At 64.9% G+C, this 56794-nt stretch carries 51 protein-coding genes and 6 pseudogenes (2 of these 57 cut by a window edge); 36 read left to right on the top strand and 21 right to left on the bottom strand.

What is annotated here, in order from left to right; genetic code table 11:
• From FCN77_RS12590 to benA, 6 genes are all read right to left on the bottom strand, one after another.
• Positions 1-1503, bottom strand: partial view of a LuxR family transcriptional regulator gene (locus tag FCN77_RS12590; RefSeq protein ID WP_137322532.1) — the 5' portion only. 1293 nt of this gene lie to the left of the window's left edge; 1503 of the gene's 2796 nt are visible here — the first part of the coding sequence; the start codon lies at positions 1501-1503; the stop codon falls past the left edge of the window.
• A gap of 18 nt (positions 1504-1521) precedes the next feature.
• Positions 1522-2928 (bottom strand): MFS transporter, encoded by a 1407-nt coding sequence (locus FCN77_RS12595; protein WP_137322533.1) that lies wholly within the window; start codon positions 2926-2928, stop codon positions 1522-1524.
• A gap of 86 nt (positions 2929-3014) precedes the next feature.
• Positions 3015-3863 carry a 1,6-dihydroxycyclohexa-2,4-diene-1-carboxylate dehydrogenase gene (locus FCN77_RS12600; RefSeq protein ID WP_137322534.1) on the bottom strand — a complete coding sequence of 283 codons (849 nt, stop codon included), beginning with the start codon at positions 3861-3863 and terminating at the stop codon, positions 3015-3017.
• Positions 3860-4912, bottom strand: coding sequence for a benzoate 1,2-dioxygenase electron transfer component BenC (gene benC, locus FCN77_RS12605; RefSeq protein ID WP_137322535.1), 1053 nt, complete (start codon positions 4910-4912; stop codon positions 3860-3862). The genes FCN77_RS12600 and benC overlap by 4 nt, the downstream gene beginning before the upstream one ends.
• Positions 4913-4940: 28 nt before the next feature.
• The gene (benB, locus tag FCN77_RS12610) at positions 4941-5492 is read right to left on the bottom strand and encodes a benzoate 1,2-dioxygenase small subunit (protein WP_137322536.1); all 552 of its coding nucleotides are present in this window, start codon (positions 5490-5492) and stop codon (positions 4941-4943) included.
• A gap of 27 nt (positions 5493-5519) precedes the next feature.
• Positions 5520-6887, bottom strand: a complete 1368-nt coding sequence (benA, locus tag FCN77_RS12615; RefSeq protein WP_137322537.1) for a benzoate 1,2-dioxygenase large subunit — start codon at positions 6885-6887, stop codon at positions 5520-5522.
• Between the two features lie 279 nt (positions 6888-7166).
• Here benA and FCN77_RS12620 point away from each other — a divergent pair, with 279 nt between their 5' ends.
• From FCN77_RS12620 to catC, 4 genes are all read left to right on the top strand, one after another.
• Positions 7167-8081: a LysR substrate-binding domain-containing protein gene (locus tag FCN77_RS12620; protein ID WP_137322538.1), complete on the top strand. Its 915-nt coding sequence runs from the start codon at positions 7167-7169 to the stop codon at positions 8079-8081.
• Positions 8078-9187: a mandelate racemase/muconate lactonizing enzyme family protein gene (locus FCN77_RS12625; RefSeq protein ID WP_137322539.1), complete on the top strand. Its 1110-nt coding sequence runs from the start codon at positions 8078-8080 to the stop codon at positions 9185-9187. The genes FCN77_RS12620 and FCN77_RS12625 overlap by 4 nt, the downstream gene beginning before the upstream one ends.
• A gap of 71 nt (positions 9188-9258) precedes the next feature.
• Complete coding sequence (gene catA / locus FCN77_RS12630) at positions 9259-10122, top strand: catechol 1,2-dioxygenase (protein ID WP_217496312.1); 864 nt, start codon at positions 9259-9261, stop codon at positions 10120-10122.
• Between the two features lie 41 nt (positions 10123-10163).
• A complete protein-coding gene (catC, locus tag FCN77_RS12635) occupies positions 10164-10463 on the top strand; it encodes a muconolactone Delta-isomerase (RefSeq protein ID WP_137322541.1) in 300 nt (99 codons plus the stop codon).
• 338 nt (positions 10464-10801) lie between these two features.
• Here the strand turns inward: catC and FCN77_RS12640 are convergent, their stop codons facing one another.
• Positions 10802-12286 carry an IS1182 family transposase gene (locus FCN77_RS12640; RefSeq protein ID WP_137322287.1) on the bottom strand — a complete coding sequence of 495 codons (1485 nt, stop codon included), beginning with the start codon at positions 12284-12286 and terminating at the stop codon, positions 10802-10804.
• Between the two features lie 352 nt (positions 12287-12638).
• On the opposite strand from FCN77_RS12640, the pseudogene FCN77_RS12645 reads away from it, so the two are divergent.
• Positions 12639-13156: pseudogene (locus tag FCN77_RS12645) on the top strand (flavin reductase family protein).
• 8 nt (positions 13157-13164) lie between these two features.
• Here the strand turns inward: FCN77_RS12645 and FCN77_RS12650 are convergent.
• From FCN77_RS12650 to FCN77_RS12660, 3 genes and pseudogenes are all read right to left on the bottom strand, one after another.
• The gene (locus FCN77_RS12650; RefSeq protein ID WP_137322542.1) at positions 13165-14085 is read right to left on the bottom strand and encodes an SDR family oxidoreductase; all 921 of its coding nucleotides are present in this window, start codon (positions 14083-14085) and stop codon (positions 13165-13167) included.
• A gap of 125 nt (positions 14086-14210) precedes the next feature.
• Entirely contained in the window at positions 14211-14912 is a 702-nt protein-coding gene (locus FCN77_RS12655; RefSeq protein ID WP_137322543.1) for an SCO1664 family protein, read from the bottom strand.
• A 9-nt stretch (positions 14913-14921) separates the two neighbouring features.
• A pseudogene (locus tag FCN77_RS12660) lies at positions 14922-15592 on the bottom strand (MSMEG_4193 family putative phosphomutase).
• An 87-nt stretch (positions 15593-15679) separates the two neighbouring features.
• Between FCN77_RS12660 and FCN77_RS12665 the strand changes: the two are divergent.
• From FCN77_RS12665 to FCN77_RS27700, 3 genes and pseudogenes are all read left to right on the top strand, one after another.
• Positions 15680-17068: a sigma 54-interacting transcriptional regulator gene (locus FCN77_RS12665; protein WP_137322544.1), complete on the top strand. Its 1389-nt coding sequence runs from the start codon at positions 15680-15682 to the stop codon at positions 17066-17068.
• Between the two features lie 13 nt (positions 17069-17081).
• Positions 17082-19088, top strand: a complete 2007-nt coding sequence (locus FCN77_RS12670) for a VWA domain-containing protein (RefSeq protein ID WP_137322545.1) — start codon at positions 17082-17084, stop codon at positions 19086-19088.
• Positions 19089-19356: 268 nt separating this feature from the next.
• A pseudogene (locus tag FCN77_RS27700) lies at positions 19357-19797 on the top strand (DUF4158 domain-containing protein); the annotation flags it as partial.
• Positions 19798-20391: 594 nt separating this feature from the next.
• On the opposite strand, the pseudogene FCN77_RS27705 reads toward FCN77_RS27700, so the two are convergent.
• Positions 20392-20538 (bottom strand): annotated as a pseudogene (locus FCN77_RS27705) (Tn3 family transposase); the annotation flags it as partial.
• A gap of 111 nt (positions 20539-20649) precedes the next feature.
• Here FCN77_RS27705 and FCN77_RS26345 point away from each other — a divergent pair.
• The 4 genes from FCN77_RS26345 to FCN77_RS27390 all read left to right on the top strand — a co-directional run bounded on the left by FCN77_RS26345 (position 20650) and on the right by FCN77_RS27390 (position 22763).
• The gene (locus tag FCN77_RS26345; protein ID WP_217496295.1) at positions 20650-21189 is read left to right on the top strand and encodes an MFS transporter; all 540 of its coding nucleotides are present in this window, start codon (positions 20650-20652) and stop codon (positions 21187-21189) included.
• A 35-nt stretch (positions 21190-21224) separates the two neighbouring features.
• Complete coding sequence (locus tag FCN77_RS26350) at positions 21225-22010, top strand: MFS transporter (RefSeq protein WP_217496296.1); 786 nt, start codon at positions 21225-21227, stop codon at positions 22008-22010.
• A gap of 10 nt (positions 22011-22020) precedes the next feature.
• Positions 22021-22527, top strand: coding sequence for a universal stress protein (locus tag FCN77_RS12695; RefSeq protein WP_217496297.1), 507 nt, complete (start codon positions 22021-22023; stop codon positions 22525-22527).
• A 110-nt stretch (positions 22528-22637) separates the two neighbouring features.
• The gene (locus FCN77_RS27390) at positions 22638-22763 is read left to right on the top strand and encodes a hypothetical protein (protein WP_302647479.1); all 126 of its coding nucleotides are present in this window, start codon (positions 22638-22640) and stop codon (positions 22761-22763) included.
• Positions 22764-23699: 936 nt separating this feature from the next.
• On the opposite strand, the gene FCN77_RS12705 is transcribed toward FCN77_RS27390, so the two are convergent.
• The 6 genes from FCN77_RS12705 to bioB are packed head-to-tail and all read right to left on the bottom strand — an operon-like array spanning position 23700 to position 29559.
• Positions 23700-25010: a cytochrome P450 gene (locus FCN77_RS12705; RefSeq protein WP_254678981.1), complete on the bottom strand. Its 1311-nt coding sequence runs from the start codon at positions 25008-25010 to the stop codon at positions 23700-23702.
• An 11-nt stretch (positions 25011-25021) separates the two neighbouring features.
• A complete protein-coding gene (gene bioD, locus FCN77_RS12710) occupies positions 25022-25699 on the bottom strand; it encodes a dethiobiotin synthase (RefSeq protein WP_137322547.1) in 678 nt (225 codons plus the stop codon).
• Positions 25696-26880: an 8-amino-7-oxononanoate synthase gene (locus FCN77_RS12715; protein ID WP_254678982.1), complete on the bottom strand. Its 1185-nt coding sequence runs from the start codon at positions 26878-26880 to the stop codon at positions 25696-25698. The genes bioD and FCN77_RS12715 overlap by 4 nt, the downstream gene beginning before the upstream one ends.
• Positions 26877-28238, bottom strand: coding sequence for an adenosylmethionine--8-amino-7-oxononanoate transaminase (locus tag FCN77_RS12720; RefSeq protein WP_137322548.1), 1362 nt, complete (start codon positions 28236-28238; stop codon positions 26877-26879). Before FCN77_RS12720 ends, FCN77_RS12715 begins: the two co-directional genes overlap by 4 nt.
• A complete protein-coding gene (locus FCN77_RS12725) occupies positions 28235-28480 on the bottom strand; it encodes a hypothetical protein (protein WP_137322549.1) in 246 nt (81 codons plus the stop codon). Before FCN77_RS12725 ends, FCN77_RS12720 begins: the two co-directional genes overlap by 4 nt.
• Positions 28481-28488: 8 nt before the next feature.
• Positions 28489-29559, bottom strand: coding sequence for a biotin synthase BioB (bioB, locus tag FCN77_RS12730; RefSeq protein WP_137322550.1), 1071 nt, complete (start codon positions 29557-29559; stop codon positions 28489-28491).
• A gap of 315 nt (positions 29560-29874) precedes the next feature.
• Between bioB and FCN77_RS12735 the strand changes: the two genes are divergently transcribed.
• The 4 genes from FCN77_RS12735 (at position 29875) to FCN77_RS12745 (ending at position 33247) form a co-directional block, all read left to right on the top strand.
• Positions 29875-31062 (top strand): acyltransferase, encoded by a 1188-nt coding sequence (locus FCN77_RS12735; protein WP_254678983.1) that lies wholly within the window; start codon positions 29875-29877, stop codon positions 31060-31062.
• A gap of 7 nt (positions 31063-31069) precedes the next feature.
• Positions 31070-31237: a hypothetical protein gene (locus FCN77_RS25965; protein ID WP_175417244.1), complete on the top strand. Its 168-nt coding sequence runs from the start codon at positions 31070-31072 to the stop codon at positions 31235-31237.
• Between the two features lie 62 nt (positions 31238-31299).
• Positions 31300-32238, top strand: a complete 939-nt coding sequence (locus FCN77_RS12740) for a 5'-3' exonuclease H3TH domain-containing protein (RefSeq protein WP_175417436.1) — start codon at positions 31300-31302, stop codon at positions 32236-32238.
• Between the two features lie 247 nt (positions 32239-32485).
• Positions 32486-33247, top strand: a complete 762-nt coding sequence (locus tag FCN77_RS12745; RefSeq protein WP_137322552.1) for a VOC family protein — start codon at positions 32486-32488, stop codon at positions 33245-33247.
• A 507-nt stretch (positions 33248-33754) separates the two neighbouring features.
• Here the strand turns inward: FCN77_RS12745 and FCN77_RS12750 are convergent.
• The gene (locus tag FCN77_RS12750) at positions 33755-34189 is read right to left on the bottom strand and encodes a hypothetical protein (protein ID WP_254678984.1); all 435 of its coding nucleotides are present in this window, start codon (positions 34187-34189) and stop codon (positions 33755-33757) included.
• A gap of 152 nt (positions 34190-34341) precedes the next feature.
• Here FCN77_RS12750 and FCN77_RS12755 point away from each other — a divergent pair, with 152 nt between their 5' ends.
• The 3 genes and pseudogenes from FCN77_RS12755 to FCN77_RS12775 all read left to right on the top strand — a co-directional run bounded on the left by FCN77_RS12755 (position 34342) and on the right by FCN77_RS12775 (position 37848).
• Complete coding sequence (locus FCN77_RS12755; protein WP_137322554.1) at positions 34342-35034, top strand: metalloregulator ArsR/SmtB family transcription factor; 693 nt, start codon at positions 34342-34344, stop codon at positions 35032-35034.
• Positions 35035-35498: 464 nt separating this feature from the next.
• Positions 35499-36073: pseudogene (locus FCN77_RS26900) on the top strand (transposase); the annotation flags it as partial.
• Between the two features lie 86 nt (positions 36074-36159).
• Complete coding sequence (locus FCN77_RS12775) at positions 36160-37848, top strand: DUF4158 domain-containing protein (protein WP_254678544.1); 1689 nt, start codon at positions 36160-36162, stop codon at positions 37846-37848.
• On the opposite strand, the pseudogene FCN77_RS26355 reads toward FCN77_RS12775, so the two are convergent.
• Positions 37821-37907, bottom strand: a pseudogene (locus tag FCN77_RS26355) (AAA family ATPase); the annotation flags it as partial. The gene FCN77_RS12775 and the pseudogene FCN77_RS26355 overlap by 28 nt on opposite strands.
• A 149-nt stretch (positions 37908-38056) precedes the next feature.
• Between FCN77_RS26355 and FCN77_RS12785 the strand changes: the two are divergent.
• The 12 genes from FCN77_RS12785 to FCN77_RS12840 all read left to right on the top strand — a co-directional run bounded on the left by FCN77_RS12785 (position 38057) and on the right by FCN77_RS12840 (position 49740).
• Positions 38057-38506 (top strand): hypothetical protein, encoded by a 450-nt coding sequence (locus FCN77_RS12785; RefSeq protein WP_175417245.1) that lies wholly within the window; start codon positions 38057-38059, stop codon positions 38504-38506.
• Positions 38494-39423 carry an endonuclease/exonuclease/phosphatase family protein gene (locus tag FCN77_RS12790; protein WP_175417246.1) on the top strand — a complete coding sequence of 310 codons (930 nt, stop codon included), beginning with the start codon at positions 38494-38496 and terminating at the stop codon, positions 39421-39423. The genes FCN77_RS12785 and FCN77_RS12790 overlap by 13 nt, the downstream gene beginning before the upstream one ends.
• Before the next feature lie 83 nt (positions 39424-39506).
• On the top strand, positions 39507-40193 hold the full coding sequence (locus FCN77_RS12795) for a response regulator transcription factor (RefSeq protein ID WP_137322559.1): 687 nt from the start codon (positions 39507-39509) through the stop codon (positions 40191-40193).
• A 74-nt stretch (positions 40194-40267) separates the two neighbouring features.
• Positions 40268-41572: a sensor histidine kinase KdpD gene (locus tag FCN77_RS12800; RefSeq protein WP_175417247.1), complete on the top strand. Its 1305-nt coding sequence runs from the start codon at positions 40268-40270 to the stop codon at positions 41570-41572.
• Positions 41573-41606: 34 nt separating this feature from the next.
• The gene (locus tag FCN77_RS12805) at positions 41607-42773 is read left to right on the top strand and encodes a glycosyltransferase (RefSeq protein ID WP_137322561.1); all 1167 of its coding nucleotides are present in this window, start codon (positions 41607-41609) and stop codon (positions 42771-42773) included.
• Positions 42770-43777 (top strand): SDR family NAD(P)-dependent oxidoreductase, encoded by a 1008-nt coding sequence (locus FCN77_RS12810; RefSeq protein WP_137322562.1) that lies wholly within the window; start codon positions 42770-42772, stop codon positions 43775-43777. The genes FCN77_RS12805 and FCN77_RS12810 overlap by 4 nt, the downstream gene beginning before the upstream one ends.
• Positions 43778-44090: 313 nt before the next feature.
• Positions 44091-45446, top strand: coding sequence for an LCP family protein (locus tag FCN77_RS12815; protein WP_137322563.1), 1356 nt, complete (start codon positions 44091-44093; stop codon positions 45444-45446).
• 389 nt (positions 45447-45835) lie between these two features.
• The gene (locus tag FCN77_RS12820) at positions 45836-46327 is read left to right on the top strand and encodes a hypothetical protein (RefSeq protein ID WP_137322564.1); all 492 of its coding nucleotides are present in this window, start codon (positions 45836-45838) and stop codon (positions 46325-46327) included.
• A gap of 453 nt (positions 46328-46780) precedes the next feature.
• On the top strand, positions 46781-47116 hold the full coding sequence (locus FCN77_RS12825; protein ID WP_137322565.1) for a PadR family transcriptional regulator: 336 nt from the start codon (positions 46781-46783) through the stop codon (positions 47114-47116).
• A complete protein-coding gene (locus FCN77_RS12830; RefSeq protein ID WP_137322566.1) occupies positions 47113-47772 on the top strand; it encodes a hypothetical protein in 660 nt (219 codons plus the stop codon). Before FCN77_RS12825 ends, FCN77_RS12830 begins: the two co-directional genes overlap by 4 nt.
• A 246-nt stretch (positions 47773-48018) precedes the next feature.
• Complete coding sequence (locus FCN77_RS12835; RefSeq protein ID WP_137322567.1) at positions 48019-48573, top strand: AAA family ATPase; 555 nt, start codon at positions 48019-48021, stop codon at positions 48571-48573.
• A gap of 216 nt (positions 48574-48789) precedes the next feature.
• Positions 48790-49740, top strand: a complete 951-nt coding sequence (locus FCN77_RS12840; RefSeq protein ID WP_137322286.1) for an IS1595 family transposase — start codon at positions 48790-48792, stop codon at positions 49738-49740.
• Here FCN77_RS12840 and FCN77_RS12845 read toward each other — a convergent pair.
• The gene (locus tag FCN77_RS12845) at positions 49692-50729 is read right to left on the bottom strand and encodes a transposase (RefSeq protein ID WP_254678545.1); all 1038 of its coding nucleotides are present in this window, start codon (positions 50727-50729) and stop codon (positions 49692-49694) included. The genes FCN77_RS12840 and FCN77_RS12845 overlap by 49 nt on opposite strands.
• A 210-nt stretch (positions 50730-50939) precedes the next feature.
• On the opposite strand from FCN77_RS12845, the gene FCN77_RS12850 reads away from it, so the two are divergent.
• Positions 50940-52085, top strand: a complete 1146-nt coding sequence (locus FCN77_RS12850; protein WP_137322568.1) for a tyrosine-type recombinase/integrase — start codon at positions 50940-50942, stop codon at positions 52083-52085.
• A gap of 242 nt (positions 52086-52327) precedes the next feature.
• Here the strand turns inward: FCN77_RS12850 and FCN77_RS12855 are convergent, their stop codons facing one another.
• Positions 52328-53230: a LysR family transcriptional regulator gene (locus tag FCN77_RS12855; protein WP_175417248.1), complete on the bottom strand. Its 903-nt coding sequence runs from the start codon at positions 53228-53230 to the stop codon at positions 52328-52330.
• A gap of 138 nt (positions 53231-53368) precedes the next feature.
• Between FCN77_RS12855 and FCN77_RS12860 the strand changes: the two genes are divergently transcribed.
• From FCN77_RS12860 to FCN77_RS12875, 4 genes are all read left to right on the top strand, one after another.
• The gene (locus FCN77_RS12860; RefSeq protein WP_137322570.1) at positions 53369-54181 is read left to right on the top strand and encodes a hypothetical protein; all 813 of its coding nucleotides are present in this window, start codon (positions 53369-53371) and stop codon (positions 54179-54181) included.
• A 406-nt stretch (positions 54182-54587) separates the two neighbouring features.
• The gene (locus FCN77_RS12865; RefSeq protein WP_137322571.1) at positions 54588-54962 is read left to right on the top strand and encodes a hypothetical protein; all 375 of its coding nucleotides are present in this window, start codon (positions 54588-54590) and stop codon (positions 54960-54962) included.
• Positions 54963-55218: 256 nt separating this feature from the next.
• Positions 55219-56445: an MFS transporter gene (locus FCN77_RS12870; RefSeq protein WP_217496141.1), complete on the top strand. Its 1227-nt coding sequence runs from the start codon at positions 55219-55221 to the stop codon at positions 56443-56445.
• Positions 56446-56570: 125 nt separating this feature from the next.
• Positions 56571-56794 carry the 5' portion of a heme-binding protein gene (locus tag FCN77_RS12875; protein ID WP_137322573.1) on the top strand. The gene runs 205 nt beyond the window's last position, so 224 of the gene's 429 nt are visible here — the first part of the coding sequence; it begins with the start codon at positions 56571-56573; the stop codon falls past the right edge of the window.

Below are 56794 nucleotides of genomic sequence, written 5' to 3' on the forward strand. Positions count from 1 at the left end.
GACGGCCCAGGTCACCAGTTCCCGGCCATCAAACCGGGCCAGGGAGTGAAGCACCTGCCGCTGGCATATTTGAGCTGCCGTCCCCGGATCTGTCGCGGCGTCTACGGCTTTCCACGCCTTTTCGAGCAAAGCATCGGCCTCGGCAGGACGGCCAAAGAGAATCGCCAGATACGCGCGGACCGCATCGCCCTGCGGCCCCGGTGCTAAGCCTTCCACCGCCGCGGAGGCGCGGGGCAGCTGTCCGGCGCCCACCATGGCGTCCACGGCCCTGACGAGAAGGGATTGCCGTTGCTCCTGCAGCGGGTTGAGCCGGGAGGCTTGGGCGTACGCTTCGGCGGCGGACCCCCAGGCGCCGGTTGCGGCGAAAGAGGAGGCCGCCTCCTTCAGTTCATTCGCCAGTGAAGCGTCAGGCAACAAGGCTGCAGCTGCCCGGTGTCTCAGCTGCTCGTGCGGCAAGGCAGTCAGACGGGCGGCTGAGGAATGCAGCGCAATTCTGCGTCCGGCCGCAAGGTTCTGATAGGCCGCAGCCCACACCACGGGTAGCGGGAACTGAAGCATGGTCTCTGTTGCGTCAGTGGATAGCGTCATCAGACCCGCTGCCTGAACCGCGTCGACGGCAGGCAGGACATTCGAAATCCCCGCCAGGCCGGCTGCCTGGGCCAGCGGGGAGCGGACGCCAAGTACGGCCGCCGCTTCGGCAAGCGGGAGGGCTTCCGGCGGCAGCCCGGCCAGCTTCCTGCTGATAGACGCCGCCAGTTCGGCGGGTACCGGCAGGACTCTCTGTCCGGTTGACCAGGCGGACGGATGGAACTGTTCCAAGAGGGGCCGGACAAGCCCCGGGCGGCCGCCGGTGTGTTCGATGAGGCTCCTGGCTGCCGGCAGGGAAAGTTCGGAACCGCCGGTGCCATGAATCTGCCGGGCAATGAGCTGCACATCGCCCGGAGTAAGTGGAGCCAGCCTTATGGTCTGAGCGGAGGGAAAGCTAAGAAGTCCGGCGGCGGCATCATCCAGTTCGCTCAGCGTCGGGTCCGTTGACAGTATGGTCAGCAACGCGATGGGCTGCAGCCGGCGCAGAACATGCAAGAGGGCCCGCAGCGATGGCCGGTCTGCCCATTGGATGTCGTCGATCCAGAGAATCAGTGCGTGACCGGCCTCGCCGGCGAGACGGGTTATTTCAGCAAGAAGGACGTCTCCGAACCCGCCGGGCCGCTCCGGGATTCCAGCGTTCGGTTCCAGGCGAGGCGAGAGAAGCAGCTGCCGAATCAGCCCGAAGTCACTATCGCGTTCCCACAGGGCTCCGGCCGCCCGGAGGACTGTTGACCGGTTACCCGCCTTCGCATCCAGACGGAGGAAGTGTTCCACCAGGGAGGTCTTGCCCAAACCCTGGTCGCCGCGGATTATGGCGACTCCAGGGGCTCCGGAGCGGACAGACTGGAGCAGGTCCTGCAGGTGTTGGATCTCCGCGGTGCGTCCGGCGTAGAGGTCGAGGTGAAAATCGGGCATCGTTTTCCAAGTGTACGACTACGCGGGAAGCCGGATCTGGTCAGCGTGCCGGAGGTCTTCGCTGGCCAGTTCATGCTGGCGGACGAACATTGTGACGAGCCCGCCGGCAAGGGCCACGCCGGCGAAAACGAAGAATGCCGCGTTGCTCGGCAGCTGGGCGCTGATCAGGAAGCCACCCACCAGCGGACCCCCTATCCCGCCCAGGCGGCCAAAGCCCGCGCACCATGCGACGCCGGCTGTCCGCGCCGGAGTGGGGTAGTAGTTGGACACGAAGCCGTAGACAAGGACCTGGGTGCCGAGGCTGCCCACCCCGGCAAAGGCCACCGCAATCAGCAGCACGGGCAGGGGGAAGCTAAGCGTGAGCAGCACCAGGGACGCCGCGGCGATGACGAACGTGGTGGACACAACGGCCTTGGGCCCAAACCTGTCCGCGGAGCGCGACGCCAGGAGGCCGCCGATCACGGCACCGGCGTTGAGGGCCAGCAGGAAGCTCAGTGAGTAGGTCTTGCCGTAGCCATGCTGTCCCATGATTTCCGGTAGCCAGGTATTCAGGCCGTACGTGAGCAACAGGCCGCAGAAACTCATGAATCCTAGGAGGATGGTGGGCTTGAGGTAGTTCCCGGAGGCAAGGGCCGCGAAGCCTGCGAGGGGTCGTCCGTCCGTGCGCACCGCTGCCGGTGGCTCCACGGAGATCCGGGACCGCCCGGCGGCCGGACCGCCGTGGTACGTTTCGTCTTGAAGCGGGATGCCGGTCTTGGCGGAGAGAGCCAGCGCCTGCTTCGGGCGGCCGCGCGCGAGCAACCAGCGCGGTGACTCCGGCAGCTTCACGAGTGCCAGCGGAAACAGGATGACAAGAGGCAACGCGCCGATCATGAACAGACCGCGCCAGTCGACCATTCCGTTGAGCACGATTGCCAGCAGTGAAGCGAGCAGCCCTCCCGCGGGCACGCCCGAGTAGACGATCGCGTTGTAGAAGTTTCGTTTGCCGGCAGGAGCGAACTCGGCGACGACAGCGCCCGCCGTGGCGACGAGCGCTCCCACGCCGATCCCGGTGAGGAAACGAAACACGCCGAATACCGGGACGGCGGTGGCCATGGACGTGAATGCCATGCCGAGGGAGAACCAGACGATGTTGATGAGCATGAGCTTCCGTCGGCCCAGGAAGTCACCCACGGCGCCGGCGGCCAGCGCGCCCACCATGGCTCCCATGAGGGCGTAACTGCCCAAGGCTCCGGCTTGGGCCGCATCTAACGACCCAAGCTGGCTGGGGTCGCGCAGCAGAGTCGAAACGACGGTTCCATAAACAACCAGGTCGTAACCGTCAAAGAGCAGGGCTGCGGCCGCGATGGCCATCACCCAGCGGACTGTTTTGGTTCGGTTCGCGTCAGTTGACGCGGATTCAGTTGATGAGGGCAGAGCGTTCATGGAGGGCTCCATTGGCCTGGGCCGCGTCGTTGCGGCCGGTGGGTAATGCAAGTGGCTGCGCCGATGTGGCTGGCGGCGTTGGCGGCTTAGCCGAGGTCGCCGCCGGCAACGGCGAGTACGCTGCCGGTGATGTAGGAGGCTTCGTCGGAGGCCAGGAAGGCGATCGGGCCGGCCTGCTCGTCGAGTGTTCCGTAGCGTTTCATGAGGGATGATTCGATGGTCTGGTCCACGATCTGCTGGTACCAGGCCTTCTCCGTGTCCCCTTCCGGCTGGGGGCCGCGTGCCACTTGGCGCGGCGGTGCTTCAGTGCCGCCGGGCGCCGTGGCCACCACGCGGATCCCGTGCGGAGCGGCTTCCAACGCAAGGGCAGCGGTGATGGCTTTCACGCCGCCCTTTGCAGCGGCGTAGGGAACACGGTTGACCCCGCGGGTGGCAACGGAGGCGACGTTGACGATGACGCCGGACTGCTGCCCGATCATGTGCGGAAGGACGGCCCGGCAGGTCCAAAGGGTGGGGAAGAGGGACCGCTGAATTTCCTGGGTGATCTCGTCGGGCGCGTAGTGTTCGAACGGTTTGGCCCAGATGGTGCCTCCCACGTTGTTGATCAGGACGTCGATGCGGCCGTGGAGCTGCAGTGCTTCGGTGATGGCGCCGCTTGCGCCTTCGTAGCTTTCCAGGTCGGCGGTAAGGCCGACGGCGGTCCCGCCGTCGGCCTTGTGATCGGCGGCGAGGTCCGCGGCCGCGTCCCGGACGAGTGCGGCGCGGTCCACGAGGATGGTGTGGGCGCCCTCGGCTGCAACCCGGGAGGCCACGGCATGGCCGATGCCCTGGGCGGCGCCCGTGACCACTACGACTTTCCCGGCGAAGCGGCCCGGGCTGATGGCGCGGACCCTGCCGGTTTGCAGGCTGCCGGCTCCGGGACTGGCCGGGTTCAAGCGGACGCCCCTGCCAGTGCCGGTGCTGACGCGGTGCTGCCGACGGCAAAGCGTTCGTAGTAGAAGTTGGCCGGGGTGATGCCCTGGGTGTCCCAGTACTTGCGGACGGCATCCACCATCGCCGGCGGGCCGCACAGGTACACGTCGACGTCGCCGTCGTTCAGCTGGGCGGGGGTGATGTGCTGAGTCACGTAGCCCTTGTGCGGGGCCGCGCTTTCAGGGTCCGCGACGCAGTAGCTGTAAGTGAAGCTGTCGATGGCTTCTGCGTAATGCTGGAGTTTGTCCAGCTCCACGAGGTCCTTGTCGAAGGTGACGCCGTAGGAGAGGTGCACCGGGTGGGCAGGCGCTTCTTCGAGTCCTGTGGCTATTTTTTCCAGCATGGACAGCAGCGGTGCGATGCCTGTGCCGCCGGCCAGCATGAGGACAGGACGCTTGATGTCCCGGAGGAAGAAGCTCCCCATGGGGCCGGTCAGGGGGAGTGCATCGCCGACGGCGGCACGCTCCTTGAGGTAGGTGGTCATGGCCCCGTCGGGGGCGGTGCGGATGAGGAAGCGCAGCTCGTCCGCTGATGGGCCGCTGCTGAACGAGTAGGACCTCACGGCATCGGTGTCGGGGACCGCGAAGTTCATGTACTGGCCGGGCAGGAAGTTCAGGTCCCCGCGATTCTCCAGCGCCAGGGTAACGGCGGCGGTGTTGTCCGCGAACCAGGTCAGCTCCTTGACGGTGGCCTCGAAAGTGGTTGCGCCCACCTTGGCCATCTCGGACGTGCCGGCTATCTGTAAGACGAGGTCGGTCTCCGGAACCATTTGGCAGGGGAGGCAGAAGCCCTTCTCGGCTTCGTCCTCGGTGAGGGCTTCATCGATGTAATCGCCGCCGTCGTACTTTCCTGATTCGCAGAAGGCCTTGCAGGTGCCGCAGGCGCCGTCGCGGCAGTCGAACGGGATGTTGATCCGTGATTTGTACGCGGCGTCGGCCACTGTTTCATTGGGGTTGGCGGTGACAAAGCGGGTGACTCCGTCTTCGAAGCTGAGGGCAATCTGGTAACTCATGAGGGGCTCGATTCCAGTCGTTCGGAAGTTAGATGTGGTAGATGTCCACGACGTGGTGGATGTAGTCGTTTTTCAGGACGACCTTCTTCTTCGTGATGACAGGCTGTGTACCGGAGTAGTCAATGGTGTAGAACGAGGTTCCGAAGTACGGATCGATGTTCTGGTAGCGGTAGTAGAGGGTGTGCCAGTTGAAGCGGACATCAACTTCGCTGCCGCGCCACCCGATGACCTCCACGTTGGTGATGTTGTGACCGGTCCGCGGTTCGGGCAGGCTGGTGGCGCTGGAGCGGTCCGTCTTGATGCGGAAGACCCGGTCTTCGAGTCCGCCCCGGTTGGCGTAGTAGATCAGCGAAATTTCACGCTGGGGATCACTGGTGAGCTGGTCGTCGTCGGCCCAGGCGGGCATCCAGAACTCGGCTTCCGGGTGGTAGCAGTCCAGCCAGCGGTCAAATTCCCGGTCGTCAAGGAACCGCGCTTCGCGGTAGAGGAACGAGCGGATGTCCTCCAGGCTGGCCGGCCCGGCTGGTGTGGCCTCCGCCGGCACTCCGGCCTGCGCCTCGATGTCAAATGTCTGTGTCATGGGGTTCTCCTCGGGCTCCTTGCGGGCCTAGTTCTGGGCGGCGAGTGCTGCTTCTTCGGCGGCTGCCGCCTTGCGCATCGTTTCCACCCAGTAGCCGTGCTGGATGGGATAAAGGCCTTCGTCCTCGGTCCGGGCGCCGCTGGAAATCGGATTGAGCCCGATGACGTCCGCGTTGGCATCAGGACCCGTGATCTGGTGGGTCACGCCGCGGCTGAGGTCGTTCCAGGGTGCTGCGGTGGCGAGGTAGGTCTTCTGGCAGGAGCGGAACTCCTCCAGATCGTCGGGAGTGGCCATGCCTGAAGCGTTGAAGAAGTCCTCGTACTGGCGGATCCGGTTGGCCCGGGCTTCAGCGCTTTCGCCCTTCGGGGCGATGCAGTAAATGGTCACCTCTGTCTTGTCGACGGAGATTGGACGGAAGTGCCGGATCTGCGAACCGAACTGGTCCATCAGGTAGACGTTGGGGTAAAGGCAGAGGTTGCGGGAGATGTTGATCATCCAGTCCGCCTTGGCCTCGCCGTACTTTTCCACGAGTTCTTCGCGCCGGTCGAACAGCGGCCGGTTGCTTGGGTCCAGCCATTCGGTCCAGAGCAGCAGGTGGCCGTGGTCGAAGGAGTAGTAGCCGCCCTTTTGCTTGGCCCAACCTCCGGCGTCCATGTTCTTGGTTTCGTTGGCTGACTCGCCGGTGGTGCGGCGGGCTGTGGTGGCGGCATAGTTCCAATGTGTCGCGGAGACGTGATAGCCATCGGCGCCGTTTTCGGCCTGGAGTTTCCAGTTGCCGTCATAGGTATAGGTGGATGCGCCGCGGAGTACTTCCAGGCCGTCGGGGGACTGGTCCACGATCATGTCAATGATCTTCGTGGATTCGCCCAGGTGCTCTTCAAGCGGCTTCACGTCCGGGTTGATGCTGCCGAACAGGAAACCCCGGTAGCTCTCGAACCGTGCAACCTTGGTGAGGTCATGGGACCCCTCTTTGTTGAACTGTTCCGGGTAGCCGGCATCGCGGGGATCCTTGACCTTGAGCAGCTTTCCGGTGTTGTTGAATGTCCAGCCGTGGAAGGGACAAGTGAAAGTGGTGCGGTTGTCGGTCTTGCGCCGGCACAGCATCGCCCCGCGGTGGCTGCACGCGTTGATCAGGGCGTTCAGTCCGCCCTGCTTGTCGCGGGAGATGATGACCGGCTGGCGGCCGATGTACGTGGTGAAGTAGTCGCCGACGTTAGGGATCTGGCTCTCGTGCGCCAGGTACACCCAGTTGCCTTCGAAAATGTGCTTCATTTCCAGGTCGAAGAGTTCCTCATCCGTGAAGATACTCCGCTTGGCGCGGTACACGCCGTTCTCATGATCCTCGATCAGGGCCTGGTCGAGGTGGGCGCGGATGCCCGCCAGCGTCTCTGTCATGTTGGCTCCTATCAGTGTCCGGGCGGCGCTGCCCGTGGTGCGGGCGGCGTTGCCCGTGCGGACCTGCCGATTGTTCGGCTGGTCTGCGAATGCTCTCCACCCTGCCAGCCCGTGGGCCACGTCACACTAGGGCTTTGCCTAGTGCCGCCTAGGTGCCGATTCAGATCCTTGGAGTCTGAATAACGACTATTTGGGTCTTTGTGGAATACCAAATTCCGGCCTACGCTGTTGAAGGGACAACCAACGAGTGAGACAGAACACAGGAAAGGGCGGTGCGCCATGGAGCTCCGGCATTTGCGCTACTTCGTCGTAGTCGCCGAAACGTGCCACTTCGGCCAGGCTGCCGAACGTCTGCAGATGGCCCAGCCGCCGCTGTCGCAGCAGATCCGCCAGCTGGAGGCCGAGCTTGGAGCGGAGCTGTTTACGCGGACTACCCGGAGCGTGCGGCTGACCCCGGCCGGTGAGGCGTTTTTCGAGGATGCGCAGCGTATCCTCCGGAACGTAGAGGAAGCCGCCCGGCGGGCGCGGCAGTTTGCCGAAGGCAAGGCGGGGACTCTTCGCATTGGATTGACGGGTACCGCCTCCTACACACAGCTTCCGGCCCTGGCGAGACTGGTGAAGGAACACCTGCCGCATGTCGTGCTGGACATCCACACTGAGATGCTGACGCCTGCCATTGAGCTGGCCCTCGCCGCAGGTGAAATCGACGTGGGTGTGCTGCGGCCGCCCGCCAGCGAACCGTCACTGACCGTGCGGGCCATAGCGCGGGAGAATTTCGTGGTGGCCATTCCTGCCGGTCACCGCCTCACGTCTGCTGACACCGTGACCGTCGGGGAACTGCGTGCCGAGGACTTCATCATGTACCCGGCCGGCTCCCGGTCAGTTGTCAACGATGCCGTTATCCGCGCGTGCCGTGCGGCGGGCTTCCACCCCAACATCGCGCATGAATCCGCCAAGACCTCGACGCAGCTGTCCCTCGTCGCAGCAGGACTCGGCATCGCCGTCCTCCCGGAATCCGTCCGTGGGATCGCGCTGACCGGTGTGCAGTACCGGACCGTGTCCGGTACTGAAGAGGTGGAGCTCGCGGTGGCGTGGCGCCGCGCTAGCGAGTCACCGCTGGTCGACGCCTTCCTCGCCACCCTCGAAGACAACCACGTCTTCCTGGAATCAAGCTACTCCGGAGGACTTTCGTGAAGATCATTTCCATCGAGGCGATTCCATTCGCCATCCCTTACCTCAAGCCCCTGCGGTTCGCCAGCGGCGAGGTGCACACCGCCTCACACGTCCTGGTCCGCATACAGACTTCTGAGGGTGTCGTCGGATTTGCCGAAGCGCCAGCCAGGCCCTTTACCTATGGCAAAACCCAGGAATCCATCGTGGCGGTGATCGAAACGCTGTTCGCGCCCCAGATCACGGGAATGTCCATCCTGGATCGAGAGCAAGTGCATGCCGTCATGGACAGAACTGTCGGCAACCCGACCGCCAAGTCGGCCCTGGACATGGCCATCTGGGACGCCATCGGCAAAACCCTCGGGCAACCTGTGACGGCCCTGTTGGGCGGCTTCTCGGACGGCATGCGCGTCAGTCATATGCTCGGCTTCGCGGAGCCCGCCAGGATGGTGGCCGAAGCGGAGCGCATGCGCGACACCTACGGGATCACCACGTTCAAGGTGAAGGTGGGCCGCAGGCCGTTTGGCCTGGATGTGGCTGTCTGCCGTGCGCTCCGTGAGGAACTCGGTCCAGACATTGAACTGTACGTTGACGGTAACCGCGGCTGGACGCCGTCGGAATCCCTGCGCGCCCTCAACGCCATGGCGGACCTTGACCTGACGCTCGCCGAAGAGCTGTGCCCGGCCGACGACGTCCTCGGCCGGAAGTGGCTCGTGGAGCGCTGCCCTGTCCCGTTCGTGGCCGACGAAAGTGCCACGAACCCAGGACAAGTGACGCGCGAACTTCTCAGCGGAGCCGCCAATGCCGTCAGCATCAAGACGGCCCGCACCGGTTTCTCGCACTCCCAGCGCGTCCTGTTCCAGTGCGACGGACTGGGTGCCGAGGTGGTGATGGGCAACCAGATCGATGGCCAGCTCGGAACCCTGTGCACGGTCACGTTCGGCGCAGCCTTCCAGTCGACCACCCGGCGGGCGGGAGAGCTCTCCAACTTCCTGGACATGAGCGATGATCTCCTGGCCGATCCCCTCGAAATCGTGGGCGGCAGGCTTGCGGCACGCCAGGTCCCCGGCATCGGAATCGACATTGATCCCGAGAAGCTGGGCAAGTACCGGCTCGACGCCAACAACTGACCTTCCCGGAACACAAACCCAATCCCCGGCGCCGGCACTGAGGCAGGCGCCCTTCAGAAAGTGAGTCAATGATGACAACCCAGCACGCAGAATTTGAGGCCAAGGCCGCAGAGTCCGGCAACGCTGCTACTGAACGTTTCCGTGAAAGCGGCAAGACGGCGTGGCTTGCAGTTCCGAAAGAGCGGGTCTCGTTGCTGGCCAACGAAGTCCTGGGCGCGGTCTACGAAACCATTCGCAAGCACAAGGTGACCTACGACGAATTTAACGCCCTCAAGTCCTGGCTGATCAGCGTGGGCGAGGACGGCGAATGGCCGCTCTTCCTGGATGTCTGGGTGGAGCACATTGTTGAGGAAGTTTCCACAGAGGACCGCGAGGGCAACAAAGGCACTATCGAGGGCCCTTACTATGTTCCGGGTTCCCCGACGCTCGAAACTCCGGCCACGCTGCCCATGCGTGACGGCGAAGGCGGCACGCCGCTGCTGTTCCAAGGCCAGGTCCGCGGCGTCGACGGCTCCGCGCTATCCGGCGCCCACGTGGAAATCTGGCATGCGGACGATGACGGCTTCTACTCCCAGTTCGCGCCGGGCCTTCCCGAATGGAACCTGCGCGGCACCGTCGTGGCGGACGCTGGCGGCAACTTCGCCCTGAACACCGTGCAGCCTGCGCCGTACCAGATCCCTACCGACGGCGCCTGCGGCAAGCTGATCGCTGCGGCCGGCTGGCACGCCTGGCGCCCGGCGCACCTGCACCTGAAAGTCTCCGCGCCCGGGTACCAGCTGCTGACGGCGCAGCTCTACTTCGAGGGTGACCAGCACCTGTCCGACGACATTGCCTCGGCCGTCAAGCCGGAACTTGTCCTGAGCCCCGCCCCGCGCATCGACGGCACCGGCAACGAAGTCACGTACGACTTCGTGCTCGACGCCGACCTCGGTTAAGCCCGCGCCCCGCAATCGAGACGCGAACAAAGGAGCAGACCGTGCTTTTTGCAGTCCGTATGGACGTCACCATCCCCCTGAACATGGATGAACAGGCCAAGACAGAGCTGCTCGCCCGGGAGAAGGCCTATTCGCAGGAACTGCAGCGCACGGGGGAGTGGCACAACATCTGGCGCTGCGTTGGCGAATACGCGAACATCAGCATTTTCGATGTTGCAGGCAATGAACGGCTGCACGAAATCCTCTGGGGGCTGCCGCTCTTCCCTTACATGAAGATGGACATCACGCCCCTGGCAGCCCACCCCTCGGACATTGCGCTCGTGCCAGGACCGCGAGCCTAAACGGATGGATACCGCCCAAATCCGTGGATGAACTGAAAGGACTTTGTAACGGATATTAAGGCAGCCATTGTGCGCGGCCAGGGACAGCCCTTCGAGCTCGCAAGCCTTCAGTTGGACACTTTGCCGCCCGATGAGCTCCGCGTCCGACTGGTGGCGGCCGGCAACTGAGCCTAGGAGCGTGGGGCGGTAGTGGTTTCCGTCATCCAGGAGTGGTCCTGTCTACTGACCGGTGACACGTTGCCATCTTGATGACCGGGCTGTCCGCGGCGGTGGTGGGCCTCCTTCGAGGATTGGCAGCGGCCGCGGGCCGGGCAGCCGTGGCCGCCTTGGCCCGTGGGTCAGGCTCCGGCCGGGGCGTTGAGACCGGCTTTGGCTTTGAAAGTGAACAATTTCAGCAGGTTGTGACAGCCTGCCATCAGTTCCCACTCGTGTTTGGCCTGTTCGAGGCCGCGCAGGAGTACGTGTTTGCCCTGGCGGGTGTGGATTTGCCCGAAGACCGGTTCGATGATCGCCTTGCGCCGCGCGTAAACGGCCCGGCCCTTCTTGGTTTTGAGTTTCCTCGCCATCCGTTCCCGGAGTGTGGCGGTGGCCGGGATCCTGCCCCGGGGCGTCTCGGGAACCTTTTCGCCGTGTTTGAGCCGGCCGGTCGCGATGAAGAACTCGGTCCCGCCGGCGGCCTCGATTTCCTTCACGTGTTCGAGGTTGGCTGCTGAACAATATCCGGCATCAATGGTCCATTGGGCGGGCATCCGGCCCAGGGTTTCGGCGGTGCGTTCGGTCATCGGGACCAGTTGCTGCACGTCCACCGCGGTGTTGTTCAGATCGGTGGCGACGATGACCTGATGGTCCGCGTCGACCACGGCCTGGGCGTTGTAGCAATAGTGGTACGAGCCGTCTGCGGTCTTCATGATCCGGGAGTCGGGGTCCGTGAAATTGCGCTGGGCCCTCGGTCTGACCTCCGCTTTGGCCGCGGCTTCCTCGCCCTTGGCCGCAGCCGCCCCGTCGTCATCGCCGCGGTCCCGGGCTTTCTGCTCCGCCTCTTGGCGTGCTTTGGCTGCCGCGTCCTCTTCGAGCTGTTTGCGGGCCGCGGCCATCTTCGCCAGCCGCGATTGCCGGTCGGCCAGGTCCGGCGGGAGCTCATCGCCGCGCGTATCCGCCCCGAACCGGGCATCCTCCTCCCTGTCCACGGCCTCGGCGTCGGCGAGCATGTCCGAGACCTCCGCGGCGAGGATCCTCTGTTTTTCGGTCAGCCGTCCGTAGCTCATCGCCTTTCGCCGGGACGCGTTGGCCCGGACCTTCGTCCCGTCCAGGGCAACCCGGCCCAAGGAGACCATGCCCGCGGCCCGGCAGAGTTCCAGCGCCTGCAGGAACACGTTCCCCAACGCCGCGAGATGGCGTTTGCGGAACCGGCCGATGGACCGGAAATCCGGTGCCTGCTGCCCGGCCAGCCAACGGAACGCGACCACGTCCACGCACGCCCGCTCCAACTCCCGGGAGGAACGCACCCCGACGCAGTAGCCGTAAAGCAGGACCCGGACCATCAACCGCGGATCATACGGCGGCTGGCCCTTCGTCTTCCCATACGAGCCGTAGAACCGGGACAGATTCAGCTCCCGGGACACCAGATCAGCGATGAACCGGGCCAGATGATTGCCCGGCAACCACTCATCCAGCGACGGCGGGACCAGCATCACCGCGTCCGGCTCAAAGGATTTGAACCGCTTCTTCACACCAGCACCGGCCTCAACGATCCCGTCATCAAAACGCTCCACCCGCTCCACGAGAGCTTCATCAAAAAGGCCATCCTGGGAACCGGAATTCATACTCCCGATTCTTCCAGCCACCCCTCCCGCACCCCGGCAATTCACACGGCGTTTTAAGAACCCGGCCGACTACTGACCCGCGCTCCTAGGCGCCGGGCCGGCGCCCGCGCGGGCCGTCGCTAACGACTGGTGGGCGGGCAGAAACACTGCCCGCCCACCAGATCGTTGCCGTCCTTTGGCCCATTTGCCTTCGTTCTACGGGAGGACTCCTCGAATTCGGCGGACGCGGTTTCTTACGTCATGCTTCGGAAGGTGAACCCGTGTTTCCCTGCGCGTCCGTCCGTTTCATCCGGGGTTGGGAACTGGTATGCAGGGTGATTGATTGGGTGGACAAGCTTCGAAAGGACCTGCCATGACGGAAAATTCTCATCTCACCCCGCGCCGACTCCGCACCATTCTGGGCCATTTCGCGACCGGCCTGACCGTCATCACTGCCGCAACCAAGGACGGCCCGGCCCGGCTTCACGTGCCAGTCCTTCTCGTCACTGTCGCTGGAACCGGCGCTCGTGACGTTCAGCCCCGGCCCGGACCTCGAGTACGTGGCCGCTGCTGCGGGGGGCGGGCCGGTTCACGGTGAACGTCCTGCCGGCCGAACACCAGCACGTGGCGGGCCAGTTCGCCCGTTCGGGCACTGACAAGTTCGCCGGCGTTGATTATTCGCCGTCGACTCTGGGCAACCCGGTCCTGGACCAGGCCCTGGCCTGGGTGGACTGCGAACTCCACCAGGAGTACGACGGCGGCGACCACACCATCGTGGTGGCTGCCGTGCGGGCCCTGAGTGCACGGGCTGATGCGGAACCGCTGCTCTTTTTCAAGGGCGACTACTTCGGCGTGCAGTCCCGGGCCGGGGCGCTGGAGAGCGTGGCATGAGCGCCGTCTCAGTGCGCTGAGTGTCTGATCGGGTGTCCGAGGCCCGCGACGAAGCGGGCAATGGCGTCCTCGGCAGTAGGCACGGCGCCGAAGACTTCGCGTTGCCGCGTGGTGTCGGCGACGTAGCGGCCGGACTGGAACCAGGCGGCCATCGCTCCCATGTCTTGCGCCATCGGGTTGATCGGTGCGAGGACAGTGCCCACGGCGCGGAGGGGCCCGGCGGGGATAGTCCGGACCCGTATCCGTTTGCCGAGGAGCCGGCCGGCAATCCCGGCGACTTCCTGCATGCTGACAGGTCGGTCCCAGCCGATATCGATGCGCTGCCCGTCGACCCCGGGTGCGTCCGGTGCGGCAGCCAGGTAGCCGGCCAGGTCAGACGTGAGGACTAAGGTCAACGGAATGCCCGGGGACCCGATCCACGTGAGGCGCCCTTTGGTGAAGGGGTCGCCACCGAAACGGGTGACCTGGTCCAGGAATGCTCCCGGACGCAGCGCCACGAACGGGACGCTGAGTTCCTCGAGCCGGTCCTCGGTCAGCTTCTTGTGCCAGAAGTGCGGAACGTCCGGGGTCTGGTCGCAGGTGAGGATGCTCGTTAGCACGAACCTTCGGACACGGGTGCGGCTGGCAGCTTCCACGAGGTTGCTGTTACCTATGGTGTCGATTTGAGGCGTGTCGCCTTTGCTGTGCCGCGTGTAGCCTGCGGCGGTGGTGATCACGCTATCGGCGCCATCCATCGCTCGGATCAGCGAGTCCAGGTCCATCATGTCGCCGCGGGTGATGGTGGCGCCGGCGGCTTCAAGGCGGGTCGCGTCAGAACCGGGACGCACCAGGGCACGAACCTGTTTCCCGCGCGCCAGCAGCTGGGCCACCACCTGGCCGCCCAGCATTCCGGTGCCGCCTGCCACGAGTACCGGTCCGTCGCCACTCATTGTCGCCTCCAGTGCAGCCAAACCCGTGGACACCATGTGTGAAGCCAATCTACTCACCGGGGAGGAAGCCGCAAGCCCCGGCAGGGGACGGGAGCACGCACGCCTATCGTCCCAGGTCCGGGTGGCTACACGAGCGGCCACGGGTATCGCATGCCGGTGCGGTCAACCGGCAACACCCGCTCATGCAACAAGCGCTGCACCCGGCGCTGCAGGGCGGTGACCTCCGCGTCGTCGAGGAGTTCGGCCACGTCGGGAGGCACGGCCTCTGCCAGCGGCGTTATGTCCTCGAGCAACGCGCCGGGGACCGGTTCACCCGCGAAGTCCCAGATCACGGTGCGGAGTTTGAAGCCGGCTGAGAAGCACAGCCCGTGATCGATGCCCCACACCCGTCCGTCGTGGCCGCGCAGCACGTGCCCGCTCTTACGGTCAGTGTTGTTGGCGATGCAGTCAAAGAGGGCGATCCGCGACAAGACATGGTGGGTCTCGGGTGCGTCCGCGTACAGGGTGAAGTAGTGCTCATCGAAGTCGCACTCAACGAACCACTGCAGCGACCCGATCCCTAAGGGGGAATCCTCGCGAATCACCGTCGACGGCACGATTCCCCACTCCAGGTACTCGCTCAGCAGGTAAGCCGCGCGTTCCCGCCGGTACAGGCCGGGCTCGAAATCCGACAGCGGCCGCTCCCCGGCCTCCGGCTTGTAGACGGCACAAGCCGAGTCGTCCCCCCAGGTAACCCGGACGAGGAACGTGGCATTGCTACTGCGCAGGATGCGTCCGAGCAGCTCGATGCGGCCCTCGGCGAGCAGTGTCAGCTCCCGCCCGGACACAGTCTGTTCCTATTCACGACGTCTCAGTCCGCTCAAGGCTACCAGGGTCGAATTCACCATGAGGACGGCTGGCTCCCGCCCTCCACATAGGAGATGGCGGAGACCGAGCCGGGGCTGATGACAATCCGCTGGAAGAGGTCCAGAGGCGTGCCCAGGGCGTGGGCCACGGCGGCCTTGATCGGGTCGGCGTGGGAGAAGCACACCACGACGCCGCCGGCGTGGGCCCCGCACAGTACCTCAAGCGTCCCGACCATCCGCGCCTGCATCTGCGCGAAGCCCTCCCCGTTGGGGAAGCGGAAGGCCGACGGGTTGTGCTGTACGGTCTGCCATTCCGGCAAGCCCGCCAGCTCGGCGAGCGCGGCGCCGGTCCACTCGCCGAAGTCACACTCGATCAGGCCGGCGTCGTTGTTCACCTCGAGGCCCGTGCAGGCTGCCGTGGGCTCCGCAGTCTCGCGGGTCCGCTCCAGGGGTGATGAATAGATGGCGTCCAAGGGAAGACCAGCGAGCCGTTCAGCGACGAGTTCTGACTGGGCCCGGCCGCGGTCGGACAAGTGCAATCCGGGGGCTCGGCCGGGCAGCACCGTGCCGGTCGTGGGAGTCTCTCCATGGCGCACCAGCAGCAGGAGGGTTCCCTCTGTTCGCGATGGTGGCGCCGACGGCATTGCTTCAGTCATCAGCATCCAGCGTATGCCGTTCTACGGGCTTACGCGCGGGAATATTCACGATTTCCCTCGATTGCCAGCATGTTCGAGGACTACCGTAGAGGGGTGAGTGATCGTCCCGATATCTTCACCGTTGGTGAGTTGCGTGCAGCCGGCCATGTCCACAAGGCCCTGCGCCACGAGATCCGCGGCAACCTGCTCGCCGCGCTCGCCGCCGGCCGTGATCCGTGGCCCGGGATCTACGGTTTCAGCAGGACCGTACTTCCCCAGCTCGAGCGTGCCTTGATCGCCGGCCACGACGTCGTCCTGCTCGGCGAACGGGGACAGGGAAAGACACGGCTCCTCCGTACCATGGTGGGGCTGCTCGACGAGTGGTCGCCGGTGATCGAGGGATCGGAACTGAACGAGCACCCGTACGAACCGATCACGGAACACTCCCGCGCCCGTGCGCTCACCGAAGGGGACCGACTGCGCGTCGCCTGGCGCCACCGCTTGGAACGGTACGTCGAGAAGCTAGCCACACCGGACACCTCCGTGGCCGACCTCATCGGCGACGTCGACCCGATGCGGGTAGCTGAGGGTCGCCGGCTCGGGGACCCGGAAACCATCCACTACGGTCTCGTCCCGCGCTCCAACCGCGGCATCATCGCCATCAACGAACTGCCCGATCTCGCCGAGCGAATCCAGGTCTCCATGCTCAACGTGATGGAGGAGCGCGATATCCAGATCCGCGGCTACGTTCTGCGGCTGCCGCTCGACGTGCTCGTCGTCGCGTCCGCCAACCCGGAGGACTACACCAACCGCGGCCGGATCATCACGCCCCTGAAGGACCGCTTCGGGGCCGAGATCCGCACCCACTACCCGATAGAACTGGACGACGAGGTCGCCGTCATCCGGCAAGAGGGGCGGCTGGTCGCCGACGTCCCGCCCGTCATCCTCGAGATCCTGGCCCGCTACACCCGGTCCCTGCGGCAGTCCCCGGCCATCAATCAGACCTCCGGGGTTTCGGCGCGATTCGCCATAGCGGGCGCCGAAACTGTCGCGGCGGCGGCGCTGCGCCGGGCGAGCATGCGCGGGGAGGACGAGGCAGTTGCGCGGATCGTCGATCTGGAGACGGCAGTTGAAGTCCTTACCGGCAAGATTGAGTTCGAGCCGGGCGAGGAAGGGCGTGAACAAGCCGTCCTGGATCACCTCCTGCGCACGGCCACTGCCGAAGCCGTGCGGGCGCACTACCATGGCCTCGACTTCGGTCCACTTTTGGCAGCGCTCGACGGACACACGACGGTGACCACCGGTGAACAGGTCACCGCGCAGGAGTTCCTCGAAAACCTCCCGGCTCTTGACGGATCCGGCCTTTACAACGAGATCAGCAGGCGCCTGGAGGCGAAAAGCGACGGGCAGCGCGCCGCCGCAATCGAACTTGCATTGGAAGGCCTCTTCCTTGCCCGGCGGATCTCCAAGGAGTCCGGCGACGAAGAGACGATCTACGGCTAGGGCAGGCAGCATTATGGGCGTTCACAACCGGTCCTCCAGGTACGGCCGGTACGCGGGCGGACCCGATCCGCTCGCCCCGCCGGTCGACCTGGCAGAGGCGCTCGACGCCGTCGCCGAGGAGGTCATGGCAGGCTATTCGCCCAGGCACGCCCTGCAGGAGTTCCTGCGGAGGGGCGGCCGCAACCGGGAAGGGCTCGACGACCTCGCCGGCCGCGTTCAACAGCGCAGGAGTGAACTGCTGGGCCGCCACCGGCTGGACGGCACCCTCAGCGAGGTCCGGAAGCTGCTCGACACTGCGGTACTGGAAGAACGCAAGCAGCTCGCCCGCGACGCCATGATGGACAACACCGACCGTAAAATCCGGGAGATGCAACTGCAGAACCTGCCCTCTTCCACGGCGGCAGCGGTCAACGAACTCGCCTCCTATGACTGGCAGTCGAGTACCGCCCGGGAAGCCTACGAGCGGATCAAGGATCTGCTGGGCCGTGAAGTCCTTGACCAGCGGTTCGCCGGCATGAAACAAGCGCTCGAGAACGCCACCGATGAGGACCGCGCAGCTGTGAGCGAGATGCTGAACGACCTCAACGAGCTGCTCGACAAACACCGACGCGGCCAAGACACCGATACGGACTTCCAGGGGTTCATGTCGCGGCACGGCCGCTTCTTTCCGGAGAATCCACAATCAGTCGAGGAGCTGATCGATGCACTCGCCCAGCGTGCAGCCGCGGCCCAGCGGCTCCTGCAATCCATGTCCCCGGAGCAGCGCGAGGAGCTGATGCGGCTGTCGGCCCAGGCGTTCGGCTCACCCGAACTCATGGCCCAGCTCGATCAACTGGACTCGAGCCTGCGCGCCCTGCGACCCGGCGAGGACTGGACCGGCTCCGAACGCTTCGAAGGTCAGGAAGGACTCGGGCTGGGCGACGGAACCGGCGTTCTCCAGGACATCGCCGAACTCGACGAGCTGGCCGAACAGCTATCGCAGTCCTACAACGGGTCACGCCTCGACGACCTGGACCTTGATGCCCTGGCCCGCCAACTTGGGCAGAATGCCGCCGTGTCGGCCCGTACCCTCGCCGCGATCGAGCGGGCGATGCAGGACGGCGGCTACCTGCGTCGCGGCGCCGACGGCGACCTCCGGTTGTCCCCGCAGGCCATGCGACGGCTCGGTAAGTCACTGTTGCGGGACACCGCCAAGCAGCTGTCCGGCCGCCAAGGGGGCCGGGACACGCGGGTCGCCGGGGCAGCCGGCGAGCAGACCGGCTCCAGCCGTCAGTGGGAGTTCGGGGATGCCGGGCCATGGGACGTTACACGCACCATGACCAACGCAATCCGCCGGACCATGGCCGACGGCGGTGACCCGGGCGGCGGGGTGCGCCTCGGCGTGGACGACATCGAGGTGACGGAGACGGAGGCGCGCACCCAGGCCGCCGTCGTCCTGCTCGTCGACGTGTCGTTTTCGATGGCCGCCGAGGGGCGGTGGGTGCCGATGAAACGCACCGCACTCGCCCTGCACCATCTCGTCTCAACCCGGTTCCGCGGGGACCGCCTGCAGCTGATCACCTTCGGCCGCTACGCGCAGACCATGGACATTGGCGAACTCACCGCCCTGGCATCACGGCGGGAGCAGGGAACCAACCTGCATCACGGCTTGCTGTTGGCCAATCGGTTCTTCCGCCAGCACCCGTCAATGCAGCACGTCCTCCTAGTGGTGACCGATGGCGAGCCTACCGCGCACCTGTTGCCTGAGGGAGACTCGTGGTTCGACTACCCGCCGGACCCAGAGACCATCCGCGTCACGGTTGCCGAGCTCGACCGTCTCGGCCGCGCCGGCACGCAAGCCACGTTCTTCCGGCTCGGCGACGACCCAGGTCTTGAGCGGTTCGTCCAGCGTATGGTCCGCCGAATCGACGGCAGGGTCGTCGCGCCCGGTGCCGGGGATCTCGGGGCTGCCGTCGTGGGGGAGTACCTCCGCGCCCATTTCCGCGGCCGCCCTTATGACGACGCCGACTGGGCTTCGTAGACGGCCGCCGGGCTGCACGGCGGACCGGAAGATGATGTCGTCCACGGGACTGATGTTGTGGAGCGGGCGCCAGCTTGTAGCAGAATGTCGTCCCAATGGGCGCGGATGGCCTTGGTATTGAGGGTGCCACCGATCAGGGGTTTGAGTGCCTCATAGGCGGCATCCCGGGGTCGCCGTAGTACTCGCCGAAAATCGGGCGGATATTGCTGGGGTAGGCTTCTGAGCTGGGTATTTGTGGGCTGGTTGGAGGTCGTTCTTGGCTACGCAGGTGTTCTCAGATGAAGAGCTGGACCGGCTTCGGGGGTTCCCGGAGATCGGCCGGGACGAGTTGTTCAGGTTCTTCACTCTGACCCCTGCGGATGTCGCGTTCGTCGATCCCGGCCGGGGGCGTGGACCGGCTGACCGGCTCGGTTTGGCGGTGGCGTTGTGCACGTTGCCGTGGCTGGGGTTCGTGCCGGACAAGGTGTCTTCGGCGCCGCCGGTGGCGGTGGCCCGGCTGGCCGGCCAGCTCGGTGTCGATGCGGAGGCGTTGCGGTCCTACGGTCGGCGGGCGAAGACCCGGACCGAGCATCTGCGGTTGGTGGCGAAGTATCTGGGCTGGCGGCTGCCGACGACGATGGAGCTCAAGGAGTTGGACGAGTTCTTGCTGGCCCGGGCGTTGGAGCACGACTCGCCAACGTTGCTGTTCCGGTTGGCGTGTGAGTACTTGATCTCGGCACGGGTGCTGCGGCCCGGGCCGGTGGCCGTGGTCGAGCGGGTCGCACATGCCCGCGCCGAGGCGCAGCAGGAGACGTTCGACCGGCTGGCCCGTGAGTTTACCGATGCCCGGTACGCCGCGTTGGACGCTCTGCTTGTGACTGACCCTGAGATCGGTATGACCAGGTTGCGGTGGCTGTCGACAGGCCCTGTTGAGGCGTCCCCGGCAGCGGTGAAAGCTGAGGTCGCCAAGCTGGAGTTCCTGCGCGGCCTGGGCGCGGACACCCTGGACCTGTCGGTGCTGCCCGCCGAGCGGCGTCGGTTCCTGGCCACGGTCGGGCGCCGTTTGACCGCGCAGGCGATGGAACGGCGCGATCCGCAGCGCCGTTACCCGATCCTGCTTACCGCAAACGCAAAGGCTGCAACCCCGGCCTGGCCAGCATCTACCGCGCGCTCACCGAACACGAGAAACGCCAGACCCACCCCGAAGCCGTCGACCAGGCCCACGCCGACTACGCCACGCTCCATCCGAGCGACTGAGCTGCCGGATTACCCTGGCCAGCCATATCCATATCCGCCCGATTCTCGGCGAGTACTACGGCGACCCCATCCCCTTGGGAATGTACAGCTTGGTCTCGCCCAGGTCGCGGATGCGTGGTGCGAAGCGGAAGCCGAGCAGATGGGTCAGGCCGAAGACGTGATCTGTGAACCCGCTCGTGTCCGTGTAGTGACCCTTGACGCACTCTTGAATTCTCTTTACTGTGATCATTGACACGCGTCGACGAAGCGCGTCGATACGCGGGCAACGTTCCCGCATGGGTCCGGCGGATGGTCTCCGGCCCTTGACAGTAAGAAGGAAACGCCTATGAGTTCGGCGAACCAGCAGTCCAGCTTGCAGCATACGGCGATCCGGCAGAAGCCGTTGATGAACATGCGGCAGATCCTCTTGATGAATGTCGGGTTCTTCGGGATCCAGTACAGCTTCGGGATGCAGCAGACCGCGATTAACCCGGTCTATGAGTTCCTCGGCGCCAACCCCGCCGATCTGCCCATCCTCAACCTCGCCGGGCCAATCACCGGCCTCCTCATCCAGCCGCTCATCGGGGCCCTCTCCGACCGCACCTGGAGCCCTCGGTGGGGCCGCCGGAAGCCGTTCTTCCTCATCGGCGCCATCGGCTGCGCCCTCTGCCTGTTCCTGTTCCCCTTCGTCACCGCGGTCTGGATGGCCGTGATGTTGCTGTGGCTCCTGGACGCCAGCAACAACACGGCCATGGAACCCTACCGCGCCTTCATCGCCGACAAGCTCCCCCCTCCCAGCTCGGTAAGGGCTTCCTCGCCCAGGCATTCTTCACCGGCCTTGGCATCACGATCGCGAATATCTCCCTGTTCGTCTTCCAGAAGCTGATCTCCGGCGGCACGGAGGCCGGTATCCCGTACTGGGTGCTCGGGTCGTTCATGCTCGGCGCTGTCTGCTCGATCGGTTCGGTGCTCGTCTCAGTCCTGACCACGCCGGAGATCCCGCCGTCCAAGGAGGAGCTCGCGGCACTGCGTGCCAAGAAGGGCGGCCTCGGTCCCGCGGTGAAGGAGATCGCTGAGGCGATCCGCGAGATGCCGCTCCAGCTGCGCAAGCTGAGCGTGGTCTACCTGTTCCAGTGGTACGGCATGGTCTGCTACTGGCAGTTCATCGCTTTGTCCATCGCGAGGTCCACGGACCAGAGCAACGAGGACGCTGTCGCGTGGACCGGCCTGGTCAACGGCTGGTACAACATCGTGACGTTCAGCGTCGCCTTCGCGCTGGTGGCCTACGCGCGCAAACGCGGCGCCAAGGTGGTCCACTGCGTGTGCCTGCTACTGGCCGCTGTCGGGTTAACGATCTTCCCGTTCATCGATAACAAGTACCTGCTCTTCATCCCGATCATCGGCCTCGGGATCGCCTGGGCCTCGATCATGGGAGTGCCCTACATCATGGCCGTCCGGATGATCCCCTCAACCCGGTACGGCGTCTACATGGGCATCATCAACATGATGATCGTCGTGCCGATGCTGATCCAATCGGTGACCTTCGGCTGGATCTACGAGCACCTGTTGGGAGCCAACCCCAACTACGCGATCGTGTTCGCCGGTGTGCTCCTCGGTCTGGCCGGGCTCACCATGCTGTGGATCAAGGAACCACCGATCGTTCGCGACGTCGATGAAATCAACTACACGCCGTCGGCCGGACACTGAGGAGATAGCCATGCCTATGAAGGACTACCGCACCATCGTCGTCGGGACCGACGGATCCGGGCTCGCCGGACCCGTCGTCGCACGAGCCGCTTGGCTCGCAGTAAGAGACGACGCCGATCTCGTCATCGTCTGCGCATACGCCCGTGTGCCCCGTCGGGCGGAAGCCATGAACGTGCGCACTCTCGGCGGCGACCCACGCAGCGGGCAGGTCCTCGGCCGCGAGGCAGCCGCACTCGCCGTCGAGACCGCCATGGCCATGGCCAAGGATGAGGGGGCGACGGTCTCCGCCACCCTCCTCATCGACGGCGAGCCGGCCACCGCACTCATGGCCACCGCTCAAGAGCGATCCGCGGACCTCATCGTCCTCGGGGCCATCCATGACCGCTCGCTCGCAGATCGGCTGCTCGGGACGGTGGCCACTGAAGTAGTTAAAAGGGCGACCTGCGACGTGCTAGTGGTCCGCCCGACCGACGACGAAGGCGACCTCGAGGTGCCCGAGGACGCACCACAGGGCTGACCGAGCAGACAGTCATGACAGGCAAGGCCGGTTGATCACCTACGCGGACCGCCTCGGGGGAGACCTCCAACTGGCCCCAGCCAAGACGGCGGTCACCCGGGACCGCCACGGTGACATCACGGCCGAGCTGCGGCTACTACCCGGTCAACACGGGCAGTAGCCGCAGCTTCGTCCTCGTCACCCGCGTGACGTGGGGTGACGACGGCCGGCCCGTCGTCAGCGACCGCGTCTACTAGCTCCGCTAAGCCGAGAGGACCCAGCAATATGTGGCGCGACCGCCTGATCCCGCACCGCGGTGCGCGCGACATGCTTGGTCGCCGACGATCGCCAAAACCGCGACATGGGACGGGCGGCGCTCCGCGAGGACTCGCAGCCGCGTCAATCCCTCTGAGAGCCCTGCCTGAGAACACTGCCTGAGAACCCGTGTGACCTGACAGGTGATGCGCGACAGTTCTCTGTCAGCTGATGTGCGACAGGTGGCCTGGAGAACTGACGTGCTGGTCCACGGCCAGCATGCTGAGCGTAGCGAGATGAGGGCTCGGGCCGCCCTCCGCGGAGCCAAACCTGGGCCTCGACGTGTTCCGTCCGGGATCCAGTGCCGCAAGACTGTCGACGCTATGTTCCGGGCGGCTCCACGGCCACGGAATGGCCCTGGCGCCGCAAAGCGCTCTCGGCCAGGGCGAATTTCTATGTGGCTATGTCCTGGGTTTGAAAGTGAAGGACTCCACGGCCGGCTTCAAGCTTGGACTGCTTCTTCCCTGGTCAGATTGATGTGGCATCGATCAAGAGTGACGGCTATTCCTTTCAGGTCGAGATGAACTACCGGGCGGCCGGGCGAGGCCTGAAAATCGCTGAGGTACCCATTCACTTTGAAGAACGCGCGGAAGGGGCGTCCAAGATGAACCTCCATGAACAGATCGAGTCTGCGCTCACACCTTGGAAGCTTACGTCTTCAAAAAGAGTCGTTTCGACTGCCGCTTCCGCCCGGCGGCGAAGGCCAGCTCCACGAGTTTCCGCGGCGCTTCTCACGCAGCGGCTCTTAGCCGCCCACGAAACTACGTTTTGACCGCCATTCCGATCTAAAGTCACAGCAGAAGCAGTGCAGACGACTTCGGACATTCCGTGCAGTCGACTTCAGAAAATGACACCCGGCACCAATGCCGTTCCGGTTTTCATCCCACACCCGACCAATCATCAACAGGGTTACTAACGTCGAAATCCGACCCGTTGCGACGTTCGTTAGGAGCCGCCTTTATCACCGTAACCGTCCGCGGGGCCTGGAAGGACAAGTGCCGGATCCATTCGGGTTCGTGGTCCCGTAGTTGGATTTCGGGAAGTGCTGCTGCGGTTTCCTGGATGGTGACGGCGGCCTCGAGTTCTGCGAGCTTGGCCCCGAGGCAGCGGTGGATACCGGAGCCGAACACTTGGCCGTAGGCGGTTGATTGGCTGCGACCGGCCGCAGTCCGCGACGGGCGCTCGGGGCCGGCCGGGGCCGTGATGCTGTTGCCGCTCAGCTCGAGGAGGATTTCGGCGCCGGCAGGGATCGGGGCGCCGGCAAGGTTTGTGTCGTGGGCTGCGACGCGGCGCCAGGTGGGGACGGATGACTCGGTGGCAAGTACGTGCCGGACCATGGTCCTGGAGCCGGCTTCGGACGCGGCATCTTTCCAGTCCACAGGCGCGGACCCTTCCAGGAGCCGGAACAGGGCGGTGCTGATCAGTTGGGTGGTGGTTTCCTGCCCGGCGATCAGCAGGAAGTAGCCCAGCGAGCAGATTTCCGGGGTGGACAGGCCGTGTTCGGCCAGGGATTTGAAGAGGTTGCGTCCGGGGGCCGTCCTGGTTTCCGCGACGAGTTTGCGCAGCCAGACGTAGAAATCGGCGGCGCTGTGGGCGAGTTCGAGTTGGCGGTCCTCGGTGGGCCAGCCCCAGAACAGCTCCATGGAGTCACGGCCCCACCGCTTGAGGTCCGCGAGATCCCGGACGGGCAGGCCGAGGAGTTCGACCATGACGACGGCCGGAGGAATCGCCGCGACAGTGTGCACGAGGTCCGCGTGGCCGGATGAGCCGAGCTGGTCCGCGGCGCTGCGGGCTGCTTCCCGGGCCAGTTCGCGGATCCTGGGCTCCATTGCGGCGACTGTTGCGGGCGTGAAGAATCCCGCCACGACCTTGCGGATCCCGGCGTGGGTGTCCGTGTCGTTGCTGGCCAGCACGGGAGGCAGCGCAAAGCGGACGCGCTGCAGCACCCGCAGGGCGGGTCCTTCCAGGGGTGTCACCGCGATCAGGGCATTCGCGGGGCTGAAGTCGGCGGGCCGGTGCAGGACCTCACGGACGGCGTCCGGTTCGCGCACCACGAGGTACGGGCACCGTGAGTCGGCAGCGCTTTTCGCGTCGCCAAGGCTTTCCGCCCGGTCAGAGCTGTTCACCTGGCCAGGGGTCTCCGCCGGTTCCGGGCGTGCCGCCGGTACCTCCGCGGGTCCGGCGGACATCAACGCCGGGTTCATGCCGGCAGGCCGTTCAGCCAGGCAGCTGCGTCGGCACGGAAAGTGGCCGGCGGCAGTTCCGCGGCCTGCTCGGGAAGGGCGCCGAGGAAGGGCACCCCCAGCGATCCGAGCACCTCCCGGTTGCTGAGGTGCACGAAGGCGGGGTTGGCGGGCCAGCTTCCAAGCACGACTCCAAGTACCTGCAGGTCCCGCACAGCCAGTGCTTCGAGGGTCAGGGCGGTGTGGTTCAGGGTGCCGAGGCCCGGCCGGGCGACAAGGACAAATGCCGCCGCCAGGAGCGATCCGAGGTCCGCCAGGGTGCCGCCGTCGGAATCCAGTTCCACCAGCAGGCCGCCTGCGCCCTCAACCAGTACGTGGTGGTGGGACCCGGCCAGCTCGCGGACCCTCTCGGCGTGCGCATCCACCCGCGGGAGCGGCGTTCCGTCGAAGTCGGCAGCGGCGACAGGCGCCAGCGGCTGTTGCAGGACCACTCCGGTCTCTGCCGTCACGACGCCGCCGAGCCGGACAATTTCGGCCGGGTCGGAATCGCCGTCGGCTGCTCCTGACTGGCACGGTTTGTACACCGCGACGCGGCGCCCCAGTCCGTGGAGGACAGCGGCGAGGGCCGCCGTCGTGATGGTCTTGCCGACGCCGGTGTCCGTTCCGGTGACCAGGATGATGGCGGGCAGGTTCATGGAAGTTCCTCCATAATGCCGCGCAGCACTGCGCAGCTGTGTTCAATTTCCTCGGTTGTCAGGGTGGCGCGGGCGGTGAGCCGCAGCCGTGAAATGCCGTCGGGAACGGACGGCGGCCGGAAGCAGCCCATCCGGATGCCGGCCTCACGCGCGGCCCCGGCGGCCGCCAGTGCCGATTCGGCGGACGGCATGGCGATGGACTGGACGGCCCCCGCTGTTTGCTCGACGGCGGGCCGGTCAACGGCAGCGCCGCGGGCTGCAAGGGCCGGGGCGAGCCCGGCGGCCAGCGCTGCCGCATTCCTTCGGACGGATCCAGCCCGCCAGGGCTCGTCCCGGATGATCCGCACCGCAGCAAGGGCCGCTGCGGCGGAGGCAGGCGCCAGGCCGGTGTCAAAGATGAAGCTCCGGGCCCGGTTGACGAGGTGTTCCCGCAGGAGGGCGGATCCCAGAACCGCGCCGCCCTGGCTGCCCAGTGCCTTGGACAGCGTCGCGGTCACGACCACATTCGGATGCCCGGCAAGGGCTGTCCCGGCCACCGAACCGCGGCCCTGAAAGTGCCCGGTGCCGGTGACGCCAAGGCTGTGGGCCTCGTCGATGAGCAGCACGGCCTCGTACTGCTCGGCCAGGGCAACCAGGTTCAAGAGCGGGGCTTCGTCGCCCAGGACGCTGTAGACGGACTCGACGGCGATGAGCGCGCGCGGCTCCGGCCGGTCGGCAAGCAGCCGGCCGGCGTCCTCCACGCTGTTGTGCGTGAACGATTCGGTGCGGGAGCGGCTGAGCCGGAATCCGTCGATCATCGAGGCGTGGCAGTGTTCATCCGCGACGATCAGGGTCCCGGGGCCGCCGAGCGCCGTGATCACACCGATGTTGGCCAGATAGCCGGAGGAGAACACCAGCGCCGTTTCCGCCCCGGCCATCACGGCCAGTTCCTGCTCCAGCTCCAGATGCAGCCGGGTAGTTCCGGCCACCAGGCGCGAGGACGTGGCGCCCGCGCCCCACAGCGACGCGGCCGACGCAGCAGCCGCGGTAACCCGCGGGTCCGCCGCGAGGCCCAGATAGTCGTTGCTGGCCAGGTCGATGAACTGTTCATCCGCGTCGCGGGGGAGCGGGCGGCGGACCAGGCCACGGCGGTCCCGGACGGCGGCCTGCCGCTCGAGCCATTGCGTCATCGAGCTGCTCATGCCGCGGCTCCGGACCGTGCCGGGACGAGCCCGTGGACTTCGGCGACGGCTGCCGTCATGCCCGCGGTGATCTGTTCAATGTCCGCCGCGGTGCTGATGTACGGGGGCATGGTGTACAGGAGGTTCCGGAACGGCCGGACCCAGACCCCGTGCCGGATGGCTGCGGCGGTGACGGCGGTGACGTCGACGGGGTCTCGAAGCTCGATGACTCCGACAGCGCCGATGGTGCGGACATCCCGCACTGCCTCAAGTTCCAGGGCGGGCGCGAGTCCTGACGCCAGGCCGGCGCCGATCCGGGCGACGTCGGCCCGCCAGCCGCCGTCGCCGATGATGCCGAGGCTGGCGTTCGCTACCGCACATGCCAGCGGGTTGCCCATGAATGTGGGGCCGTGCAGCAGCGCCCCGGCCCGGCCATTGGAAACTGTCGCGGCCACCTCTGCCGTGCAGAGCATGGCTGCCAGGGTCAGGTACCCGCCGGTCAGGGCCTTGCCCACGCACATGATGTCCGGTACGACGCCGGCATGATCGGCCGCGAACAGCTCGCCGGTGCGGCCAAAACCGGTGGCGATCTCATCGAAGATGAGCAGCAGGCCGTGCCGGTCCGCCACCTGCCGCAGCGCTGCCAGGCATTCGGCGGGGTAGGCATGCATGCCGCCGGCGCCCTGGAGGACAGGCTCGGCGATGATCGCGGCGAGCTCCCCTGAGTGCGCGGCTGTGATCTCACCGAGCTCGGACGCCCACGCCTGCACGGATTCGGGAGTGGCTGACGCCGCCGCCGGCGGACGCGGCGCAAACACGTTGCCGGCCAGCAGGCCCGGGAAGGCGGAGTGCATGCCGTCCACAGGATCGCAGACCCCCATCGCCGCGAAGGTGTCGCCGTGGTATCCGCCGCGGATGCTCAGGAACCGCTGCCTCTGCGGGTGCCCGGACCCGGTCTGGAACTGCACAGCCAGCTTCAGCGCAACCTCCACCGCCACGGAACCCGAATCCGCGAGGAACACCCGTTCCAGGCCCGGCCGCCCGGACACGGAAGGGGCCATGCCCACCAGCCGTTCGGCCAGTTCCACCGCCGGGGCATGCGTGAGGCCGCCGAACATCACGTGGCTGAATCTCCCCAGCTGCCGCGTTGCAGCGGCGTCCAGCGCCGGGTGGCGGTAGCCGTGGATCACCGACCACCATGAGGACATCGCATCAACCACGTCATGGCGTGCGCCGTCCTCGCCCCGAAGCTGCAGCCGAACGCCGTCGGCCGCCTCGACCTCCCATAGCGGAAGGTCTGCGGACGCCGGTGCGTACGGGTGCCACAACCTTGCCCGGTCCCGCTGGATCAGGCCCGTCTGCGCCGAATCCTGGGTCATGGTGCGAGCACCCCGTGGCGGGAGCACTCCGCTGACCAGCCCAGCGGCGTGACCTGGACTTTCATCCGGCGCCGGCAGGCGGCGCAGTACCGCGGCGGCTCCATCGCGAGGCGTTCGCCGCAGCGGCGGTGAGCGTCCGACGTCGGGCCGACGCCGCCGTCGGACGGCTCACCGCAGTGCCCGCAAAACTTAGCTGTTGCCTCGCTGCCGGTGGTAGTGCCGGCCAGAGCGGCCCCGGTCATGACCCGGTTCATAGCGTTTTCTGGAGTTCCTTGATGGGCATGTTCAGTTCGACGAGCAGGTTCAGGTCGGCGGTGGCGGGGCGGCCCAGGGTGGTGAGGTAGTTGCCCACGATGACGGCGTTGATCCCGCCGAGGAGGCCTTCCCGCGTGCCGAGGTCCCCGAGGGTTAGTTCCCGGCCGCCGGCGTAGCGCAGCACGGTTCGGGGCATGGCGAGGCGGAACGCGGCGATGGCGCGCAGGGCGTCCTTGCCGTCCATGATGCCCTGGTTCTCGAGCGGGGTGCCGGGGCGGGGGTTGAGGAAGTTCAGCGGAACCTCGTGGGGTTCGAGGGCGGCGAGCTGCGCGGCGAGTTCGGCGCGCTGCTCGAGGGATTCGCCCATGCCGATCAGGGCGCCGCAGCACAGTTCCATGCCGGCGGCCTTGACCATGTTGCAGGTCTCGAGGCGTTCTTCGTAGCTGTGGGTGGTGACGACTTCGGGGAAGTAGCTGCGGGCGGTTTCGAGGTTGTGGTTGTAGCGGTGCACGCCCCAGCTGGCGAGCTGGTCCACCTGGCGCTGGGTGAGCATGCCCAGGGAGCAGGCGATGTTGATGTCCACGGCTTCGTTGATGCGGTCGATGGCGAACTTGATCTGGTTCATGAGCTTGATGTCGGGGCCGCGGACGGCTGCGACGATGCAGAACTCGGTGGCTCCGGTGGCCGCGGTCTCCTTGGCGGCTTTGACGAGTTCGGGGATGTCGAGCCAGACGCCGCGGACGGGGGAGTCGAAGAGGCCGGACTGGCTGCAGAAGTGGCAGTCCTCGGGGCATCCGCCGGTCTTGATGGAGATGATGCCCTCGACCTCCACGTCCTCGCCGCAGTGCTTCAGGCGCACCTCGTGGGCCAGTTGGAGGACGGCGGGAAGGGCTGCGTCCGGGAGGCGGAGGACTTCCTCGAGCTGCGACTGGGTCAGGCCGATGCCGTCCTCGAGGACCTGTTGGCGGGCGGTTGCCAGGATGCCGTGGCTTGTGCCGGTGCTGGCTGCGGTGCCGGTTTCGTCGCTTGCTGTGGTGCCCGGGGCGGGGTTTGCCTGAATCGTCATTGATGGGTCCTTTGCGCTTGCTGGCTGCGGATATTCCTCCGAACCGACGCTAGTTCCCTGTGGGAGGCAAGATTTTGTGGGGTCCCGACAAGCAGGGGAGCATGACTTTAGACGGACCATTGTGCGGCCTGTCTATGGGCGGGCCGTCGGACCCTCACCGGGTGAAGGTCAGGTTTCGTCCAGCCAGGCGGGGAATAATGGGAGAAGTCGCGTGGCCTGGCGCCCGCACTCAATCTTCATGTCAACAGGCAAATGCCGGTTTTTGCCGTGATTCGGCTGATTCTGGAACCGGCCAGACATAGCTACGGGAGGCACATGACGTTGCTGGTTGGAGGAACCGTGGAGGCGGCCACCGCGGAAACCGCAGGCAGGGAAACCGCAGGCAGGGAAACCACAGGGCAGCAAACCACGGTACGGCAAAGGCTGGACGGCCTGGATGTTCTTCGCGGCGCTGCAGTTGGTGCCGTCCTGATGGGACATTCGTGGCCCGGGCTATTTCAAGGCGCCGGCATCGTGGGCGTCATTGTGTTCTTCGTGCTCAGCGGCTACCTGATCACAGGCGTGCTGATGAGGGATGTCGAACAGCATCGCAAAATCCGCTATGTCCGCTTTTACGCACACCGGGCCTTCCGCCTGTTGCCGGCAATCATCGCCTTCCTTGGCGTCTACGCCATCGTGGAACTGACGGCCGACGTGCTCGGGGACCGGTCCAAGGGAATCATCGGTAACACCCTTCTCGCCGGGTTCGGCTACCTCAAAGACCTGCCGCTGCCCTTCGACGTCAGCATGGCCATCGGACCGCTCTGGACCCTTGCGGTGGAGGAACAGTTCTATCTGATCTGGCCTGCCCTGCTGGTGGTCGCCCTGCGGAGGAACCGCCAGGGACGGCTGATTGGCTGGTCCGCCGCCGTCGTGCTTTCATTGATGACCGCGAGCGTGCTGGCGATGCTGATCCTGGCTCCGAACCTGCATTCCCTGGTCTATGCGCTTCCGACGACGTGGGGTCTCGGGCTGGTCATCGGTTCGGCACTGCGCCTGTACCGGGTCCGGATGTTCAGCTGGTTCTCCGGCCGCCGGACCAGACTGGTGGCCCTGCTTGGCTCGATCCTTGTGCTCGCCGCGTTGGTCTTCTTCCCCAAAGCCAACGAGTCGCCGGCCTTCTTTTTCGTGGGAGGCCCGCTGGCCATGGCTGCCGCGTCCGTCCTGGTCGTCCTGGCCGCCTCCCGGACGCGAGTGATGCCCAGGTGGATGCGTGCGCTGCAGCTCCTGGGCATGGTTTCTTACGCGGCCTACCTCTGGAACTATGTCGTCATTCTCTGGCTTAATGGCGGGTCGACAGCCGATCTGCCGCAGCTGGTGGCCGTGACCGCAATCCTGCTGACCCTGCTGCTGGCAGTCGTCAGCTGGCACACCGTCGAAAGGCTGGGACGCATCGGGCGCGAGCGCTTCGACAACTACTACGAGGCCAGGGTCGACGCCGGCACCACGGTTCGTGGTTCGTAGCGATGTCGTGCGAGGCAGCCCGTTCAGGGACGTCCCGGCGTTCGGTCGCGGCGTCCACGCCGCCGGGAACAATGCGGCGCACGGCGGCGGCCAGGCCGCCGTCATCGTCGTCAATCAGGATGCGGTCGACGCCGATGGAGGCGGGCGCCTCCCGCTTGGCATCGTTGCGGGTTGACGCCGCAGACGAAACCGCCGGGGGGCCTAACGCGATGCGGCGTGGCCATGACAGGATCAGTTATGCCCGACCGCCTGATGCTTCTCGACACCGCGTCGCTGTACTTCCGCGCGTTCTACGGTGTGCCCGACACGATCCGCCGCGTCGACGGGACACCGGTGAACGCCGTCCGCGGCCTGCTGGACATGATCGCCCGCCTCACCACCGACTACAAGGCAACGTATCTCGTTGCGTGCTGGGACAACGACTGGCGTCCGCAGTGGCGGGTGGACCTCATCCCGAGCTACAAGTCCCACCGGGTCGCCAAGGAGGTGGCCGGTGCCCCGGATGTGGAAGTCGTGCCCGACGCCCTCGAGGCGCAGATTCCGATGATCCGCCGGGTGCTCGGCCTCGCCGGCATCGCCGTTGTGGGGGCCGCCGAACATGAGGCCGACGACGTCGTCGGCACCTACGCCAGCCACGCCCGGCTTCCGGTGGACGTGGTGACCGGCGACCGTGATCTGTTCCAGGTGGTCGACGACGACCGCCAGGTGAGGGTGATCTACACCGCGCGCGGAATGAAGAACCTCGAAGTCATCACCGATGCGGTCATTGTCGGCAAGTACCGCGTGCTGCCCGAGCAGTATGCCGACTACGCGACCCTCCGCGGCGATGCCTCTGACGGGCTGCCGGGCGTCGCCGGCATCGGCGATAAGACCGCGGCGTCGCTGCTTGGCGAGTACGGCACTCTGGACGGGCTGCTCGCGGCGGCAGCGGAGGCTGGCAGCGGGCTGTCAGCATCCGTGCGGTCGAAGCTGGCCGCCGCTGCGGACTACCTGGATGTCGCCCCCACGGTTGTGAAGGTCGCCCGCGACCTGGGGCTGCCGACGCTCGACGAGGCGGGCGCGCAGCTGCACCCTGCCGTCGGCGAGCCGCGCGCCGAACTCGAGGCTTTGGCCACCGAGTGGAACCTCGGCGGCTCGGTCAGCCGGCTCCTCGAAGCGCTTGACCGCCGCCACTAAGGAGCCGGCTTCGTCGACTGCCTCTGTCCCGGGAATTTTCGCTGCGGTGCAACCGGTCCTGCTTTGACGACTGGTCGTTCCTGCCGAAGGTTCCGCTGGGGAATGGTCCCCATGACACGGCCCCGTCTGATGCGCCACCAAGCACGCATGCGGGGCCTTGTCTGAATATGCTGGCATGGAACACACCATCACCGCCGGACCCTGCCCGCCTCATCGACGAGATTTCCAGCGAGAGAAGGACGCCTCGATGACAACACGAGATACCCATTCAGTCGGCGCGCCGTGTCGCGTCGACACTTTCCAGCCCGATCCCCGGGCCGCGATGGACTTCTACGGCCCGCTCTTCGGCTGGAGTTTCGATGATCCCACCCCGATGCCCGCCGGGCTCGAGGGCGACTACTTCGCTGCGCGGCTCAGCGGGCGGCTCGTGGCAGGGATCGGCCAGGCGCCGGCGCTGGCCCGGCCGACGTGGAACACGTATGTGCGTGTCGAGGACCTAGCGCAGGCCCTGGCCCGCGCCGGGCAAGCGGGAGGTACATGCCTGGCGGGACCTTTTGGTGGTGGCTCAGATGGCGGCCTCGCTGTGGTCGCCGACGCCACCGGCGTCGCGTTCTGCCTGTGGCAGGCAGGCGAGAATGACGGCCGCGGGCTGGCCGGTGAGCCGAACTCCTGGGCCATGAGCTCACTGCACACGACGGATGTCGAACGGGCGCAGGCGTTCTACGGCGAGATGTTTGCTTGGGAACTAGAGCCGGTGCCGGGCGGTGCATTCTCGCTGTGGCGGCACTCCGGCCGCGTCGTGGCGGTGGTGACGGCGACGGACGGCGTGGCGGTCCCGCCACATTGGAGCGTCAATTTTGCTGTGGCCGATGCGGACTCCATCGCCGAGCATGCCGTCGCCCTGGGTGGCACTATCCTGATGGCGCCGATGAATACGCCCGGGTTCCGCAGCGCGGTCATCGGTGACCCCCAGGGTGGTTTCATTGCGGTCAGCGCAGCCGCCAGCTGACACTCCCATCGCCTCGGTTGGTGCCCTCAGCCCGCTAGTCGTCACCGTCCATGCACGAGGGGTGGGCCGGCAAAACCCATAAGGAAGACGGCTGCTCTGCCAGATGCAGGAGGGCGGCCACCGCTCTGCGTTATTCAAAATTGGTCAGGCAGGGTGTGTAGACACTGTCAACACTTTCGGCGTTGGACTGGCTCGAATTGCCTATGTTTTCGGGAGTTTCCAGAGCTTGCAGTGCCTGGAACAGGGTTCGAGCCCCATCTCGGGCACAGTGACTCCGCGCGTCAGGTGCCCTTTGGTCCTAAGTGTGCGCGTATGTTGACGAATCGGTCCCTTCGGGGCTGTTTTGTTGACTGCCATGCTGTGGCGGGGTGGCTCCTTCCTAGAGCTCTGGACGTCCGTGATTTACTGCTTCATGAGTCGCACAGGGCCAGGGCAACATGACCTGAGTCGCCCGGCGCACGACAGAGCGCCTGGCTGGTTTAAGGGATGCAGTCCGTCGTGTGAGTGTCAGTGGTGTGTCATCGCGGGGCTTCGCATTCCGCTGTAGGCTGCCGCGACCCCTACCAGGAAAATGAGGACGGCGAGGTAGATCAGGCCGAGGTGCCCAAGCGTGGCCAGACCCCATGGGTAGTGCGCGGGGAGGGCCACCGCGAGTCCGACGACCGGGACGACAACGGCTGTGGCGAAGGCCCATCGTTCTCCGCGGCGCACCCCATACCAGGACAGGCCTGCGACGGCCAGCCCGGTCGCAGCGATGAAGCCGCTGACCGCGATGTGCAGATGGCTGATGTAGTGATAGAGCTGCGGGCTGAACGCCTCGATCTCCGCCTTCCCCTTATCCACTTGATCGGGGCCGATGCCCAGTTCGAGGAAGGCGTCCGTGAAGTTGAGTACCAAGAAGATTACGGCGTACCCCACGAAGGCCAGCCCGGCCAGCGTCATGAGAGCGGCTCCTGTCCGGAGGCGGGACTGTTTCCCTAGGGGAGTTTGGATGGTGGACACGGCCACCACCCCCTTTCTTATTTAAGTAGGTACTTGAATAGGAATCCCCTGTCGGTAGGCTTGTCAAGAGAACTCTTGAATAGGAGGCCCGAGTGGGCAACCAGCAGGACAAGGATGCGCTCTTTGACGCCCTCATAGAAGCTGCCAAGGCCTTGGGGAACGGCAGGAGGGCGCAGCTGATCGATATCCTTGGGCAGGGCGAGCGGCCGGTTGACGAGCTGGCCGCAGAGATCCACCAGAGTATGGCCAACACATCCCAGCACCTGCAGCGCTTGCTGCGATCCGGCCTCGCCTGCTCCCGACGTTCGGGAACGCGGATCTACTACTCCCTTGCCAGCCCGGCGGTGGAGCGGCTATGGCGAGCACTTCGGGAGACAGCCGAAGCGCACTCGGGGGAGCTGGGCGATCTCGTCCGTGCCTACGTCGGCGATCGCGCCGACCTGAGCATGATCACGCGCGACGAACTGCTGCTGCGGCTGCGGCAGGGCGACGTCATTGTGCTGGACGTGCGGCCACAGCCAGAGTACGAAGCCGGACATATCCCGGGTGCGCTTTCCGTGCCCTTCTCGGACGTTAAGTCTCGACTGCGCGAGGTTCCCCAGGGGAGCGAAATCGTCGCCTACTGTCGCGGACCATACTGCCTATATGCGGACGAGGCCGTGCGGCTGCTCACGGAGGAAGGGCGCCTCGCCATACGGCTGGAGGAAGGCTTCCCCGAGTGGAAGGCGACAGGGCTCCCGATAGAACAGTCGGCCACGGCCCGGAATTCACCGCCACGGCCCTGATCGAGTGGTGCAACACCGCCGACATGGACATTGCGTTCATCGAACCGGGATCACCCTGGCAGGACGGCTTCATCGAATGGACGGCGTGACGCCAGTAGCTGTGACGGTCCGCGGCCAGGGCGATGCCGTGCACGGAAGACACGCCGTCAATGGTGGCCACGACGGAGGGTCCGGTTAGCGGCCCAGCGGCGCTGCCGCGCCGTGGTGGGAGAAAGTGCGGGGGCTGCCCGCCGCCGGGCTCTGGTTACGGTTCAGGGTGAGGGCCGATCATGGAGGTGTCTGCCACGGTCGACGCCGGTCCGTCCTTGGTGCTGTTGGTGAGCCTGCCGGTTAGCGTGGCGTGGAGGACTTCCACGGGAACCGTGGATTGTTGCTTTGGGCACGAGTGTTAGATTCCTGAATTTTCCCTGTCCTCCCCACGGCAGACACCAGATAGCCAGGTCAAGGTGTCAGGAGGAACGGTCATGGACACAGTTCACGACCGGGCGGTCGGCATGGATATTTCGAAACGCGACGCCAAGGTCTGTCTCCGGGTCCCCGGCGCCCGAGCCGGAACCTACACCTCAACGGTGACCACCTGGGGTGCGACCACAAGGCAGATCCTGGAGCTACGGGACTTCCTCGAACACGAGCACGTCACCACGGTGCCCAGTCCCGCATCATCGACGCGCTCACCGGCCGGATCGAGGAGGCGATGACGCCCTTTCGTGCCGCCAGGGAATTCCTGGCCACCATCCCCGGAGTCTCACTCAAAGTCGCCGACGTGATCATCGCCGAAACCGGGGCGGACATGGCCCGGTTCGAAACACCCGGCCGGCTCGCCTCCTGGACCGGAGTCTGTCCCGGCTCCAACGAATCAGCCGGCCGGATCAAATCAGCGCACATCCTGCCCGGCAACAAATACCTCAAAGCAGCCCTGGGCACCGCGGCCATGTCCGCTTCCCGGAGCAAGGACACGTACCTGGCCGCCAAATACCGGCGTATCGCCGCCCGCCGCGGCCCGATGAAAGCCATCGTCGCGATCGAACATTCCATCCTGGCCCGGTACTCCTGTCGGTGTCCCTACCCGACAAGTAACTGACGGGTAACTTGCCGGGCTTCCGGGGCGGCGCTAGGGTTCCGAAAATGGGCGTACCTGGCGGTTCCTTGTCTGATGAGCTTGTCGTTTCGTGGACCTTGGTGGGCAATGACTGGGAATTGCTGGCCAATAAGTCAGGCGTGACGAGGCTGGGTTTTGCGCTCCTGCTGAAGTTCTTTGAGCTTCAGGCCCGCTTTCCTCGTGCTGCTTCCGATTTTTCTCCCGAGGTCGTGGCCTATGTCGGGGCGCAGGTTGAGGTGGATCCTGTGTTGTTCGATGCATACGAATGGTGCGGCAGGGCAATCGAACGTCACCGTGCTCAGATCCGGTCGGCGTTCGGTTTCAGGGAATTTTCCCGCGGTCATGAGGAGAAGGTTGCCGATTGGCTGGCCCGCGAGGTGTGCCCGGTTGAGCAGCGGGACGAACGGTTGCGCGAGGCCGTACTTGTCCGATGCCGGGCCGAGCAGATTGAGCCACCGGGGCGGATTGAGCGCATCATTGGTTCGGCCCGGGCAGCTTTCGAGAAGGAGTTCTGCGAGTCCACCGTCGCCCGTCTGGGTGCGGCTTGCGCGGCCCGGTTGGAGGGTCTGGCTGCTGACGGAGTCGATACCGTATTGCTGGCGGAGTTGAAGGCTGACCCGGGCCAGGTGGGCTTGGAAACCCTGTTGAAGGAAGTCGACAAGCTCTCCGCGATCCGGGCCCTGGGGTTGCCTGCCGGGCTGTTCGCGCATGCTCCGGACAAGCTTGTGGAGGCTTGGCGGTCCCGGGCGGCCCGTGCCTATCCCTCGGACCTGAGGGCGATGCCGGCACCTGTCCGGTTAACGCTGTTGGCGGCGTTGTGCTGGCAGCGGTCCTCGGAGATCACAGACGCCCTGGTCGATTTGCTGATCGCCTTGGTGTTGAAAATCAATACCCGGGCTGATCGGCGGGTCGAGCGGGAGCTGACGGAGGATCTGCGCCGGGTTCGGGGCAAGGAAGGCATCCTGTTCCGGATTGCCGAGGCCGCGATCGGCCATCCCGACGACACTGTCCGGGCCGCACTGTATCCGGTGGTCGGGGAAAAGACTTTGAGGGAACTGGTCCGTGAGGCCAAGGCCAACGAAATCGCATTCCAGGGCCGGCTCCGGACCGTGCTGCGGAGTTCCTACTCCAACCATTACCGCCGGATGCTTCCTGCCCTGCTGGCGGCGTTGTCCTTTCGCTGTAACAACACTGCATACCGGCCTGTCATGCAGGCTCTGGAGCTGCTCAACCGCTACGCCAATGTGGATGGGAAAGTCCGATACTACGCTGATGACGCTGCCGTCCCGGGTGAAGGTGTCGTTCCCAAGGCCTGGAGTTCGGCGGTGGTCGATGAACGCGGCCGCATCGAACGTATACCGTACGAACTGTGCGTGCTGGTGGCGCTGCGGGATGCAATCCGCCGCCGGGAAATCTTCGTCGATGGCGCCAACAAGTGGCGGAATCCGGAGGATGACCTGCCCCAGGACTTCGAGGCCAACCGCGAAGTCCACTACACTGCGCTGCGCCAGCCGGTGGATCCTTCAGAGTTCATCAATGACCTGCGCGAACGCATGGCGGCAGCGTTGGAACGTCTGGATTCTGCCCTGGTCAATGACACGGCGGGCGGGGTGAAAATCACCACCCGCCGCGGGGAACCCTGGATCGGTGTGCCGAAACTTGAACCGCTCCCCGAACCGCGGAACTGTTGGTTTTTGGTATGTGCGAGGCGATAGGAGTCGGTGCCGGTTTCGATGATCGTGCCCTTGAACGTCAGCCGGTCAACGATCGCCGCAGAGCCTCGGGTCGTCTTCCGTTTTCTGTATGCACACCGGATTATCCGGAGCCCGATTTCACATTCGCCTCACACTCGCCGGTCATAGTGATCACATGTTGACCGCCTCCCTACGCGCCACGAATCGGCGGACCCCGGTCGTTGCCTTCATGATTGCCAGACCACTCGTTGCCGTGGCGGGATGGTCCGGGGCCGTCTACGCATCGGCTCCGGCCGGCATGGTGCACATCACCGTTGAGAACAACCGCGTTCAGGCGGCACTCGACGCGCGTGTCGTATCCCTTGATGGTGCGGAGCCGGGCGCTGGGATCAGCGACGCCAAAGGCAAGACGATGACGATATCCCAGCCGACCCCGACGCAGCCCGGTGAACGCACACCGGCGATGCTCGGTGCCGGTAGCCAAAAGGCCGCCGGAACACAGCACTTGACCGGCTTCCGATTCGTGACCGCGGATGAGTTCATGCAGGAGACCGTCCTGGGGACCTCCGCGTTGACCGGTCGCGCGAACGCCGGCCAGGACACGGGGGATGGTCTCAACCCCGGATGCGTGAGCGCGATGGGACCGAACGAAAACCCCACGGAACTATGCCCCGTCTAAAACAGGGGGCGGACAGGCGCCGGATTCGGGGGCGGCTGGCGGGGTCCGCCGCGGTCCTTCTGTCCCTGGTCCTGCTCGGCCACGAACTCATACCGGATGTGCTGGGTGCCCGGCTCGCGATCGACAGCGCGTTGCCGTGGCTCGGACTGGCCATACCCTTATTGCTGCTTCTCGCCGCCGTTGCTCGGGCGAAGACCGCGGCAGCACTGGTCCTGGTCCCCACGTTGTCCTGGTTGGTGATGTTCGGGGGCGCCATCATCCCCCCGCCTCCCGCCGCCGCGCCACCGGGCACAGCGTTGACGGTCGCGACGCAGAATCTCGCTGCGGGCAACCCCGACCCGGGAAAAACGCTGCGCGAGCTGTCGCGAAGATCCCCTGACATCCTCGCTCTCGAAGAAGTCGTCAACCCCATCGACTCCGCCGGGCTGTCAGAATGGCCGTACCAGGTGCGCGTGGGCACCGTTATGCTCCTGAGCAAATACCCGGTCATCGACTCCGAGCCGCTCACCCTCGGGCTCGGCTGGAAACGCGCCCTTCACGCCACACTCGACTCCCCGGCCGGTCCCGTCAGCGTTTACGTCATCCACGCGGATTCCGCCCGCCTCACCGACCACACCCCCCGCAACACCATGATCGAGGACCTCACCAGGCTCATCTCCCACGACGCCGCACCCCGGATCGTCGCGCTGGGAGATTTCAACGCCGCCAGCTACGACACGACCATGGCAGGCCTGAACTCTCTCCTGACCGAAGCAAAACCGAACAGCGGGGGATTCGGATTCACCTGGCCCCGGGAATTCCCGCTGATACGACTGGACCACATCCTCACCCGCGGATTCCACGACACCGGCCTGGCCGTCCAGGACACGACCGGAAGCGATCACCTGGCCCTGCACAGCACGCTGAACGCCCGATGAGGGATCCTCGCGATTTGTCACGGATGCGGTCGGCCGGTTCCGCACGGGCAGTTCAAAGCAAACCGCTCTGGGAAGATGGTCACATGCCTACCTTGCGTTTTCGCGTCCTCGTCGTTGATGACGACGCCGACATTGTGCTGGGCATTCGCACTGCGCTGGAGGCCGATGGGTACGATGTCTTCGCGGCAGCAGACGGGTTGTCCGCGCTGAGTGCCCTCGTCGGTCATGATCCCCATGCCGTCATTCTCGACCTGGAGATGCCTCACCTCGACGGGCTCGCGGTCTGCCGCACCATGCGGGCGACCGGCGACAGGACGCCTGTTCTGGTGCTGACTGCCCGCTCGGCTGTCCGGGACCGTATTGCCGGTCTTGACGCGGGGGCCGATGATTACCTCGGGAAGCCCTTCGACCTCGACGAGCTCCTCGCCCGCGTACGTGCCTTGCTGCGCCGCACCGAAGATGTTCCTGCCGGGCGGCTGACCTGGAACGGTCTCGCGCTCGACGCCGTCAACCGCACCCTCGCCGGCGACGGGCCGCCCATACAACTGACACGAATCGAGGCGGAGCTGCTCTGCGCGTTGTTCGCCGCCCCCGACCGGATGCACAGCCGCACCCGTCTGACCGCGGCGATCTGGGGCGAGGATGCTGCCCCCTCCTCGAACGCCCTGGAGGTGTACATCAGCCAGGTGCGCCGCAAGCTGGCCGAAGCGGGGCGGGAGGGTGCCGTCCGCAACGAGCGGGGCCTTGGCTACCACCTGGTTGTTAAGTGAATCGCCGCGCGGCCCGCAGGCGACGGTTCCAGCCCTCACTGCGGCGCCGGCTCGCCGGTGTCATCTCAGCGACCGTGGCGGCCGTCATCCTGCTCGTCGCCGGCGCGACGTATCTCGTTGTTCTGGACCAGTTGGAGAGCAATCAGGATGTGTCGCTGCTGCGCGAGGCCACCCGCATCCAGCGCCTCGTCCACGCGCAGGCGAACTACGTCGCTTCGGGCTCGGACAGCTGCTCGTTCGCGGCCGAGCCTGCCTGCAGCCGCACCATCACCGCCGCCGAACCGGTCGAGAATTCCGGGGACGTGCTGCGGCTGACGCCAGCCGCCAATGATGTTGCCGCCGGCCGCAGCGGGACGGTTTACTATACGGCCACCGGGGCGGCCGGGTCGGTGAGGGTGGTCGTCGTGCCGGCGGAAGCGGGCCGCGCGATCATCGTCGGAGTGCCCACCCTGTTGACAGACCGCGCCATCGCCCGTGTGAAGACGGCGATTCTCGCCACCGGCGGGGCAGGCATCCTGCTCGCCGGCATCGTGGGCTTCCTCACGGCGACCGTCGGCCTGCGGCCGGTGCGCTCACTGGCCGCCGTCATCGAACGCGTAGCCCGCACTCGCGACCCCGACGAGCGCGTCGACGTCGACCGGGACGATGAACTCGGCCGCCTCGCCACCTCATTTTCCGCGATGCTGCACGAGCTCTCGCTCGCGCGGGCAGCGCAACAGCAGCTCGTGGCCGATGCCTCGCATGAGCTGCGTACTCCCCTCACGACCCTGCGCACGAACTTCGCCCTGCTCAAACGCGAATCGGGCATCGCTCCCGAGCGGCGCCGGGAGCTCGCCAGCGCCATCGATCGCGAGCTTGTGGAAATGCAGGGCCTCGTGACGGACCTCGTGGATCTCGCCCGCGGCGAGGAGCCGATTGACGTCGCCGAATCCATTGACGTGGTGCCTGTGTTCCGCGAGGCCCTGGCCGCAGCGGCCAGACACTGGCCCGCCGCGGCATTCACTCTGACGTCCCCCCAGGATGCCGAACCCCGGGTCATGGCCGAGCGCGGCCGCCTGCTGCGGCTCGGCAGTGTGCTGCTCGATAATGCGGGAAAATACGGTTCGACCGCGGACCGGCCAGCGGTGGAGGTGAGTATCGAACCTCACGACGAGAACGTCCGGTTCGTCATTGCAGACCGCGGGCCGGGCATCCCGGGCGAAGAGCTGGAGCGTGTCTTCGACCGCTTCTACCGCTCGCCGGCCTCCCGCGGCATGGCCGGTTCGGGCCTGGGCCTGGCCATCGCGCACCAGATCGTCGCCTCGCTCGGCGGAACGATCGAGGCGCAGGCCAGACCAGGTGTGGGCACGATCATGGTCGTGGAGCTCCCGGCCGCTTAATCTTTGCCTCACATTCGCCCGCGAACATGAGGTCATGACTCAGACCCTGCTTCCCCCTCACCCAGGCTCCCGGGTGTCAGGCCGCCCGCTCCGGGTGGTGATCGGTGCCGGCGGCACCGGCGGCCATATCTACCCCGGAATCGCTGTAGCAGACGCCATCCGGCGCCGGATACCCGATGCCATCATCACCTTTTCCGGAACGACGCGTGGACTCGAAGGCCGCCTCGTACCCGAAGCCGGTTATCGCCTCGACACCGTCACCATGATTCCCTTCGCGAAACAGGCCGGCCTGCGGCGTTTTGCCCTCCCCGCCTATCTCTTGGCCAGCGCACTGAGGGTCGCGGCAATGTTGCGCCGCGAGGAGGTCGATGTCGTGATCGGCATGGGCGGATACCCGAGCATGCCCGCGGTGCTCGCCGCGAGGTTCGCCAAACGGCCGTGCATCATTCATGAGTCCAACGCGGTGCCGGGGCTCGCCAACCGGGTGGCGGCACGCATCGCCGGCCAGGTCGGACTCGGCTTGGCGAACGACGAATGGATTCTTCCGCCCGGAGTAGACGGCCGTGTCGTCGGCATCCCGGTTTCCGAATCGATAGCCCGCGCCGGCCGCGATGGATTGGGCGCCCTCGCCCGCGCCCACTTCGGGCTCCGCGACGGCCAGCGCCTCGTTGTCATCAGCGGCGGAAGCCAAGGCGCCGCCACCCTGACCCGGGCAGCGCTCGGGGTTGCGGCACTATGGTGTTCCCGCGGGGACATCCGCCTGCTCATCAAAGCCCGACCGGAAGAAATGGAGGACGCCCGGCGGCAGCTCGAAGCATCCGGAGGGCACCGGATTGCCACGGTCGTGGAATACATCGACCGCATGGACTACGCCTACGCCGCCGCCGACGTCGTCGTTACCCGCGCGGGATCCGCAACGATCGCCGAACTGGACATCCTGGACCTGCCCGCGGTACTCGTGCCCTACCCGCACGCCCCCGGCGATCACCAGAGCCACAACGCCCGTGCACTGGCCCAGGGGGGACGGGCCATCGTCATTTCCGATGCCGCCCTCACCGCCGCAACGCTGCAGGCCGCGCTGACCGACCGGTTGACGGCGCCCCCCGCCGCTCCCGCCGCCTCCGCCCATTCCACCGCGGCCGACACCGTCGCAGGCTGGGCCATCTCCCTGGCCGCCGCTACCCGAAGGACCACCTCATGAGCACGCACCCCGACTACCTCGCGCACTACCGCGGCCTTCTCGTTCTCGTGACCGGAGCCGAAGGATTCATCGGCTCAACCCTGGTCGAGGAGCTGCTGGCCGCTGGCGCCCGGGTGCGGGCACTGTGCCACTACAAGCCCTACCGCGAACGCGGCTTCCTTGCCGCCTATGAGCACGACGACCGCGTCGAGTTCATTGCCGGAGACGTCCGTGACGCCAACGTCGTCGACAACGCGGTCTCCGGCGTCGACATCGTGTTCCACCTGGCCGCACTGATCGGCATTCCATACAGCTATCAGGCACCGGATTCTTATCTGCAGACCAACGTCATCGGCACCCACAACGTCCTCGCCGCCTGCCGCAGGCATAGTGTGCGGCTGGTGCACACCTCCACGTCGGAGGTCTACGGCACAGCCCGTGTCGTGCCCATCCCTGAAACACACCCGCTGCAGCCCCAATCCCCGTACTCGGCTTCGAAAATCGCAGCCGACAGCATCGTCATGTCGTACTGGCACAGCTTCGGGACCCCTGTCGCGATCTGCCGGCCCTTCAACACCTATGGGCCCCGTCAGTCCGCACGCGCCGTCATTCCCGCGATCCTCCGCCAGCTACACGCGGGCCAGCGCGAAATTCGTCTTGGTTCCCTCTCACCCACACGGGACTTCACCTTCGGAACCGATACCGCACGCGGGTTCCTGGCGATCGGTGCGAGCGAGGAGGCGCTCGGACTCGCCCTCAATCTCGGAACCGGCAACGAAATTTCCATCGGCACCTTGGTGGATAAACTCATCCGCATCTCGGGCCACGACGCCCGTGTCGTCCTGGATGACACCAGGCTCCGGCCGGCAGGCAGCGAGGTCGAACGGCTTCTCGCTGACAACACGGAAGTGAAGCGGCTCACCGGGTGGAACCCCGAAATCAGCCTCAACGACGGACTCGCCCGAACCTGGGAATGGATAACAACCGCCCCAGTACATGCCGGCGCGCCAAGCTACGCGAGATGACCAAGCTGCGACGGCCCTACGGCGGGATTGGCGGCACCACTACCGCCGGGAACGCCGCGGGCCGCAACCCGGCACCTGGTGGGAATCCGCCGCCTCGGAAACAGCGTTTCGCCGTTGTTTCCCCGCGGGACTTGTCCCCGGGCGACGAAATGCCGCCGGCCCTCTTTCACGCTTCGCCGGCCGTGGTTCCGGGGCTGCAGCCCGGGCCATCCAGACGGTCAACAGCCAGATACACGCCTGATCACCACGTCTGCCGTGCGCCGCACCCCGGCGTCTTCCGGCAGCGTGCCGCTCCAACAGGAATGCGATAACCATGAACGATCCCCGGCCCGCACCGTTGTCCCTCCATGACCAGATCCTCCACCAGGACAGGCGCCACAAGTACCGGCGCCGGCGCATCATCATCACCGTCATGGCCGTGTGCACGGCCCTGCTGCTGGCCGGCACCGGCTACGCCGCCGTGACCGCGGTCCGGGTCAACGACAACGTCCAGCGCTCCCAAGCCCTCAACGGGGACCAGACTGTACCGAAGCTGACCCAGGACACCAACATCCTGATCATGGGACTGGACACCCGGGTTGACGAGAAAGGACAACCGCTCTCAGCGGATCTCTACGAGGCCCTCCACGCCGGGGACCAAACCATCGGCGGCTACAACGCCAACGTGCTCATGGTCCTCCATATCCCCGCCGACGGATCCAAGGCCACCGCCATATCGATCCCGCGCGATGACTATGTCCAGGTCGCCGGAATCCCCGGACAGACCTTCAACACCAAAATCAAGGAAGCCTACGGCTACGGGCTGGCCGCCGCAAGAACCGACCTGCTCAACCAGGGCAAGCCCGACGACGACTCGACGTACCAGACCGCCCGGGACGCCGGACGGAAAGCGCAAATCGCCACCGTTACCCGGTTCCTGGGCAGCGTCCACATCGACCATTTTGTGGAGGTCACCATGGCTGCGTTCTACCAGGTCGCCGGCGCCATCGCCCCCATCACGGTCTGCGTGAACCGCGCCACCCAGGACACCTACTCCGGGGCGGACTTCACAGCCGGAGTGCAGCAGATCGACGGGAAACAGGCCATGGCCTTCGTACGGCAGCGCCGCGACACCACCGACTCCTCCTACAACTTCACCGATCTGGACCGTGCACGGCGCCAGCAGGCCTTCATCGCCTCAGTCTCCCACCAGCTCAAACAGGTCGGAACGTTCACCGACCTGGGCAAAATGCAATCGGTCCTGGACACGGTGAGTAAGAACATTGTCGTTGACGCGGGGCTGGACCTGATCCAGCTGGCCCGCCAGGCTTCCTCCGTCACCGGCGGCAACATCTCCTTCACCACCTTGCCCATCACCGGATTCGGCACCTCCCCGGGCGGGGAATCGATCAACACCGTGGACATCGCCCAGGTCCAGGCCACCGTCAAAGACCTACTCAACCCCCCGGCCACCACCACCGCAGCCCCGTCCCCCACCGAGCCCCCTGCCGCCACCGACGGAACCGCCGACGGCGGCAATCCGGTGACCGGGCCGGTCACTCCTGCGCCAGCGGGTGCCGGCAACGGGCCAGCAGGCACACCCGCCGGCAGCCAGGCCGGTCCGCCGGAGAACACCTACGCCGACTGGACCGGTTCCCTCCAGGGCGGCGGCGTTCCCTGCGTCAAATAGCCCATGAACCCAACCGCATCCTTCCTTGGGCCCGCCACCGGGACGACACGGTGGCCGGGGCGTTTCCGTACAGGATTGACCGCAAAAGCCACGTCCGGTGGTCCGGTAGGTGGCGTGCTTTCGCCGGAGTTCCGTTCAGTGGTTGGCCCAGCTTGATATTCGCCCGGTGGTCAGCGCCGCCCGGCCGTTCCGCGGAGACGAGGCTCGGATGAACGTCGGCGAATGGGTGCTTCGTTGCTGCGCGACACTCATGCCCGCTGCGTCCCGTGACCGTCATCGCGAGGAGTGGCTGGCCGATGCCCGTCACGCCCGCGAACTCTCGATGTCCCCTAGCCGTTGTTCGAGGCGCTGCCCGTACAACACTCAGCGCCCAGAAAGAACGGCCACTCATGTCCTCCGATGATTCACCACGACAGCTCACCCGCCTCGGCGCGTCCGCAGTCATTGTCAGCCTCGCCCTTTTCATCTCGAGCGGCCTGATCGGCATCTCGGTAGGGGCCCTGACATTGTGGGCTATAGCGCTGTTTATCGCGTTCGTCGGGTTTACCCTGCTTGCCCGTGCCGCAAGCAGCATCCTGGGCAGCGGCCGCGCACCCTGGACGCTTTTCGTTGCCACCGCGGCCTGCCCGATTGTTCCCCTGGTGGCAGTCATCGAGACGCATCTGCATCTCAACGCGGTCGACAACCGTGTCCACAGCGGTACATACACCGGTTTCCACAGCGGTCTAGGCGATGACTTTGTCATGTTCGTGGCCCTGACGATCACAGGGGCGGCCGGTGTTACAGCCCTCCTGACGTCAGCCCTGCTCAGCATCGCGCTGCTGGTCAAACTCACCAAGGCACGCACCTCCCTCAGACGCGGCAGCCCGGACATCACCTAACCACCTGCCCAAGCAGCGTCCCCTATCGCGGCCCGAACGAGCGCTCAAGGAACGCGCTTTCGGCCTGTGCCTGCCCCGTGCGAGGAGAGGCTGCCCTGTACCGGCACCGTGCGGCGCGGACCCGCCGGCAACCGGACACGAATAGTCCACGTCGTGCCCGCGTGACTGCTCCGCGATGCGTTGTTGTTCGAGCGCGGCCCTCCCGGCGCTCTCGCGTGCCTGTCTCTGATCCCCGGCTTCCGTCCGCCGCCGTGTTCCGCTGTCATCGCCGGCTGCTCAGCGACCCTCCGCTGCATCCGCCCGATATGCCGGCGGGCCCGCCGCCGTGTCCACTTCTTGCGTGGTGCACACCGCGTGCCTGACCACCCCCGTGCATGGCTCCGCGCCGGGCACAGGACAGGTCGCTACTTCTATATGTAGAGATAGTGCCTGGTTTATGTATAGAGTTAGGGCATGAGCGTTTCCCTGAGGAAGACCCCGGCCATGTTGGATGTGTTAAATGTGTTGGCGACAAAGGATGAGGTGTGGGGCCTGAAAGTGGTTCGCGATTCAGGCAGACCCGCGGGCAGTGTGTATCCGATCCTGTCGCGCCTGGAGGCCGCCGGGATTGTGTCCTCGAACTGGGAACCGGTGCCTGAAGGTGAAGGCCAGGGACATTCCGGCCCCCGGCGCCGCTACTACCGGCTCACGGATGAAGGTGCGGCCTTCACCGCGACATCACTGCAGGCTGCGCACGGTGCCCAACGTAAGCCTCGCCTGGGGTTCGCGCGGGGGGTGGGGCTCGCATGAACTGCGGTGAATGGGTACTCCGTTTCTGCGCGGCCCTCATGCCGACGGCGTCCCGTGACCGATATCGCGAGGAGTGGCTGGCCGATGCCCGCCACGCCCACGAACTCTCCATGTCCGCCTCCGCCGTTGTTCGAGGCGCTGCCCGAACGACGCTCAATGCACAGAAAGACGGGATCCTCATGTCCTCCACTTTTTCCCCGCGTCAGCTCACCGTCCGCGGCGCGTTCGCCGTCATTGTCAGTATCGCCCTTTTCATCACAGGTATCCTGATCCGTTTCCCGGAAGGGGCCTTGGCGTTGTGGGCACTCGGGACCGTCATCGCCGTGACCGGGTCCGCCCTGCTTGCCCGTGCCGCGAGCAGCGCCCTGGGCAGCGGCCGCGTGCCCTGGACGCTGTTCTTCACCGCCGCGGCCTGCCCGCTGGTTCTCCTTATTGGGGTCATCGAGGTGAACTGGCATTTCAACGTCGTCGACAGCCGTATCCAAAGCGGTGGACAGCCCGGGTTGGCTGACTCCTTGAGTTTCGTGGTCATGCTGATCACCGGGGCAGCCGGTGTGACTGCGTTCCTGGCCTCGATCGTGCTCGGCATCGTGTTGGTGGTCAAACTCGCCAAGGCACACACCTCCCACGGACCCCGAGGCCTAGCCATCAATTAACCGCCCGCCAGCCCGACTTGAGCCCACCTTGTTGAGTTGGTTCTGTTGATGCTCCTATAGGCGTCAAATCGAGCAAGGGCGACCAGGGCTAGGGCCCATCAAACGCCGACATTTTCGAACGGGCTGCAGCCTGGAATCTACGTCGGGCGTGGCCCGCTCCTATGGTGCGCAGGTGCAGGACTAGGGTGTTGCCTATGCGAATACCAGTAGGACCTTGCAGCCCCTGGCATACGGGCAGGCCCAGCCATGGCTGATCTGATCCTTTTGAACGGGCCGCCCGGAATCGGCAAATCAACTTTGGCCAGGATGTTTGCCGATCGCCACCCTGGCACCCTGAATCTGGACATCGATCAGGTGCGCTGCCTGATCGGCGGGTGGCAGGAGGACTTCCAGACAGCCGGGGAGATAGTCCGGCCCGTCGCATTCAGCATGGCTGTCACCCATCTGGCCGCAGGACGAGACGTCATCATGCCACAGTTCCTTGATGCGGATGACGAGATTGCAAGCTTCCGATCCGCTGCCGAAGAGACCTGCAGCGGTTTTCGGGAGATTGTCATCATGGACACGAAGGAAAATTCGGTCGCGCGGTTCGAGGACCGTGGCGCAGGCGAAGACGTTCCCTGGCACGGGCAGATCAAGACAATCGTAGAACGAGGCGGTGGCTCACAACTGCTGGAGTCTATGTACGAGGACCTGGCCGGCGGACTTAGAAAGCGGCTGGCCGCGACCGTCATCCACAGTACCCACGGAGCCATCGAGGAGACCTACGCGAAGTTGATCTACGCGCTTGCGCCAGAATAGGACGAGCCTCGGGGGATAGCAGTCTTTGGGTGAAAGAACCTACGGCTGGACAATCCTGGTGAAAGACCAGCCTGTCTGAGTGGTCAAGTTGGCATATTCATCAGCTCGGTATTTTGGCTGTTTCATCGATCAGCCATTGGCGGTAACTCGTGGCAAGTGCATCGTTACGGATAAGGCCTCTAGTGGGTATCCGGTTAGCTCAGGTAGTCTGGCTAGATGTCGAGACCGGATTTTCCGCGGACGATTCTGGAGTTCCAGGCACGGTTTGGTGACGAGAAGGCGTGTCTGGACTATCTGGCTGAGTGCCGCTGGCCGGACGGCTACGTGTGTCCGCGGTGTCAGGGTCGGTATGCCTGGCCCCTGGCGGCGCGGGGACTTTGGGAATGCGCCGCCTGCCGTTACCAAGTCTCGCTGACGGCCGGTACTGTGCTCCACAAGACCCACACAGCGCTGCATTTATGGTTCTGGGCGGCCTACCTGATGACGACGGGTACCCCGGGGATCTCCGCCCGGCAGCTGCAGCGACAGCTCGGATTGTCCCGGTACGAGACGGCGTGGACCATGCTGCACAAGCTGCGCCGGGCTATGGTCAACCCGGAACGCACCTTGCTGACCGGTGAGGTCGAGGTGGACGAGTGCGAGGTCGGCGGTCCTGAGATCGGCAGACGCGGCGGCAGGAGCCTCACAGCCCGGGCCACGCAGGTCGTCGTCGCAGTGGAGGTGCGCGGCCAGGGCTCGGGAAGGGTGCGAATGAAAGTGATCCACGATGCCTCCGGTGACACTCTGACCGGTTTCGTGATGGACACCGTGGCCCCTGGGGCCATCGTGCATACTGACGGGTGGATGGGCTACGCCCCCTTGGCCAAAAAGGGCTACACCCACCGCCCTCGCTCCCAGCGGGCTGCCAAGAAGGCCGGCGACACCGACCCGGTCCTTCCCCGCGTGCACCGCGCCATCAGCAACCTCAAGACCTGGCTGCGGGGAACCCACCGCTCCGTAGGCAATGAACACCTACAGGTGTACCTGGATGAATTCACGTTCCGCTACAACAGGCGCGGCACGCCCATGGCGGCCTTCCAGTCCCTGCTCGGCCTCGGCACTACGCAAGCACCGACGACCTACCGCCAAATCACTGCCCACGATCCGGGATCGGACCCCGTTACCTGAGCTAACCGGATACCCACTAGGCCTCTTTCCAGACTGGAAATTTTGGAAGTCCAATGACCGAGCTCGCGGGCTGCGGTGGTGATAGTGATCCCGAGCTTGGTGCGCATCTGGCGCAGGTCGGCGTTGCTTGGTGCCGGCTGAGGGTTGGTGATCTGGCGGTAGAGTTCCCGGGCTGCGTAGCGTTTGAGACACCTCATGATTTCCCGTTTGCTCTTGCCTTCGGCGGTGCGCTTGGCCACGTAGTCCTTAGTCCGCTGGCACGAGCCCATACGCACGAGTACCACCTGATGCACGGCACGGTTGGCATTGCGGTCATCGCCTCTGCTGAGCCGGTGACGGGTCGTTTTGCCCGAGGACGCGGGTATGGGCGCAACCCCGACGAGGGCGGCGAACTGGGCCTCATTCCCAAGACGGTCCGGATTGTCCCCAACGGTGACCAGGAGCTGGCTGGCCACTTCTGTCCCGACGCCTGGGAGGTCGCAGAGCATCGGCGCGTAGGTATCAAGGATTTCCCGGAGCGCGACGTCCGCGGCAGCTATCTCTGCCGCGAGGGACAGGCAACGGGTGGCCAGGGCCTTCAACGCCAGCAGACACACGTACTCAGGGTCAGCAATATGGCCCGAAGGTCTGGAGCGCTGCAGGGCCGTGATCATCGCCGAGGTTCCAAGCCCCCGGTATTTCGCCCGGAGGTTGTCCGAAGCCGACACGAGAAGGCCCTTGATCTGATTGATGGCCGCGGTGAGGGCCTTCACTGCCGATGTGCGCCCGGCACGCAGGATACGCAGGCATTCCACGGGACCATCCTTGGCCTTCGGGATCGCTGTGGTCCGGCCGTCGAGTACCGATTGAGCGGCTTGGTAGGCGTCCAACGGATCGGATTTGCCCTTCAGCCGGCGCGCGGCCCGGTTCGGGCGGTTCACCTCCAACACACACAGACCTTCACCGCGCAGGGTCCTGGCGATTTCGGCGCCGCGCCTGTCCAGTTCCATGTAGCCAAGTTCATCAATCTATGCGGATATCCGCATAGATTGACCTATGCCGAGCCCGCAACTATGCCGAGGCAATCCAGGGGCGGTTGGTAATTCGGGTGCGGGTGTTGGGTTTTCTCGTCGGGGCGGGCGTTCCCGTATCGGCATGGTTCCCTTGCGAGGAGCCTGATCATGGGAGCAACCGTGCTTCCGTGAAGGAGGCGAAGTGCAGTGTCGGGAACGAGAAGGAAAGCCGGCCAGCTGGGGCCGCAGGTCGAGGGCTATCGGGCTTGGTTGGCGCAGCGGGGCTACACACCGGGCACGATCGTGAACATGCTGAAGGACTTGGGACAGGTCGGCCTGTGGCTTTCAGCCGAAGGGCTGAGGCCAGAGAATCTCAACGAGGAACGGATGGCAGCGTTCCTTTCGGCCCGGCGAGGGCTTGGCGGGAGCAGGAACCCGGGCCCTCGCGCGTTGGTTCCACTCTTGCGCTATCTGCGCGAGATTGGCGTTGCCCCTGAGGTCGCGCCTTTGCTGACGCCGTTGAGTGCGCTGCTCACTCAGTATCGATCGTGGCTGATCCAGGAGCGGGGTCTTGCTCCAATCACGGTGCCGCGTTATAAGAACGCTGCACATCGCTTTCGAGATGAGTCATCGTCCGGTGGCGTGTTCGCTCCGGATGCTCTGACCGGCGCGGACATCAATGCGTTCCTGCTGCGGGAATTCGCTCGGGTGTCGGCCGGGTCGGCGAAGGGCCTGGTGGCAGAGCTGCGTTCGATCCTGCGGTTTCTCTACCTGCAGGGCATCGCCGGGCTGAGTCTGGGGGCGTCAGTTCCTGCGGTGGGCGGATGGCGTTTCGCGACCCTGCCCCCTCCTGGGATGTCTGCGGCGGATGTCCAGCTGTTGCTCGACAGCGTCGACCGCGGCACGTTGGTGGGTGTCAGGGACTTCGCGATAGTGATGCTGGTGTCCCGGCTGGGGTTGCGGTCCATCGAGATTGCGCGTCTGGAGCTGCGTGACGTGGGCTGGCGGTCCGGCGAACTGGTGATCCGCGGCAAGGCGCGCCGGCAAGATCGGTTGCCGTTGCCGGCCGAAGTCGGCGAAGCCTTGGTGGCCTACCTGTCCTCTGGCCGGAACCCTGCGGATGCCGTTCACGTGTTCCTGACCTGCAGGGCTCCCCGCGGCCCGATCCGTGCTGATCTGGTCGGCGATGTTGTTGAGCTCGCATGCAGACGCGCCGGTCTGCCCAAGGTTGGACCGCACCAGCTCAGGCACGCCCTTGCCGGTGAGCTGCTCCGCAGGGTCGCCGGCGTGGTGGCGATCAGCCAGGTCCTTCGCCATCAGGATCTGGCCACGACAGCCTCGGCCTCGCGTTGATGTGGCAGGAAGGAGACTGGATGCCGACGTCGATCATGAGTTGGGCATTCACGAACCACTGCCCGCTCCTCGCCCGACCTCGCCATGGCGCACACGAGTACGGGCCAGCCAGATGTCTGTGCCCCCTTGCACTCACCTCTCAAACTCGCACGCGCCCGCGCGCACGACCTCGAACATCGGCACATCCCCCTTCTCTGGGAGGAGTGGGCTCCGTAGCCATGTCGGACGCCGGCAGCATTTTATTATGTCCGTATTTGTCTCGCTACTTCCGAGGCGATGTCCACGAATGCCAGGGCCGCAGCCGCGCGCGGACGTTGTTGGTGCCATGCCATGCCGATAATCCGTGGGTTCACGTCAGTTATGGGCAAGGATCTTAGACCGGGACGGAGCGGGTCGACCGAGAGGCAAGTAAGGATGGCAGGAGCGTATCCCTCTGCTACCAGGCTGAGGATGGTCTCGTTGTGGTTACTCCGAAATATGACTTGCTTGCTCAGGTGGGGGCGCCCCAACCGTGTCTCAAGTTGGTGTTCGGGCCGCATCTTTCCGTAAGCGATCAGGGGCATGCCTGACAGGTCATCAACAGAGACTTCGGATTGCTCTTCGCAAATGGTGGAGTTTTCAGGGACGACCAATACCAGGGGATCCTCTAGAAGCGTAGCGGCCTCGAATGGTCCGTCGATCAGTGGAAACACAATGAATGTCATGTGCAGGTCTCCGGTTTCGACCATTCTGAGAAGCTCATCATCGTCGTCGGACTCCGTTAGCAGGACCTGAATACGAGGAAACCTCAGAGCGAACTCCTTGAGCACTTTCGGGATCACGCGGGTGCTGACACTTTCGTAGCAACCGATCCGAAGCACTCCAAGGTCTCCGTTAGTCAGCGAGGCCAGGTCGTCAATGGCGGACTCCAGCCGGGATTGAATTCCTTCAGCATGCCCCAGTAGTACTGTCCCCGCCTCCGTGAGCGTGACCGTGCGCCCTCCGGAGCGGTCAATGAGCCGGTGCCCGAGAACACGCTCCAGGCGGCGTATCTGCTGACTCATAGCTGACTGGGTGAACCCCATGGACTCGGCTGCCGCAGTGAAGGAACGGGTTCGCGCCACTTCCGTAAAGGCGATGAGGTGCCTTAATTCGATGTCCTTCAAGGATCTTGTCTCCATCACCCCACTATATTAGGGCTCGTAATGGTTAGTAGATGAAACAGTTGTTGGATCTTATGATGTGATGCATGTCATCCTTCTGAAGTAACGCAAGTCACAGCCATTGAAGAAGGAGTACATCGAGTGAATACACTGACCGCTACCGCCATCGGAGACATCCTGGATCTGGATCGTTATCCTCTGGATCGCCTGGATAGCCCTCGGGGGCAGCTGCTTGTGGAGTCCTGCCGTGCCGCTCTTCGGTTCGAGGGCGCCTGCCAGCTGCCTGGTCTTCTTAAGCAGGACGCCATTGAAAAACTTGTGGCCGAGTCCGTGAGCAAGCAGGGACAGGCTTACAAGACCGACAACACCCACAACGTCTATTTCGAAGCCCCTGATCATGACGCGCCCTCGACGGACCCGTCATCCTTGCTGCAGCACTCATCCAAAAAAGCCGTAGCGTGGGATCTCATCGATGCCCAGTCGCCGTTGCGCATCGCTTATGAGTGGGATGGACTCACGAACTTCATTGGACAGGCCATGGAGGCTGACCAGCTGTACCGGTATGCCGATCCGCTGGGCGCATGCTCCCTGATGATGTTTGAAGACGGTGACGAACTGGGGTGGCACTTCGACCGTTCACCCTTCGCGGTAACGCTCATGCTCCAGCCATCCGCCGAAGGAGGCGAGTACCAGTACTTCCACAGGTTGCGCTCTTCAGAAGACGAGAACAAAGCCGGTGTCGCGGAGAGGATTAACGGATCCGACGAAGGACGAATCAAGCTCAGCAGCGAACCTGGAACCCTCAGCATGTTCCGTGGACAATACTCGATGCACCGAGTCACTCCGGTCACCGGCGGGCAGCTGCGTATCAACGCCGTACTCGCGTATTCAGAAAAGCCAAACGACAAACTCAACACCTTGACCCAGCAGCTCTTCTATGGCCGGTCAGCGTGAAAAAGCTGATGTCGACGAGGCCACAGCCCACCTGTGGGGCTTCCAATTCGGAGGCTTCGGAGAAGGCCGCATCCTCCCTGAGTGCAATGCCGGACCCGCATACGCGACAGTTTGAGGCCAATCTGCCGCTGCGAAGCGTCTGCTGCGACGGATGTCGTGCGTGCGGGCCCGCCGCGGACACCACGCGAGACTGACCACGGACACGGACACGGACACGGAGCCGGGGAGGGGCCAGCTGGTGCTGGATACTCCCCGGCTGCCACGTCAGGAAAACAAGTTCCGCTCCGCACTCTCCATCGCGGTAACCGATTCACCCAAGACAGGGCGGCTTTTCGCTTATGCCATTGGGCAGATGTAACGCAGAAGATATTCGCTGTCGCCACTAGCCACGGAGGTCCCGCTGAACATGGATGCTCACATCGTCGAAATCCCCTTCCCACGCTCCTCCGTGATGTCGCGCTCCGCCATGACTGTGCTTAAAGCGCATTACCCGGACAAAGTCGTCTTGGCACATGCAACGAACAACGTCTGTGAAGCAGAACAGGCACAGGCAATGTTCACCGCGGGCGCGGATCTTGTCTGCCTCCCGGGGGCGGCTGCGGATTCGTGCATAGCCGAGGCCATCAAGGCCGCCAAAAAACACCGCAAAGGCATCGTTGCCGATCTAAGCCAGCTTGCAGAGAAAACCGCGAGAGCCAAAGAAGTCCTCGCGATGGGGTTTGTCGGCGTCAAATTCGTTCCTGACTTCGTGTGCATTCCCCCTGCGCAACAACCCTTGTGATGGCGGCCCGCCCTGTACGAAATCCTCGTGAAATCCCGAATCCACGCTGTTTTGATTCCCTGATGCTGCGCGAGCACATCGAATTAGCACTCGATTATGGGGACACGTTCCGTTTCGGGCCCCATCTGAACAGCTCCTGCCCTGCGTCACTTCTTCGAACGCTAAGGACGATATGTCTAGTCCACTAAATAAAGAGTCCCTTCGTCCAACGCTGGACGATGTCCCCTTCAACAAGTTTCACCTGAAGATCACGGCCATGACCTTCGGCGCCAACTTCTCGGACGGATTCGCACTGGGAATCATCGGTGCGGTCTTGCCTGCCCTCACGCTGCAAATGGGGCTCGACGGGTTCTCCGAGGGAATGCTCGCCAGCTCAGCGCTGATTGGCCTCTTCTTCGGCAGCCTTATCCTGGGCCCCGTCAGTGACCTCATCGGCCGACAGCGTGTATACGTGATCAATTTCGCACTGATCGCTGTGGTCTCCGCGCTTCAGTTCTGGGCACCGAACATCGAGACTCTCATTGTCCTGCGCCTCATCATCGGATTCGGACTTGGTGCCGACTACGCAGTAGGGCCCACACTGCTTTCCGAATTCGCTCCGAGAAAACAGCGGGGGTTCATGCTGGCGTCGTTGACCGTTCTGTGGACCGTTGGCTATGTAGTGGCCAACGTCATGGGGGCCTACATCGATTTCGGACCCGACACGTGGCGCTGGCTCCTTGCCAGCGGCGCCCTCCCCGCACTCCTCGTACTTATCGTCCGCATCGGAACTCCGGAGTCACCGGGGTGGCTGATCAGTCGCGGGCGGGTGGACGAGGCACGGGCCATCGTGCGCAGGTATCTCAACGCAGACCTAAATTCAACCGAATACGACGTCGAATCCCATCCGTTGCGTTATCGTGAACTTTTCGGCCCAGGAATGCGCAAGAGAACCGCCTTCGGGATCATATTCTTCGGCGCTCTGGTGCTCCCGTATTTCGCGATATACACCTTCGTTCCGACGATACTGAATAGCCTGAAAATCGAAGACTACGATCTTCAGAATCTGATAATCAACTTGTTCCTTCTAGCCGGCGGTATAGTCGGTCTCTGGTACATTCAGAAAATGTCACGCCGGACATTCACCATCTGGACGTTCATCATTCTAATTACATCCCTGGTCGCTTTAGGCGTCCTGGGCGACACGTCGCCCCTCGTAGTGATGATTCCGTTCGTTATCTACACGTTCGTGATGTCGGCGGGCTCAAACATTACACAAGTGTATCCGCCAGAGTTGTACCCCACCCGGCTGCGCGCTTCCGGAGTCGGTTTGCTCAATGCGGCGAGCCGGATCGCGGCCGCAATCGGCACCTTTGTCCTGCCTTTGACACTCGACGCGTGGGGCATTCCCGGATCGATGTTCTGGCTGGCCGGAGTGCTCCTGGTGGGTCTGATCGTAACCGTCCTGTGGGCGCCCGAAACAAAAACAGAACACCTCGTTTAGATCACGAAGTTCGAATCATTGAAGAACGAGAAATTACCATCAGCAGCTTTGAATCTCGGATCTCATAAACACGCTACAGATCAAAAAGAAACCAAAAACATAACCTCAGGCAACGAATGCTGGTCATGAGGCAACTGCTAAACAAAGGAAATATCTTGAACCTTGCAGATGCGCGACAGGTAATCGCCGCGGCGGAAAAACGGGCCGAACAAATTGGTCAGCCCATGAACATCGCTGTCGTTGATGCCGGCGGAAACCTGGTTACACATGTGCGGATGGACAATGCGTGGCTTGGAAGCGTCGACATCGCGATCAACAAAGCCTTCACCGCCCGGGCCTTCGACATCCA

The organism is Arthrobacter sp. 24S4-2, from assembly GCF_005280255.1.
Lineage (GTDB): Bacteria > Actinomycetota > Actinomycetes > Actinomycetales > Micrococcaceae > Arthrobacter.

What these genes read in the sequence shown, in the direction of transcription:
- FCN77_RS12595 (WP_137322533.1), bottom strand. Translation starts at nt 2,928, where the DNA reads ATGAACGCTCTGCCCTCATCAACTGAATCCGCGTCAACTGACGCGAAC.
- benC (WP_137322535.1), bottom strand. Translation starts at nt 4,912, where the DNA reads ATGAGTTACCAGATTGCCCTCAGCTTCGAAGACGGAGTCACCCGCTTT.
- benB (WP_137322536.1), bottom strand. Translation starts at nt 5,492, where the DNA reads ATGACACAGACATTTGACATCGAGGCGCAGGCCGGAGTGCCGGCGGAG.
- benA (WP_137322537.1), bottom strand. Translation starts at nt 6,887, where the DNA reads ATGACAGAGACGCTGGCGGGCATCCGCGCCCACCTCGACCAGGCCCTG.
- FCN77_RS12620 (WP_137322538.1), top strand. Translation starts at nt 7,167, where the DNA reads ATGGAGCTCCGGCATTTGCGCTACTTCGTCGTAGTCGCCGAAACGTGC.
- catA (WP_217496312.1), top strand. Translation starts at nt 9,259, where the DNA reads ATGACAACCCAGCACGCAGAATTTGAGGCCAAGGCCGCAGAGTCCGGC.
- FCN77_RS12640 (WP_137322287.1), bottom strand. Translation starts at nt 12,286, where the DNA reads ATGAATTCCGGTTCCCAGGATGGCCTTTTTGATGAAGCTCTCGTGGAG.
- FCN77_RS12650 (WP_137322542.1), bottom strand. Translation starts at nt 14,085, where the DNA reads ATGAGTGGCGACGGACCGGTACTCGTGGCAGGCGGCACCGGAATGCTG.
- FCN77_RS12670 (WP_137322545.1), top strand. Translation starts at nt 17,082, where the DNA reads ATGGGCGTTCACAACCGGTCCTCCAGGTACGGCCGGTACGCGGGCGGA.
- FCN77_RS26345 (WP_217496295.1), top strand. Translation starts at nt 20,650, where the DNA reads ATGAGTTCGGCGAACCAGCAGTCCAGCTTGCAGCATACGGCGATCCGG.
- FCN77_RS12695 (WP_217496297.1), top strand. Translation starts at nt 22,021, where the DNA reads ATGCCTATGAAGGACTACCGCACCATCGTCGTCGGGACCGACGGATCC.
- FCN77_RS12705 (WP_254678981.1), bottom strand. Translation starts at nt 25,010, where the DNA reads ATGTCCGCCGGACCCGCGGAGGTACCGGCGGCACGCCCGGAACCGGCG.
- bioD (WP_137322547.1), bottom strand. Translation starts at nt 25,699, where the DNA reads ATGAACCTGCCCGCCATCATCCTGGTCACCGGAACGGACACCGGCGTC.
- FCN77_RS12715 (WP_254678982.1), bottom strand. Translation starts at nt 26,880, where the DNA reads ATGAGCAGCTCGATGACGCAATGGCTCGAGCGGCAGGCCGCCGTCCGG.
- FCN77_RS12720 (WP_137322548.1), bottom strand. Translation starts at nt 28,238, where the DNA reads ATGACCCAGGATTCGGCGCAGACGGGCCTGATCCAGCGGGACCGGGCA.
- FCN77_RS12725 (WP_137322549.1), bottom strand. Translation starts at nt 28,480, where the DNA reads ATGACCGGGGCCGCTCTGGCCGGCACTACCACCGGCAGCGAGGCAACA.
- bioB (WP_137322550.1), bottom strand. Translation starts at nt 29,559, where the DNA reads ATGACGATTCAGGCAAACCCCGCCCCGGGCACCACAGCAAGCGACGAA.
- FCN77_RS12735 (WP_254678983.1), top strand. Translation starts at nt 29,875, where the DNA reads ATGACGTTGCTGGTTGGAGGAACCGTGGAGGCGGCCACCGCGGAAACC.
- FCN77_RS12740 (WP_175417436.1), top strand. Translation starts at nt 31,300, where the DNA reads ATGCCCGACCGCCTGATGCTTCTCGACACCGCGTCGCTGTACTTCCGC.
- FCN77_RS12745 (WP_137322552.1), top strand. Translation starts at nt 32,486, where the DNA reads ATGACAACACGAGATACCCATTCAGTCGGCGCGCCGTGTCGCGTCGAC.
- FCN77_RS12750 (WP_254678984.1), bottom strand. Translation starts at nt 34,189, where the DNA reads ATGACGCTGGCCGGGCTGGCCTTCGTGGGGTACGCCGTAATCTTCTTG.
- FCN77_RS12775 (WP_254678544.1), top strand. Translation starts at nt 36,160, where the DNA reads ATGGGCGTACCTGGCGGTTCCTTGTCTGATGAGCTTGTCGTTTCGTGG.
- FCN77_RS12785 (WP_175417245.1), top strand. Translation starts at nt 38,057, where the DNA reads ATGATTGCCAGACCACTCGTTGCCGTGGCGGGATGGTCCGGGGCCGTC.
- FCN77_RS12790 (WP_175417246.1), top strand. Translation starts at nt 38,494, where the DNA reads ATGCCCCGTCTAAAACAGGGGGCGGACAGGCGCCGGATTCGGGGGCGG.
- FCN77_RS12795 (WP_137322559.1), top strand. Translation starts at nt 39,507, where the DNA reads ATGCCTACCTTGCGTTTTCGCGTCCTCGTCGTTGATGACGACGCCGAC.
- FCN77_RS12805 (WP_137322561.1), top strand. Translation starts at nt 41,607, where the DNA reads ATGACTCAGACCCTGCTTCCCCCTCACCCAGGCTCCCGGGTGTCAGGC.
- FCN77_RS12810 (WP_137322562.1), top strand. Translation starts at nt 42,770, where the DNA reads ATGAGCACGCACCCCGACTACCTCGCGCACTACCGCGGCCTTCTCGTT.
- FCN77_RS12815 (WP_137322563.1), top strand. Translation starts at nt 44,091, where the DNA reads ATGAACGATCCCCGGCCCGCACCGTTGTCCCTCCATGACCAGATCCTC.
- FCN77_RS12820 (WP_137322564.1), top strand. Translation starts at nt 45,836, where the DNA reads ATGTCCTCCGATGATTCACCACGACAGCTCACCCGCCTCGGCGCGTCC.
- FCN77_RS12825 (WP_137322565.1), top strand. Translation starts at nt 46,781, where the DNA reads ATGAGCGTTTCCCTGAGGAAGACCCCGGCCATGTTGGATGTGTTAAAT.
- FCN77_RS12830 (WP_137322566.1), top strand. Translation starts at nt 47,113, where the DNA reads ATGAACTGCGGTGAATGGGTACTCCGTTTCTGCGCGGCCCTCATGCCG.
- FCN77_RS12835 (WP_137322567.1), top strand. Translation starts at nt 48,019, where the DNA reads ATGGCTGATCTGATCCTTTTGAACGGGCCGCCCGGAATCGGCAAATCA.
- FCN77_RS12840 (WP_137322286.1), top strand. Translation starts at nt 48,790, where the DNA reads ATGTCGAGACCGGATTTTCCGCGGACGATTCTGGAGTTCCAGGCACGG.
- FCN77_RS12845 (WP_254678545.1), bottom strand. Translation starts at nt 50,729, where the DNA reads ATGGAACTGGACAGGCGCGGCGCCGAAATCGCCAGGACCCTGCGCGGT.
- FCN77_RS12865 (WP_137322571.1), top strand. Translation starts at nt 54,588, where the DNA reads ATGGATGCTCACATCGTCGAAATCCCCTTCCCACGCTCCTCCGTGATG.
- FCN77_RS12870 (WP_217496141.1), top strand. Translation starts at nt 55,219, where the DNA reads ATGACCTTCGGCGCCAACTTCTCGGACGGATTCGCACTGGGAATCATC.